Below are 57,671 nucleotides of genomic sequence, written 5' to 3'. Positions count from 1 at the left end.
GCAATCAGCTGGCCCAGCTCACTGGCGACCACCATCCATTCGTCACACCGACTCTCCATACACGCCGGCGGCCCTGCCAACTGCAGCTCGGCGGCCATCCGTGCGGCCACCTGTTCCAAGGTGGCGGGCAGCGCCGTTGAGGTGGACGGTACTTCGCCCAAATGCACCACCAGCGCTTGCTGCGCCGACCTGCCGAGGCGCTGCAGGCTGCGCAGCATGGGCGCAGCCCACTCGGTGCATTGCAGGCCGATGCAGCTGAGCACGGGCGCTGTCGGGTGGGCTGGTGACAACATCGGCGTTGCCTCGTGCAGGTTGGCCAATTGCAACAGGTCTGTCAGCGTGCGAAAAACGTCGGCGCGTACCAGTGCCAATACATCCACGCTCACCAGCGCCAGCGCCGAGTCGATCAGGTTTTGTCGGGTATAACCATAACCGACAAAACTGGCAGCCTCAGCGTTAAAAAGTCCGACTGTCTCCCTTAGACCAGCAAGCAGGGGTGCGGCCAGGCAGCGGACGCGCCCGCTTTCCCGTGTCAGTTTGGGCACGTCAAACAGCTCCACCTTGCAGGTCCCGATGATGGACTGCGCGGCGCCCGCCGGTATCAACTCGGCATTGGCCTGGGCACGCGACAAAGCTGCCTGATAACGCAACATCGCCGCCACAAAACTTCGGTCACTCAAGACCTCAGTCACTTCAGGCGTGCTCAGAAAGCTTTCAAAAACACCCATGTCGTCGGTCCGATTGTGGCAAATGGTTAGACGATCGACCGTTGCTTGAGTCGAATCTGGTTGGGCAGCGGCACTGAGCGTTGCAACACATCCTGCCCCATCCAGAGTGCCGATCGCCAGGCCTGTTGTGCCACTTGCACGGGTGGCATGTGTTGATAGTCGGCATTCACCACCGCCAGGCTGTAGTCGCCCCGAAAACCCATGCCGCGCAAACGGGTGATCATGTCCACCAGAGCGGCATCGTGTTCCCCTTGGCCGGCAAAAACCCTAAAACCGCTCTCACACGCACCCAGGCAGTCCGCCAGTTGAACCAGGAACAATTTTTCGCCGTCCAGCATGTCCAAATCGTTGTCACTGGATTGGCTGCACAACACATCCAGCGTGTCCAGACACAGGCCGAGATTGGGCATATCAGCCAGGCAGACCAGATCCCACGCCTGGGCGAATTCGCGGGTGGCGGCAGCCTGCGGATGGGCGCGATAGGCGATGCGGATATTCTTGGGAATCGCCAGAGTCGCCAACTGGCGCAGGCTGCGCGTGATGTCGTGGCTTTCGGCACTGGCTTGTGGGGCAGTGCTGGCGTCGAGCACCAGCAAACGGCAGCCCAAGGCGTGGCACATGCCGAGCATGGACTTGGCCACGTCGAGTTTGTAGTCCAGCATGGCACCGGACAAACCTTCAAAGTCGGCCAGTGCCCGAAACCCGGTGACGCGCAAGCCGCTGGCATGCACGGCGGCGATGGCGGCGTCGACCCCTTGCGGGTGTTGCGCCAGATCCGCCACCGACAACAGGATCTGTGTAAAACCAGCGTCGCGCGCCGCGTCAAGCCGGTGCTGCAGCGGGCCCGCCATGCTGCGGCTGTCCATGCCGAAGTCATCAATATTGGCGCTATAGAGGCTCATGTCAGGTACCCGGCTGGTTGTGCACAATCTCAAAACTCACCGTGCCGAGCTGGGTTTTGGTCAGGGCACCGCGGGCGTCAGAGCGCACGTTGACCGATTCCACAAATTCCACGCCGCGTTGCGTCAGTTCGGCCACTGTGGCCAGTACGTCGGCACTGCCCAGGCCAATGCGGTGCAAGCCCTCGTCGTCTTCCACGTCCAGTACGCTGGCATCAGGCTCGATCAACTGGATGTAAAAGCGCGAGGCCGCCGGACACGGGCTGCGCAAGATGCGGCCCTTGGGCAAAATGCCAAAACGTTGCTCCGCCGGCAGGTCGGTAAAACCAAACAGCTCACTGTAAAACTCGGTCCAGTCTGCCGTGCGCTCGTTACCGATGTACTGCACGATGCCAAAAAAGTGCAGCCCGGCCAGCGCCGCCGGGTGTTGCTCGACGCCCGGAATCGGCGTGAAGTCCACGTCGTAAATCGAAAACTCTTGATGCCGGTCGACAAAATAGATGCGGCTGGTCCCCACGCCGTGCACCGCCGGAATGTTGAGTTCCATCACCTCCACCCGCGCTGGCACGGCCCAGGCACCGCGATCAAGCGCGCGCCGGTAAGCGGCCGCCGCGTCGCGCACTCGCAGCGCCACCGCATTGAGCACTGGTTGTTCGCTTAATGCGGTGCCTTTGAAGTGCGCGTTGACAATGATGTTGAGCCCCCCCTGGCGGTACAGCAACACCTCGCGCGAGCGGTGTCGTGCCACAGGCCTGAAGCCCATCGTCTCCAGCACCTGCCCCAGTGCCTGCGGACGCGCGGTGCTGTATTCGATGAACTCGATGCCATCGAGCCCGATCGGGTTGGGGGCATCGGCGATGGCTTCGCGATCGGGGCCGGGCTGGTTTGTGACAGTGGTCATGGTGGGCATCGTTTGAAAAACAAGTCGCAACCATTATGCCAACATGTATTCGGAAACTGAGGGTGCAACTCGGAGATCCGAACAAAGAACGTACAAATTCCGCTGATTCTGGCTATTTCTTTAACCTCTGTATTAGTGAAAACCCGATATTGGTGCGTTTATCGAACTTTGTTAATCGCTGATTGAACGAAATTCAAAAAATACGAGATTTGTTGAGCTCCTGGCCCCCTAAACTTTGCCACATGAAAGTCAACAACGCGGTGATGAAAATGACAAGACTGGGCTTGCCCGTGGCTCACGAGTCTGGGGGGCAGCGATGAGTCCGAAAGATTCGCAAGTTGCGTCCATTCAGGGAACAACGCGTTTGTACCCGGTGATCGGCTACCCGGTGGCGCAAGTCAAGGCACCACTGCTTTACAACCCGCTGTTTGCCGCCTCGGGCATCGACGCGGTGGTTGTGCCGCTGGAAGTGCCGCCTGCGATGTACCCGGAAGTGTTCAAGTCACTGTTCAAGGTCAACAATTTGCACGGCGCCATGGTCACCATCCCGCACAAAGTGACCACCGTGGCGCTGCTGGACGATTGCAGCGACGCAGTGCGAATAGCCGGTGCCTGCAACGCGGTCGTGCGAAGGGTGGATGGCAGTCTTTACGGTGACTTGTTTGATGGTGTCGGCTTCGTCCACGCGCTACGACACCACGATTTTGAGGTGGCCGGTTCGTCGTGTCTGGTCGTTGGAGCTGGCGGTGCGGGGGCCGCCATCGCGGCTGCGTTGGCCGGCGCCGGTGCAGGGCGGGTTCGTTTGCACGATGCCCATGCCGGTCAGGCCGAATCTGTGGTCAGCCATTTGCGACAGTATTTTCCAAAGATTTCCATTGAGGCCGGACCGGCCGAGCTTGCAGGTTTTGCGCTGGTGGTCAATGCCACACCGCTGGGCATGGAACTGGACGATCCATTGCCGGTAGATGTCAGTCAGATCACTGCTGAGATGCTGATCGCCGAAATTGTGATGAAGCGCGAAATTACCCCACTGGTGGCCGCAGCACGCGCGCGCGGCTGCAAGACGGTACTGGGCCGAGAAATGCTCGACGCGCAACTACCGCTGTATCTCGATTTTTTTGGCCTGAACCCACAAACCCATTCACAACCACTCAATTAATAGGAGACACCTGTGGCCGATCTCACCCCCGCCAGTAGCCCTGGCACCGCGCCCAAAGGCGAGTACAAGATGATGGCCATCCTGTTTGTCCTCTGTCTTGCGCTGTTTGTCGATTCGCTGCGCAGTCATGGCATTTTTCAGGGTGAAAGCGCCGGTCCCGGCAGCATTCCGCAGATCCTGGCGGGCTCGCTGCTGCTGATGCTCGGTGGCCTGGCGGTGCAGTATTTCCGCGCGGGTTACCGCGAAGGTGGCTTTGGCGACCTGCTGCATCACTTGTTTGACCAGCAGGTGGTGGTGCTGCTCACCACGCTGACGATCTATGGCTTTGTTCTGGAGACGCTGCACTTTTTGCCTTCTACCTTCTTGTTCCTGGTGGCAACCATGTATTTGCTGGAGCGGCGTCAGTTCTGGCTCAAGGTGGCGGTGTCGGCGGGAACGCTGGCGGTGCTGTATCTCATTTTTACGACCCTGTTTCGGGTCGTGCTGCCCTAAGCCGCAAAGGAAAATACCATGTACAACGGTTTAGAAGGTTTTTTGATTCCATTCACCAGCCTCACATTGGTGTGGTGGATTGGTATTGGTACCCTGGTGGGCCTGTATGTGGGAGCGATACCGGGCTTGTCGGTGACGATGGCGGTGTCGTTGCTGATCTCGTTCACGTTTTCGTGGGACGTGCAACCGGCACTGGCGGTGATGGTCGGCATCTACACCGGCGGTGTTTATGGCGGGGCACGCTCGGGCATCCTGCTCAACATTCCGGGTGCGCCGGCGGCAGTGGCATCAGCGTTTGACGGTTACCCGTTGGCGAAGATGGGCTTGGCTGGTGAAGCGATGGGCTTGAGCACCACGCAAGCGGTGATCGGCAACTTCTTTGGCATTCTGGTGCTGGCATTGTTTGCCCCGTTGATCTCGCAACTGGCGCTGGTGTTTCAGGCGCGTGATTACTTTCTGCTCGCCTTTATGGGCCTGTTCCTGGTGGGCAGTCTGTCTGAAGGCAATCTGCTCAAGGCGCTGATTGCCGCTTCCATCGGCCTGCTGGTCGGGTTGATCGGCATGGACACTGAAACCGGGCAGGGCCGCATGACCTTTGGTACCACGCTGATGCTGGGTGGTATTCACTTCGTGGTCATCATGATTGGCACCTTCGGTATTTCTGAAGCCTTGATGCAGCTGCAGACCAAGACCGTGCCAGTCAAGCAGAAGATTGAGCGCATTCGCCCGGCCTGGGGTGCGGTGACAGGCAATATGTTCCTCACATTGCGTGCATCCACCATTGGCGTGATCATTGGCGCGCTGCCGGGCACGGGTGGAGATATCGCCGCGCTCATGGCTTACGACCATGCCAAACGCACGGTCAAGAACCCGACGCCCATGCCGTTTGGTCAAGGTGCCTACCAGGGTTTGATTGCCCCTGAGGCGGCGGCCAACGCGGCCATTGGCGGCGCCTTTGTGCCCATGATGACGCTCGGTATCCCGGGCGACTCGGTCACGGCGGTGCTCATTGGCGCGCTCATCATCCACGGCCTGCGTCCCGGCCCCATGTTGATGCGCGAGCAACCCGAGTTCTTCTGGTTTGTTGTGGGCTCACTGCTGATTGCCAACGTGTTCCTCTACATCGTCGGCATGACCGGTATTCGCGCCTTCAGCAAGATTGTGGAAGTGCCCAAGCCCATCATCATCCCGATCATCGTGGTGCTGACGTTCATCGGAGGCTACTCCATTCAGAACAGCATCACCGACATCTACTGGATGATTGCCTTTGGCATCCTGGGCTATTTCATGAAGCGCTACGCCTACCCTCTGGCGCCGCTGGTGTTGGGGGTGATTCTGGTGCCCATCATCGACGAGAAGTTCCGCCAGGGCGTGCAGATGGCGCATGGCAGCGCCATGGGCTTCTTCCAGGGCATGTTGACCAATACGGTGCCACTGGTGATTCTGGGCTTGATGGTGCTGACCGCGATCGTCTCCAACCCGCGTGCGATGTCGGCGGTGCGTGGCGTGTTCGGTGGCAACAAGGCTTGAGCGGCTGACGTCCATGGCACTGCTTCCGTCCTGGTATCTGGGTTTTGGCTGGTTGCCCATCGCAGTTGCGGTGGGCAGCGGCCTGATCATCAACCTGGTGCCCAGCACCTGGACCTGGCTGATGTATGCCCCGTTCCTGGGGGCTGGGCTGCACATGACGAAGCGCTTTCGACTCTATAACAGCGAGCGCTGGCGCCGTGTCCATGCCCGGTCCATGCAGATTTACGCGCGTCTGGCGGGTGAGGCCTTTGACCAGGCGCGCAAGCAGGGGCAAGAATTCAATCTGGCCGTACCGTGCACGGGACTGGCGCGCGCATTGTTTCCAAACACATCCGAAGCAGACCTGAACGCCATACTGGGAAGCGAACGCAAGCCGTACTTCAACAGCTTGCTCGATCGCTGCGCCCCTGTCTTTGTGCAGGGTGTGGAAGAGGGCAAGCCGCAGAAAAAACTGCTCGATGGCATCCGTCGGGATATTGAAAACAGCCAGCTCGGCCCTGACGCGGTGATTGTGCGTGCCATCGAGCATCAGCTTGGCCCCGGCGAGGCGGCAGCCTATTTTCAAGCGCGCTTGCTCGGGGTGGTCAGTTGAGCCTGACCCAATCCGTTTTATCCGAATGAAAATGCCATCTAGCCCATATTGTGTAAGCGCTGGAAGCTCGTTTTTTCATATCAATCGGGGTGTGAGTCGCGCACCGGTTGAGTTCACAACCCGACTCAGGAGAAACCCATGAAATTCACCACCTGGATCAAGACGACGCTGGCTGCCAGCGTCTTGGCTGCTGGCCTGGCCTACGCTGCCGATTACCCCGACCGCGCCATCAACGGCTTTATCGCCTGGGGAGCGGGCGGCGGCACCGATACCGTGTCGCGCCTGACGACCCCTGGCGCAGAAAAGGCGCTCGGCCAATCGATCATTCTTGCCAACAAGACCGGCGCGACGGGCGCCATCGCCGCGCAAGCGGTCGCCTCGGGCAAGGCCGACGGCTATACCCTGATGTTCCACGCCGAGAATCCACAGTTGTACCAAGTATTGGGCCTGTCAGAGCTGAGTTACGACGACTTTGATCCGGTCATGTTGTTTGTGCAGGGCTCTACCGTGATCGTGGTGCCAAAGACTTCGCCCATCAAGTCTTATGAAGATCTGGTCAAGGCTGCCAAGGCGTCTCCGGGCAAGCTCTCCATCGGCACCAGCGGTGTAGGTGGGCAACCTTGGGTGACGGCGACCTTGATGAAAAAGGTCGACGGCATCACCTTTAACCAGGTGGCATTTCCTGGCGACGGCCCTCTGGTGACAGCCCTGCTGGGCAACCAGCTCGAGGTCAGCGGCCTTGCGGTAGGTGCTGCAACGCAATACATCAAGAATGGCGACCTGCGTGCGCTGGCGATCATGAAGAACTCACCCAATGCTGCATTGCCAGATGTGCCTCACATCACCAAGCTGAACCCGGCTTACACCGACGTCATGAAGGCTTCTGGCTTCTTCTATGGCGTGTTTGTGAAGAAGGGCACCCCACAGCCCATCATTGATAAGTTGACTGCTGCCTACAAGACCTCTCTGGCTGAGCCCAAGTTTGTCGACTACGCCAAAAACAACGGCCTGGACGTGCTCGGCATTTCGGGTGCGCCAGCACGCGACTTCATGAATACATGGCGTTCGCAAATGTCATGGCTGATTTTTGAATCAGGCGGTGCCAAGGATTCACCCGAGAAGTTCAAGATCGCCAAACCCGCCGGCATGTAAGCGCCGGACAACGCTGCGACCTTGGCCGTTCATCCCGCGCAGCCATTCACAAAACGCTGCGTTGGATTGAACGGTATACGATGCCACAGAGGCGCCGGCGCAGTGAAATCGGTGTTCATGCGTCAGCGCCAGGACAATCTGCTCCCATTTGCCGGCCTGATGTACTCCAATGATTTGTTCGATATACAAACATAATTGATCGATCATTGAACGTGGGCGACGGTTTTGGTATCCTGTCGTCCTTCACTTTGAGCCCATCGATGCCATGTCTACTCCCGATGCTGCCGTCCGACCTCCGACGCCAGGCCCGTCACTCGACAAGCGCGACTGGATTGCCGGTTTGGAAAAAGGCCTGTCCATCATCGAAGCTTTCGACGACGCCAATCCGCGCATGACGGCCAGCCAGGCGGGGGTGCGCTGTGGCATGACGCGCACCGCCGCCCGGCGCTACCTGCTGACCCTGAACTACCTGGGCTATGTGGCTACCGATGGCAAGCTGTTCTGGCTCACGCCGCGGGTGCTGCGGTTGGGGCAGTCTTATCTGGAATCCGCTCGCTTGCCGCGCATCGTGCAACCGTTTTTGCAACGGGTCACTTCGGGCACGCAAGAAATCGCCTATGTGAGCGTGATGGACGGCGACGACGTGGTCTATATCGCCCGCAATGGCTCCACCCGCAGCATGAACACTGGCGTGGTGCTGGGCTCGCGGGTGCAGGCGCAGGTGACAGCCGCGGGTTTGTTGATGCTGGCACTGCGCGATCAGGCCTGGCTGGAGAACTGGCTGGCGCACCATGAGCTCAAGGCCTATACCAGCTATACCATCAACAACAAGGAGCGACTGCGCATCGAACTGGCGCGCATTCGCCAGCGTGGCTGGGCGGTATCTGAGCAGCAACTGGAACTGACCTACCGAGGTGTGGCGGTACCGCTGATCGACCGCAAGGGCGACCTGGTGGGTGCACTGAATGTGACCATGCCCATGGGCCACGAAAGCACCGAAGATGCCGTTGCACGCGTGCTGCCGGTGCTGATGGAAACGGCGCGAGCCTTGCGAAATCTGATCTGAACTGCTGTTCCTCAGGGGATGCGCATGGCACCATCGTCATAGGTGCCGGCATCCGCATCGTGATGGCAGGCCGCGCAGTTGTTTTTGCTTTTGACCGCTGGCTTCGCCCAATCCGCCGTCGTGATGTCACGGTGCTTTTTGCGCCAGTAGGGTGTGTCGGTGATGCGCAAGGGCACCGCATCTGCTGGCAACGAACGATCGGTTTTGAAACCGGCTTCGGTCAAGTGGCGGTCGGCTGCGTGGGTCGTCATGAAGTCCGTCACCAGTCGTACCGTGTCCACACCAAGGGCGAGATCGGTTCCAAAGTGCTCGTTTTGTGTGGCCATCATGTGCTGCCAGGAACGGGCAGGCAACAGAGAGGGATAAAACGCCGTATGACAACTGCCACATTCTTCGTGCCACAGCGCGTTTTGAGGCAGTGTGGCCACGGTGCCCAGCGATCCGATCACGGCACCATTGCCACTGAACCACCAGCCTGCCGATCCAAGCATGCCAAGCAGGATGAGGATGGCCAGGATCCCGTGTGGGCGGGTTCTGGGGGTTTCAGGAGTTGCCAGTTTGTGGCCGTCGACCATTGCCCGCGCCAGGTTTTCACGGTGCAGCACGCTCTCGACGACCACCCCGGTAACATGCAGCCCCACCAGCAGCAACATGAGGGTGGCACCTGCCTCATGCAGTTGTTTGGCCAGTTTGCCTTGCGAGAAAGTCAACCAGCCGGCAGCCAGACCGCGTTGCTCTTCGCCACCGAGGATCAGAATCCCCAAAGCGCAAACGACCAGAGTCAAAAACAGCAAACCGTAAATCGCCAGGCTGCCCGCCGGATTGTGGCCAACATGACGAGTCGCTTGGTGCGACGCCAGCTGCTGCAAGTAGGTCAGGGCTTTCAAGGGGCCAAACCAGAAATTGGCAAAACGCGAATAGTGGGAACCCAGCACCCCCCAGATCAGCCGGAATCCCAACAGCCCCAGCATCAGATAGCCGGAAAACACATGTACAGGCAGCCAGACGTCGGATTCGGCGGTGAGCCAGGCCAGTGCAAAGCTGGCGGCCAGCGACCAGTGAAACAGGCGGGTCGGCCAGTCCCAGATCAGGGTGCGCTGCATCATTTCGGGATGCGAATGTTGCGTTCGTTGAAGTCACCCTTGTCGGCGCCCGGGTGGCAGGCCATGCAGTTGGCCTGGCTCTTGACCGACGCGCGTTTCCAGACGGCGGGATTGATTTCATCTGGGCGATGTTTAGTCTTGAACCAGGCACTGTCGGTGATGCGCAATGGCGCAGCGGTCGAGGTCCAGCGATTGGAGGCGTGCAGGGTCAGGTAGCCACTGATCGTCTGCACATCCTGCGGCGACAAGGAGGCGTCGGTTTCAAAGTGCTTGTCAAGCCCCGCCATCATCTTGGTCCACGAAGCCGCTGGCAACAAGCCAGGGGGAAAAGCCATATGGCAACTGCCGCACTCAGCTTGCCAACGGGCGTTGCTTTGGGCGGGCATGACCGGGCGACCACGGTCTTCTCCGTTGTATTTGGCAGCCGAGTTGGCCACCAGGGAGGTCGTAACCAGAACAAGCAGCAAGGGCAGGGTGAGGCATTTCATGGCGGGCCCTATTTCACCGACAACACATAGGACATGAAGTCGCCCTTTTCCTGCGCGGTGCAGGCGCGTCCCAGCACGTCGTTGCAGTTGCGTTTGAACCACTTCTCCACCTGCGCTGCGTCGGCAAACCGCTTCGGGTTGGCGCTGGGTGCCAGTGGCTCGATGTCCTTGTTGGTTTTGGCGTGTTTACCGGCGTTCTTGGGCGACGCCGTGTGGCAGGACGCACAGGAGAGTTGCTTGGGACCTTCGGCGTTGTAAAACTTTTGACCCGCGGCGACGCTGAAGCCGGCGAAAGCGGGGGACTCCTGCTTGGCGGCGCTTTGGAAGCTGTCAAGTATTGGATTTGCCGCACTGGCCAGCGGCACCAGAACGAAAGCTCCCGCCAACAGGCAGGCAGAGAATGGATTGAATTTCATGATATGACCCTTCAAAGGAATGGGTCATAGCTTATTGGGCGTGTCTTAAGACAGTCTTATCAGCCCGCTTCAGGCAGCACGATCACGCGATGCGCCGCCTTGGCTTGCGGACGTGGCCCACCAAACGGGCCTACTTTCCGGCGATGGACTTCTGCAGAATGCCCAATACCGTGTTCAGATCCTCAATGGGCACCTGCCCAGGGGCCGAACTGCTGGCACCGACGGCAAAAGTGAGTGCGGATCCAAAGGTCCAACCAAACAGCCGCGTCATCGCCCCAAAAGGCCCCATCGACATCGAGATCAATGGAATGCGCAATTTCTTGCTCGCCTCACGCGTGGCGGCCAGCAGCGTCAGCACATCGTCGAGGTCACGCGGCATGACCGCCACTTTGGCCGCATCTGCCCCGAGTTGATCGGCAGTGAGGAACTTGGCCACCAATGTTTCGAGCCCTGGCGTGAACGCGAAGTTGTGGAAGGACAGCACCAGCTTGATGTCGCTGGCGCGGGCGGCGGTGCGCACACGCACGATATTGGGGGCGTCGTTGGCCATTTCGTAGTCAATCAGGTCGATCGACTTGCTCTCGCACACAGCTTCATACAACGCCAGCACCTGGCCTTCATTGAGGGGGATCTTTTCGCCACCCTCCAGTGTGGAGCGCCGGGTAAACAGCAAGGGGATGCCACCCGATTTTATTTTGATAGCTTTAGCCGCAGCAATCACGGCGCTTGTGTCGCCAATTTGCTCAAAATAGTCGACTCGCCATTCCAGCACATCGGGTTGCTTGGGCAGCACCACGTCGAGTTCGGCCATCACTTTGTCAATCGTTCGTCCAACCAGTGGTGTGCAAATGAGCGGAAACTTGCCACCGGCAATCGGTTGTCCTTTGAGTTCGATGGGCTTGGAAGTTTGCATAGGGGTACTCCAGAATTAAAAAGCCTGCTGCTGCCACAAGGGCACACAGCAGGCACTGTACGTCATAGTTCGCGCAGATCAGCAGGCGCTGGTCATGTCTTCGGCGGTAAAGTCGCCTTCTTCGAGGGCCGGATCGTAAAACGCACCAAACAGCTCTTGGTCAGAAGGGCGGTCTTCCTTGATCGGTACCGACACCCAGGTGGTGTTCATGTAGTGCTTGAGGCTGACGTTCTCAGAGATCACGTTGCCGCCCCAGGTGCCGCAGCCCAGGCTGCTGGTCATCGGCATGCCGTTGTTGAAGGCACCGGCGTTGGCCTTGCTTTGCGGCTGGCGCACCATCATGCGGCTCACCGGTGCGGCCAAGGCTAGTTGGTGAATGTGGTCCTGGTTGAACGAGTAAATGCCGCAGGAGTGGCCTTTGCCGCCCACTTCGTAAATGCCACGCATCATGGTGAGGGCTTCGTCAAACCTGTCGTACTTGTAAACCGCCAGCAGCGTAGTGAGCTTTTCGCGTGAGTACGGGTAGTCTTTGCCAATGCCGTCACCGCGCACGATGATGAATTTGCGGTCAGCGGGGATGGTAAACCCGGCAGCTTCAGCCACCTTTTGCGGTGCAATCGCCACGGTGTCGGCCAGGCGGTGGCCTTCGTCGTCCCACATGGCTTTGCGCAAGGCTTCTTTCTCGGTGTCGTTGGCCAGGTAGCCACCTTCCTTTTGCAGCTGAGCGAGCAGCGCGTCAAAAATGCTTTGCTGAATGATCAGGTTGCCATCGGCCGAGCAGCCTGAGCCAAAGTCGGAGGTCTTGCTCAAACGGGTGTTGTACGCGGCTTCTTCAATGTTGGCGGTCTCGTCGATCACCATGGTGGAGTTGCCCGCACCCACGCCGTAAGCCGGTGTGCCCGAACTGTAGGCGGCGCGCACCATGGGCTGGCCGCCGGTGGCAATCACCAGGTCGGCCTCGGCCATCAGCGCTTGCGACATCGGAATGTTGACGCGGGTCAGGCATTGCAGCAAATCGGGTGGTGCGCCTTCTTTTTCCAGCGCTTCACGCATCAGGCGAACCGTCTCGAAGCTGGTTTTCTTGGCGCGCGGGTGGGGCGAGAAGATGACCGCGTCACGCGCCTTGATGCCGTAGACGGCGTTGCCAGCGGGGGTCAGGTCGGGGTTGGTGGTGGGCACAATGCAGGCCACCACGCCAGCCGGTTTGCCGTATTTGACGATGCCCTTTTCAGGGATTTCCTCAATGATGCCCACGCTTTTCTGGCGCAGCGCGTCACGCAGGATGCCGCGAATCTTCATGCGCTTGCCCATGCGGCTGTCGAGGTCACCCAGACGGCTCTCGGCAATGCCTTCAGACACCAGACGGGTGAAGGTCTTCTTGTTGGATACGGCCCAGGCCACGGCTTGGCACAGGCGATCAACCCGTGCCTGGTCATAGGTTTCGATGATGGCCAAGGCGGCGCGTGCCCTGGCAAAGGCGGCATCGAGTTCTTCGCGTTGTTCGGCGTTGATTTCGGTCTTTTTGAGTTCGGGGGGGATGTTGCTCATGCTGCGGTCTCCAGGAGTTTTTGGGATTGGGGGGCGGTGTCTGTATCCAGATGGGCTTTGGCGACTAACAGGGCGCGGCGGGCGTATTCCTCAAAACCCACTTCGCAGGCCAAAGTGTCGCCGGGGATTTCGAGTGCGTAGGGAATGTCTTCGGGCAGGCACGCCAGGATGTCCTTGACGCCGAAGTCGCCGTCGCCGGGGAAGTAACGGTGACTGCGCGCCTCGTGCAGGGTGCTGGCCAGGTCGGCACCGATGGATTGCGGGCCATCGCACACATGGGCAAAGTGGAACCACTCGCGCGGCAACGCCTTCAACACTTCATGGCTGGATTTGGAGCGGTAGAAGTGCAGCATGTCGATCAGGATGCCGGCGTTGGGCCGGGCAGTGTCGCGCAGTACCTGGGTAGCAATCGCCAGGTTGCCGGTTTCGGTCCACCACGGAAACTCCAGGCTCACCGTGATGCCCAAGGGCGCTGCGTAGTCGCACAGGCGGCCAAAACGGTCATGGGCGCGGGCACGGTCCGGGTCTGGCAGTTGGCAGATCACATGGTGGGCGCCCAGCTCGGCGGTGGCGTCGAGCATCGGGAAAAAGTCCTCGGGCTCGAGCTTGGGATCCATGCGGGCCAGCTCCACATCCCACACCTTGACGCCGGTGGCTGCCAGGTGCGCCTTGGTGGCGGCCATGGCGGCAGCGCTGTGGATGATGGGGTAAAGCGGCTCGGCATCGGTGACCCGGCTCAGGCGCAGGCCCACATAGTCGTAACCGGTGCGGTAAGCCACCTCGATCAGATCCGCCGGGGGCAGGGCGATGGCGGTGAGGTGGGCAAGAGAGTATCTGTGGTTCATGACCGGTCTCCGAGGATTTAACTGGCGCGACCTTGCAACCCACTGGTGTCAGCGTGGTGCACCTTCTTGCCCGGCGAGTAGATGTCCATGATGTTCCAGTGGCCGGCGGTCTCGACCGGGGCGTTTTGCATCGCCACGTCGATCACAAACGGGCGGTTGGAGGCCATGGCCTTTTCCAGCGCGGGCTTGAATTCGTCAGCCGAAGTGACCCGGACGCCTTCAGCGCCGTAAGCCCGGGCGATGGCCGCAAAGTCGGCCTGGAATGGTGCTCCGTCCTTGAAGAACAGGGTGCCGGTGGTGGTGCCGTAATGCGCCAACTGCAAGCCGGCGATGGTGCCAAAGGCGCAGTTGTTCATGATGACCCAAATCACCGGCACATTGCTTTCAACCGCCGTGGCCAGCATGGCCGGGTTCTGGCCGAAGCCACCGTCTCCCACCAGTGACACCACCACGCGGTCCGGGCAGGCCAGTTTCGCGCCAATGGCCGCCGGCGCGCCAAAACCCATGGTGGCAAAGCCGCCGGGCGTCAGGATGCTGCCAGGGGTAAAGATGTCGAACTGCTGACCGACGCCATTCTTGTTCCAGCCAACGTCGGTGGTGATGATCACGTCTCGCGGCAACACGGCGCGCGCATCGGCCAGAATGCGCTCCGGGCGCATCGGGAACGCACTGCTTTGCTGGGCCGCGACCAGACCCGCCTTGAAGGTGCTGCGGTTGGCGGCCAGCTCTGTCTTGAGCGCGTCGTTTTTGAAACCACGCGGGTAGAGCTTCTTGGCGACGCGGTTCAAGACTTTGAGCGCTTGCTTCAGATCAGCCACGGCGCCGATTTGCACAGGGTAGTTGCGGCCGATTTCGCTGGGGTCGATGTCGATGTGAAGCAGCTTGGTGACGCCGAAGTTGAAGGTGTACTCGGTCTCCCAAGAGCTGCAATCAGCTTCGGCAAAACGTGTGCCCAGGCCTAGTATCAGGTCGGCATTGAGGCACTTGTCATTGATGAATTGGGTACCCCAAAAACCCGTCATGCCCAGAATGAAGGGGTGGTCATCGGGCAAGACGCCCTTGCCCATCAGGCTGTGCGAGACAGGCAGACTCATGTGGTCAACAAACTCCTGCAGTTCGGTCGTGGCTTTGGCCAGCACGATGCCCCCGCCTACATGCAATTGCGGGCGCTTGGCTGCGACCAGCGCTTCAATGATTTGGGTGGCCACTTCGTCGTCAATGGACGGCGTATGCAGTTTCTTGCTGTTCAGGCGCAGCTTGTCAAACCGGGCGACGTCCACCTCTTTGGAGAAGATATCCATCGGCACCGACACCAGCACCGGGCCCGGTCGGCCGCTCTCGGCCAATGCAAAAGCCTTCTCCAGAATTTCGGGAAACAAATCGGGCCGCTCAACACGCCACACGCGTTTGCAGAACGGGCGGTACATCTCGGACTGTGAGGCGTCCGAATGCAGGTTGACTTCCTGGTGCGGGTGCTTGCCGTAGTAGTGGCTGGGCACGTCACCGGCGATCACCACCATCGGGATGGAGTCCAGCGCGGCATTGGCTACACCAGTGGACGCATTGGTCAGCCCGGGACCCAGGTGGCTGAGCACCACGGCGGCTTCGCCCTTGGCGCGCGCATAGCCATCAGCGGCATGGGCAGCCACTTGTTCATGTCGGGTGTTGACAAACTGAATGCTGCTTTTCTCCAGCGCGGTCAACACCGCAATGTTGGTGTGGCCGCACAGGCCAAACAGGTGTTTGACACCACGTTCTTCGAGGTATTTGACCAACTGGTGGGAAATCAGATCTTTCATGTTGTCTCCGGTGGTAAAGGTTTTCCAGCGAGGTCAAATCGATCTTTGTGATCGATAATCGCCTCTTTGTGTCAATGATCTTCGTAACTTTAGCGATAAAGCGGGTTTCTTGAAACACGAAATCCGCTTTGGAGAACGATGAACGCACGAGAATGATCGATTAACAATTGAAATTAGGGTTTGTACCAAATGGTACAAAATCAAAAGCGCCTGAAGTTCAATCCGGACGCGGCGTTTCCGCCACCGGGTCGGCCGGTCCTCTAAACTGTTGAACGGAAAGGAAAGCACAGCATGCAGCAACGGAAACTAGGACCCTTTACCGTCAGCGCTCTGGGTTTGGGGTGTATGAACTTGAGCCAGGGGTACGGCGTCCCCATATCGGCTGAGCAGGCCGAGCGGGTGCTCTTGCAGGCACTGGATTCAGGGGTGACCTTTTTTGATACGGCATCACTCTACGGCTTTGGCGCCAATGAAGATTTGGTGGGGCGGGTGCTGTCCAGGCACCGCCACCAATTTACCCTGGCCAGCAAATGCGGCTTGACCGGAGTCGATGTCAAAGGTGATGGCAAACGGGTGAGGGTGATTGATGGCCGTCCAACAACGCTGAGAAAGACCTGTGAAGACAGCCTGCGGCGCTTGAAGACCGATGTGATTGACCTCTACTACCTGCACCGTCTGGATCGATCCGTGCCGATTGAGGACAGTGTGGGCGCTCTGAGCGATCTGGTCAAGAAAGGTTACATCCAGACCATTGGTCTGTCCGAGATGTCAGCGACGACCTTGCGCCGGGCACAAGCGGTGCATCCGATCACCGCCATGCAAACGGAATATTCATTGTGGACGCGCAATCCGGAAATCGCGGTGCTGCAGGCTTGCCGTGAGCTTGGTGTGAGCTTTGTGGCGTTCAGCCCGGTGGCGCGGGGATTTCTGGCAGGTGAAGCGCTTGATCCGGCGGGTTTTGATGCCAATGATTTCCGCCGCGCCATGCCGCGATTTGACGCAGAGAACTGGTGGCGAAATTCGCAGCTTCTGCCCCAGTACCACGCTTTGGCCCAACTTGCAGGCTGCTCACCTGCCCAACTGGCGTTGGCGTGGTTGCTGCATCAGGGCCATGACATTATCCCGATTCCAGGTACGACGCGTGTGGATCATCTGGTCGATAACCTGGGTGCCGTGAATGTGGCGCTTGATGCAGTGATGTTGAAGAAACTCGACCTTTTGATTAATCAGCACACCGTGTCGGGTAGCCGTTATAACCTGCAAAGCAATCTCGATGCCGATACAGAGAACTTTTAGTCGCCTGAAATACCGCCACGGATCACCTTGACGGGCCAGCCAAGTGCAATCATGTTGTTGCCCAAGCCATCAGCACACCCCATGCCACTGCGCCCAGCCAATGCGGTGCAAACTTTGTGTTGCCAATCAGAACCGCAGAAAAGGCAGGCGGGTGTCTTGCAACTCAATGACGCCTGTCATGAGCGCTGTTCGTGCGCGGCATCACCCAATGCGTTGAGCAGGTCCTTTAAACGATGCTCATAGTGGCGCCACCGGCCGCAGGAGCGTTGGTAGAGCGGTTGCCTTACCTGCCAGGCACTGGGTGTCATGATGGATGATCTGGTTTTGTGGAAATCCATACATCTTTCATCCCAAGGCAGACCACAGTGCACAAGTAACTGCTCAACATTCGGACGGAAATCAGTAACCATGGCATCATAATTGACTTCATGAATATCATCAGGGTATAGACTTATCCAATGTTTCATTAGTTTCTGATGTAGCAGGTACCAATGCGCAATATTCTCCAAATCATAGGCAAATGGCATTGAAGGGCTTAAATGAAGAAAGTATATTGAAAGACAGTTGTCTATTGCATTGCGCGTCGTGTAGATAATTTTGGAGTCAGGGAATATACTTTTAATCAGACCAATATTCAAGAAATTATCGGGTCGCTTATCAGTGATGTAGGGTATATCTTGAAACTTGAGAGAAATGGCTTGCATGTATTGATCACGCATTTCATTGCACTTGGCTTCATCAATAACAAGCCTCAAGCTATCCAGCTTTGGATAAATATATTCTTTTGCTATTCTTGGAACTATATCCAGTTCACCACCGTCTGAGACAGACTCATGACTGGCCAGAATCTGCTCCACCAAGGTCGACCCGGATCTGAACATGCCACAGATGAATATCGGCCGTGGCCAATCGGGTGTTGTAACGGGTCTTGAATCTGCCGTGGGATAGGCCCTGATTATTTTTGCAAAAAAATCCTCAATCGCCTTGCGATCATAGGGACGAAATCGATCCATCGCACTGCTGCGACTCGCCGCGTTGGCAGAGAGGTAGGCATCAAACGCTTGGTCATACTTGGCTGCGTTATCCAACGCCTTGCCCAGAGCAAAACCAAGATCTGCGCGCTCCTGGTCAGTGATAGTTCTAGCGGATAGCGCTGATCTGAGACGATCGATCAGGCCAGCGTCGTTCTCCAAGGTGGTCTGCAGGTTCGGCAAACGGGAGAGCGCCAGCGCATGGTTTGGGTCAATGGCCAGTGCCCGCTGGTAAGCAGCATGTGCCTGTTCCCGATCACCCAGTTGCTCATGAATGTTTCCCGTATTCAGCAGTGCCGGGATATAGCGTGAATTCAGATGTAGCGCTTTAGCCAACTCAGCCAAAGCATCAAGCGGCCGGCCAAGATCTTGAGCCAATATAACCGCACAATTAAGATAAACCTCCTCAGGCTGGTCTATTTTAAATGATATAGCCTTATAATAACATTCAAGAGCTTCTGTAAATTTATTTGTTTTCTTGAAAAGAAAACCAAGATTGTACCAGGCTTCCGGTATTTTATTGTCAATTAATAATATTTTTTCATAAATTTCTATGGCACTTGACACATGGTTTGATTGAATCAAATCCGATCCTGTTTCCAATAGTGATCGAATTTGATTCATGGCATCAAGCAAGGTAACAATACAAAAATGCCCATCATCGAGTCAAAGACAATAACCTCAATTCAATAAAGCAGGAGTAATTAATCCAAAGTATTTAGTGCATAATTTTAAATTATGACGTGGTTGACATGTGTCGGGAAAGAAACTTGTCGACACGCGACCAGAAGTCAATATTATTGGCAACTTTGAGCCAACCGTGACCTTCGTCCGGGTAAATGACCCAGTCCACATTCTTGTTGTGAGACGCCAGTGCATCACGCATTTTTTCCCCGTTGATCAGTGGTACCCGCTGATCAAGTCCACCATAGGCCATCATGACCGGCTGATGAATTTCGGACGCTCGCAGCACTGGTGAAGTCTTCTTGAACTGATCGGCGTCTTTCGCGGGGTCACCAATCAGTAAGGGCAACGTAAAGCGAGCAGCATCGACTCGATTGAAGTCAGTCCAGGTGACACTGAACATGAACGACGGGTCGGTGACACCCACCCAATTGATTCCGCATCGATACAAGGCCGGTTCTTTCACCAGCCCCATCATCGTCAAATAGCCACCGTAGCTTGCGCCGGCAATACAAATGCGTTTGGGATCAGCAATGCCGTCTTTGATCAGCTGCTGCACGCCATCCGACACATCGTCCTGCATGCCCAGTCCCCATTGTTTCCAGCCGGCTTTGAAAAGGCGAACGCCAAAGCCAGTCGACGCACGGGGTGCGGGCATGAAGACGGCATAGCCCCTGGATACCAAGAACTGGACGTGAGGATCCCAACGCCAGCTGATCGGGCGCACCCACGGGCCACCGTAGTGCATCACGATCATCGGAAATGGCCCTTTACCTGCAGGCAGCGTCAACTGTGCCGGTATCGACAGTCCATCACGAGCTGAATACCGCATGAACGTCGTTGGCCTCATGCGCTCCACTGAAATCCATGGGCGCGACTGCGCAATCTGTTCCAGCTTGTTGTCCTTTGGGTTGAAAAGCAGAAACCGACCGGGGTCGCGATCGGAGTACGAAGTTACCAGGATTGGTGCCCCCTCAGACAGATTTGAAGTCTGAAGCTGGTTGACGCGACCTGGCAGTGCCTGATCGATCTGGCCCTGGATCTTGGCCAAGGTCTCATCGATCCAGTAGGTTCCGGCCCGATCAGCCTGGTAATCGATACCCAGCAACTTGCTGCCGTCGGCCTTGAATCGAAGCCCTTCGGTGACGTCAAAGCCTTTCAGGCCGAAAACCGGTTGTTGATCAATCGTGCCCTTGAGTGTGTCGAAACCATAAATGGAAGCCGTATCACTGCCGCTGTAGGCACTGACATAGAGTTTTCCGGCTGAGTCAAAAGCCAGCGGAACGATTGCTGACGCCGGATCTGACTGACTGAAGGTGAAGATCACCCGCCAGGGTGCTTGCTCAGAGTCCCGCAGGTAAACCCGTGTGGTCTCCTCGACCGTAGAGGTCGCGGCTCGAGCGACATTCGCCCGATCTACGACCCAGGACTGAACTTCGGGTGGCCCACCCAGGGTCATCAATACCGAACGACCAGTCGTCGTGTTGAGTCTGTAGAGATTGCTCGAGATACGCCCTCGTCCTTGCAGTGACGGGACTTCAATGATCAGATCTTCTGTTGGCTTGCCGTCTATCACCACCCGACCGTGCAAAGAAGAGCCGGCTGGCAGAAGTTTCTGGCCTTCAGTCAGCAGACTGCGTTCAACCATCGGCTTGAAGTTGCGCGCGTCACGATCAATGACAAACATCCCGCCGCCGACCTGGTCGCCGCTGCCGCGTTCACGATCAACCATCGTGAAGACGAGCCGGTCATTGTTGACCCACGCCAGACTTGCAACGTCGCCATCCGTAAAGCTGGTGATGACCAGCGACTTTCGCGTCGAAACATCAACCACCGTGATATTGATTCGGTCCCGATACTCGCGAAGCGCCGCGATATTCTTGCCGTCGGGGGACAAACGCAGCGACGACAACTGCGCAGTTTTAAAAAAACTGCTGATCTCGATCGGCGCGGCTTCAGGCGATTCGGCTGCCCAGCTTGTTGGGGCGAGTGCAGAACACACGGCAACCGAGGCAAAAAAGTCACGACGGCGCAGGGTTGGGAGTTGATTGATCATAAAAGCAAGTCGGTCAAATTGAAAACACTACAGGTTCATCGGATACCTAAAAAAATGGGTACCTCGAAAGGTACCCATTTTGTAAGCATTCAAGACTTATCTAAACACATACTTGCCGGAAACGTAGAAAAACCGGCCCCGATTTCCATACAGTTCAGCAAAGCCCATCTGGGTATAGCTGTTGCTGCTGGCGTTCTGCAGGCTGAACGGTGGCATCCGGTCCATCAGATTCTTGATACCGAAGGTCAGTTCCAGATTCTTGAATCCGGAATACTGGGTCACGAAGTCAAGCTCAGTGAACGAAGTGACACGTTTGGTGGTCGCATTGGCTTCGATGGGCTGATCGGTATCCAAGAATCCGCCGACGGTTTTGATGGTGCCACCAAAGGTCCAAGGGCCCTTCTCGACCGTCACATTGAACGCGTTGCGATACTTGGGATTTGCATAGGTATCAACATACTCAGCCCATGAATCGGTGGCGCTGGAACGGGTCTTGTTGGTCATGTAATAGGTGAACAAATCGCGCAGCGTGATGTCACCGATGGCCGTGCCACGGAAGCGCCAGCGGGCGTCAATATCAACACCTTCGGTTTCGCGCTCAGCAATGTTCTGCAGATTCGTGAAAATGCTGGTCTTCGGCCCAACCTTGGTGAACAGACCGGCGTCAATCGCTGAGGTCAGTGTTGGCGAGGTAATGTCATTGGTTTTCTGGATCTTCCACCAGTCGATGCTGGCGTTGAAGTTCTTTGCCAACTCGAACACCATACCAAAGTTAAGGGTCTTGGCCTTTTCAGGCTGCAGATTTGGGTTGGAGCCGTTGACCTGGTAAGCCGCATAGAAGCACTCGCCGTCAGCATCCAGTGGCACGCCCAGTTTTTGGCATGATTCTGGATCGGTAATGTTGGTGGCACCTTCTTCCTGGGCGCCGTAGAGCTGTTTCAAGACAGGTGCGCGAAAACTCTTGGTGAATGAACCCCGGAACGCCAATTCCGGCAGAACCGCCCACTTGACTCCGAGTTTCGGGCTCGTTGCGTTTGCATTGTCGTAATGGTCATAACGCAAAGCTGCCTGTGCCTCGATCGTCTTGGTAACTGGAATCGAGAGTTCGCCAAAAACCGCCTGGAAACTGCGAGAGGCGTTCACTGGGGCCTGCTGGATACTGCCGACAACCTCGCCAGCTTGCGTGAGCGGATCCGGGGTATCGACCAGAGACTCTCGATTGGCGCTCGCACCCACGGCGAATTTCAAAGCACCGGCCGGCATCTGAGTCACATCGCCGCTCAATTGGGCATTCAAACTTGAGAGGGTCGATTTACCTTCGCGGGTTGGGTACACCCGCAGGCTCTCTACCAAAGCCGGATCGTTGGTGCTCACCGTTGGGTTGAGCGAACCGTTCGACGTTGCCGTATACCAAGTGTTGGCATTGAAGTAATTCGAGTCACTGTTGGTGACCTTGCTCACACCGTGATTCAGACTGACTTTCCAGTCGTAATTGCCAAAGGTACCGTCTGCACCAACGGCAGTATTCAAGAATCTGGACTTGCGATTGGTCGTGCGGGGGCCGCCTTGCATGAACCGTCCAGCGATGTACACGCTTCCATCGCCGATGTCGTAAGGCGCCTGGGCTGCACTGGTAATTGGCACCACAAAATAGTCAGGGACCGGGTGGGCTTCGAAATGATCCTTGCTGGTTGAGAAAGTCATTTCCGCAAATGCCTTGGTTGTCGGCGTGATCTGAACGGTGCCGATCAGCAATGCGCTCAGACGATCTGCGCCGTTGTAGGCGGTCAGCAGTGACTTGTTGAAGTCATAACGGCATATGTTCCCGGCCCCCAGGTTCTCCGGTGGGCAGGTGGCGTAAGGAATGCCCACAAATGCACCCGTATTCGGGTTGATCACGTTGCCGGTTGGCGAAAAGCCACTTCGACGATCGGGGCCACCGGCCGCGCGGAAATCAACCGTGCTGGAAATGTCCCGGTCCTTGCGAAGAATCGGGTCGCGCTTGAAGATATCGAGACCGAACAGAACGTTATAGCGGTCTTTGGTCAGGTCACCAAAGCCCGCTGAAAGTCCAAAGCGCTTCTCGTTTCCGTCACTGCGGCTGCTGGTGCCAAGGTTGGCGGTCGCTTCAATACCCTGGTAGTCATTCTTGGTAATGAAGTTGACAACACCGGCCACCGCATCGGCACCGTAAATGGCTGAACCGCCGTCTTTCAGAATTTCGATTCGCTCAATGGCACCAATCGGCAGGGAGTTGATGTCAAACGCCGCACCGGCACCTGACGAGTCATAAAGGGCGTTAACCGGCAGGCGGCGCCCATTCAGCAGCACCAAGACCTGGCTTTCGCTCAGGCCGCGCATTCTGATGCTGGCGGTTCCAGATCCAGCGGGCGAATTGGAGGCCAGCTCGCCCTGGTCAAAAATGTCAATCGACGGGATATTGTGGAGCAATTCGTTGATTGAGGTGGCACCTGACCGTGCGATCTCTTTCTTGGTGACGATCTCGACTGGCGCCGGACCCTCAACGTTGGTCCTTCTGATCGCGGAACCTGTTACCTCAACCCGTTCAAGAGACGTCGATGCCGCTTGAGCGTAAGCGGTCTGGGCTGCCAGCACAGCAGCCATGGCACTGCAGGCCAGCATGGCTGAGCGGGCGAGCGCGCTTCTTCGAAAGTTAGGCGTCTTGTGGTTCATAGTTACTCCAAAGATAGATAAAGAAGCCGACACAGCCAATTGCTGCGCCAGTGCGAGATCGCCATGGATGCATGGGCGCCACTTGGCGTCAGGCAAAAATTCAGGTCGATGCTCCATTCTCACCACTCTGAAAACACGAACTTCCTAGGTTGAAACCTCAAATTTATAAAGTCTGCTTGGCAAAGTTTGGGTGCTTATCCGGTAAAGTTTTGTAACCCATTGTTTTTAAAAGATAAATCATGGTCGAAGTGGGCGGGCTTGGTGTAGGGTCGGGTCAGATGTCGGGATTGAACGCGGGTTTTCACTTATGAAAATTTTGGTAAAAAAGTTGCGGTGACACAACAGGTGGGCGTCTGCGGCACTTTGGCGTTCAATACACTTGTCAACTTCCTGTGGCGGATTGAGGTCCGGCGGGGTTTCCTGAGCGGTTCTGATGGGGTCAAAACGTCAGAATTTTCGTTTCATGGATAATGAAACTCACCCCTGAAGTCGCATTCCAGGCTCGGTTTTTTTGGCGAGCGACTTGCGTATTTTTCAATTTTCAAAGGAACTTTTGTGCAGATCAGCATTGTTCGTCGTTTCTTATTTGTCTTCGCACTGGCGCTGGGATTACTGTTGCCTGGCACCCAAAGTCTGGCGCAAGCACCGGCGGCTGACGCGGCCTCAGCACAGCTTGGCGCCAGTACGCCGGTTGCGGCGGCTGCGGCAAAGGTTGAAGCAACCGAAAACCCTTACGGACTTGAGGCGCTGTGGCGTACCTCGGACGCCGTGGCCAAGACCGTTTTGTTGATGCTGCTCGCCATGAGTGTGGGCAGTTGGTATGTGACCATTGTGAAACTGCTGGAGCAGTCCAAAATGCGTCGCCAGGCGCGCGCCGCGGCGAAGGACTTCTGGCCAGCAGGCACCATCGAGCAGGGGGCCAAGGCGCTTGAAGAGAGCAGTCCTTACCGTTTCATTGCTGATGCCGGCACCAACGCCTTGAAAAAACACGATGGCCTGATGGGCCACATTCCGCTCAATGACTGGGTGTCGATGAGCATCCAGCGTGCGGTTGACCGCATTCAAAGCAATACCCAAAGTGGGTTGGCCGTGCTGGCGACGGTGGGGTCCATCTCGCCGTTTGTCGGGCTGTTTGGCACGGTCTGGGGAATCTATCACGCCCTGACCGCCATTGGCATCTCTGGCCAGGCGTCGATCGACAAGGTGGCAGGTCCGGTGGGCGAGGCGCTGATCATGACCGCCATCGGTCTGGCCGTCGCGGTACCGGCCGTGCTGGCCTACAACTGGCTGGTGCGCCGCAACAAGGGTGTGATGGATGATGTGCGTGCTTTCAGTCAAGACCTGCACTCGGTGGTTCTGGGCTCGGTGTCCAAACCCTGAGACGGCCTGCTGCCGCCACGCTTTGGGCTCCTTGGGGGCCAACTAACTGGAATCTGACATGTCCATGAACATCAGCTCGGGTGACAGCGGCGAAGACGCCGTGATGTCAACCATCAACACCACGCCCTTGGTGGACGTGATGTTGGTGCTCCTGATTATTTTCCTGATCACCATCCCGGTGGTGACCACCTCGATACCGGTCGCGTTGCCCAAAGAGCGCATCGAAGTGCGTGAGAGCAAACCTGAGAACGTGATCATCTCGGTGGACAAGTCCGGAAATATTTTTTACTACGAAGCACGCGTCAACAGTGTGGATGCGCTGGTGGAAAAACTCAAGAAGATCTCCAAAGTGGAACCACAGCCTGAAGTGCAGGTGCGTGGTGATATGGCCGCGCAGTACGAGGGTGTGGGCAAGGTGTTGCTGGCGTGCCAGCGGGCGGGCATCGTCAAAGTGGCCTTCATCACCGAGCCGCCGCCGCTGGGCGGCTGACTTCGCTAAACAACAGGTCATCTGTATGAGCATGCATGTAGGTAATTCGAGTGGTTCGGGTGAGCCCGAAGTCATGATGGACATCAACACCACGCCGTTGATCGATGTGATGCTGGTTTTGCTGGTGATGCTGATCATCACCATCCCGATCCAGTTGCACTCCGTGACGCTGGAAATGCCAGTGGGCGCACCGCCGGCCAACGCGATCAAGCCTGAAAAAGTTCAGATCGACATCGACGAAAAGAGCACGGTGTATTGGCAGGGTCTGCCGGTCAGTGCGGCCGAGCTTGACGAAAAAATGAGCTCGCTTGCGCGGTTGAATCCTCAGCCTGAGGTGCACATTCGCCCCAACAAGACCTCGCAATACGCGGTGTTTGCCAACGTGTTGTCCAGCAGTCGGCGCATCGGGCTGAACAAGATTGCCGTGATTGGTGCGGAGCAGTTTGTCAAATGAATGCACAAATTTCTCATGGATACGGTTATCAGGAGCCCTCACGCCGCATCAAGGGTATTGTGGTGGTGGTTCTGGTCCACGCGTTGATCGGTTATGCGCTGGTGTCCGGGATGGCGCGCAAAGGCCTCAATCTGATCAAGAAGCCGCTGGAGGCGGTGGTGATTCAGGAGGTCATCATTCCCCCACCGCCACCGCCACCGCCGCCAAAGAAGATTGAGACTCCTAAGGAAGCACCCAAGCCGGAGGCTCCGCCGCCACCCTATGTGCCGCCACCGGATGTTGCGCCGGCCGCCACATCCACCGCACCCAGCATTGTGTCCACCGCGACGCCGCCACCGGCTCCGGTCGTCATTGCGCCGCCGCCACCGCCAGCGCCACCGCCGCCACCGGTTCCCAAACCCAATCGGACGGACATCGGCGTTGCCTGCCCAACCCAGGTACCACCCGAGATGCCGCGCAAAGCCTTACAGGATGGTACGGAAGGTGTGGTGAAAGCGCAGGCGCGCATCAAGGATGGTGTCGTGAAAGAAGTCACCATCCTTTCGGGTCCAAGGGTGTTCCACGCGGCGGTGCGTGACGCCATGATGCAGTACAAGTGCACGCAGGATGCGGTCGAGGTGCTGGCGGTTCAGGAATTTAATTTCAAGTTGGAGTAGATCCCTGTGTGCGGTGCCTTTCGTGTCAATGCTGGAACTGGGTTGGTGTCGCGAGTCATGAATAGAAAATTACCACTTTTTAGTGCTCTAGCGCATACCTGGCTTGGTTTTGTCGCTATTTGTTTTTTTACTCTCGGACTTCTTGCCGGCTGTGGTGAGGTGGCCAACAACCCGCATCCGCTCGGATCCGAGGCCACCAACACCTTGTTCGTGCCTTTCTCCAAACGCTCGCCCAAACACCTCGACCCTACCAGTTCTTATTCCAACGACGAGACGCCCTATACCTATCAGGTCTACGAGCCGCCCTATGCCTATCATTACCTCAAACGACCCTATGAGTTGATCGGGCGCGCCGCCCAATCGGTGGTGGCGCCCAGGTATCTGGACAAGACTGGCGCCGTACTGCCTGAGGATGCACCCGGTGAGCAGATCGCCGAGACTGTCTATGAGATCAAGATCAAGCCCGGCATTCGGTTTGCACCGCATCCGGCATTTGCCAAGGATGCCCAGGGCGGCTACCTCTACCACGCGCTCAAACGTGAAGATCTGGCCGGAAAGTACCAGATCGCTGACTTTGCGCAGACCGGCACCCGCGAACTGGTGGCCGATGATTATGTTTATGGGATCCGGCGGCTGGCCACGACGCGTATCAAGTCGCCGTCTTTTGCCATCATGTCCGAGTACATCGTCGGACTGCGGGAGTACGGCGAGAAGATTGTGCAACTGGACAAGAAACTGCGTTCGGGTTTGGCTCCAACCAACCGCGATCTTCCATTTCTGGATTTTCGGGAATTTCCGTTTGATGGTGCCAAGGCGATTGACAAGCACACGCTGCAAGTCCGCGTCATTGGCAAGTACCCGCAATTCAAATACTGGCTGGCCATGACTTTTTTCGCCCCCATTCCCTGGGAAGCCGAAAAGTTCTACGCCCAGCCAGGCATGGTTGAGAAAAACCTGACCCTGAACTACTGGCCGGTGGGCACCGGCCCGTTCATGATGACGGAGTTCACCGAGAACCGGCGCCATGTGCTGCAGCGCAATCCGAACTTTCGCGGTGAGCCGTTTCCGTGTGAGGGCGCACCCGGCGACAAGGAACTGGGCTACCTGAACGACTGCGGCAAGATGACCCCGTTTCTGGACAAGATCGTGTTTGATATTGAAAAAGAAGCGGTGCCATTGCAAGCCAAGTTCATGCAGGGCTATTACGACTCGCCGGCGATCGAGCGGCTCGATTACGGCACAGGCTATATCGTCGCCATGGGGGACGATAAAAACAAAGAGCGAGAGTTTAAGGAAAAAGGGATCAAGTTGCCAACCACGGTGGAGGCCAACAACTGGTTTCTCGGCTTCAACTGGCTGGATCCGGTGGTCGGCAAGGGCAAGACTGCCGAGGAGTCCGATCGCAACCGCAAATTGCGCCAGGCGCTGGCCATTGCCATTGACTGGGAGGAGCACATCGCCATATTTGAGCGCGGGCAAGGTATAGCCGCCCAGGGGCCCCTGCCACCGTCTCTTTTTGGCCACCGACCCGATGGTCCGGCCGCCTTTAACCCGGTGGTGTATAACAAAGGGGCGGATGGCAAACTGGTGCGTAAACCCATTGAAGAGGCCAAGAAACTGCTGGCTGAGGCTGGTTACCCGGATGGGCGTGATGCCAAAACCGGACAGCCGCTGGTGCTGAACTTTGATTATCAGAACTCCGCTGCCGGTGCCAAAGCCGTGCTGGATTGGTACACCAAGCAGTTTGCCAAGATTGGCGTACAGCTTGAGATCCGCGCCACCGACTACAACCGTTTTCAGGACAAGATGAACAAGGGCACCATCCAGATCTTTTTCTGGGGTTGGCTGGCTGACTATCCGGATGCCGAGAACTTTCTTTTCTTGCTTTACGGTCCCAACTCCAAGGCACTCACCAACGGCAATGGCGAAAACGGTGCCAATTACAGTAGTCCTGAATTTGACAAGCTGTTTGAGCGCATGAAGTTCCTGGAAGATGGGCCGCAGAAACAGCAGATGATCGACCAGATGATCGAGATCACGCAAAAGGACGCGGTCTGGAGTTTTGGTTACTTTCCGACCTCGGCCGCGGCCTACCACCAATGGATCAGCAATGGCAAGCCGACACAAATCATCCGCAACCACATTGGCTACCTGCGACTGGATCCGAAACTGCGCGCTGAGAAAGTTGCCGAATGGAACCAGCCGGTCTGGTGGCCCATGCCGGTGTTGCTGTTGTTGCTGCTGGTGGCCGTGTTGCCAGCCTGGGCGGCGTGGCGCAGGCGTGAGCAGGAAACCGCGGCCAGAACCATGGCAAAACTGGAGCCCCAAGCATGATCAACTACATCATTCGCCGCATTGGCTATGGTCTGCTGATTCTGGTCGGGGTCAACATCCTGACCTTCATTCTGTTTTTTGCCGTCAACACGCCCGACGACATGGCGCGCATGAACATTGGTGGCAAACGGGTCACGCAGGACGCCATCGACAAATGGAAGGTCGAGCGCGGCTATGACAAACCGCTGCTGTGGAACGATGGCGCGCAGGGCTCGCAGAAACTGACCAACACCATTTTCTTTGAACGCTCGGTTCCTTTGTTTGTGCTGGAGTTTGGTTCATCTGACACGGGACGTGACATTGGTTACGAGTTGAAAAAGCGGGTCGGTCCGTCCATTGCGCTGGCCATACCCACCTTTTTACTCGGTATCTTTGTGGTGGTGGTGTTTTCACTGACCCTGGTTTTCTTCAAAAACACCTATCTTGAATTCTGGGGGGTGGCACTGTCGGTGTTTCTGCTCTCCATTTCAGGGCTGTTTTACATCATTGTGGGACAGTTCTTTTTCAGCAAATTGCTCAAACTGGTGCCGATCTCGGGGTTTTCGGGGGGCGGGGACATTTTTCTGTTTCTGGCTCTGCCGGTGTTGATTGGCATCGTCTCGCGGCTGGGAGGCGAGGCCCTGTTTTACCGCACCATGTTTCTTGAAGAGGTTGGCAAAGACTATGTGCGCACGGCGCGTTCCAAGGGGCTTTCCGAAACCGTGGTGCTGTTTCGCCATGTGCTGCGCAATGCGTTGCTGCCGATCCTGACCAGCACGGTGGCGGTGTTGCCGCTGTTGTTCCTCGGTGCCCTGATCATGGAGTCGTTTTTTGGTATCCCCGGCCTGGGTAGTTTCACCATTGACGCTATCAATGGCCAGGACTTTGCCGTGGTGCGCTCGATGGTGTTCGTGGGTTCCCTGCTGTACATCATCGGGTTGATCCTGACCGATATTTCCTACACGATCGCTGACCCGCGAATTCGTTTGAGCTAACCGGGCCAGGAGTCAAGATGCCAAAGTTCGTGTTTCTGCTGACAGATCTGGCACTGCTGTTTTTGCTGCTGGGTATGGGGCTGTATATTCGCCACGCCCTGCGTACACCCACGCTGCGCCAGACCTGGCGGCATGTGTTGCATGATCCCGCTGCCATGGCCGCTGGCGTGGTGTTGGTCGCTTTTTTTGGTGTGGCGGTGATGGATTCAGTGCATTTCCGGCCTCTGTTGCCACCTGCGCCGGGGGCAGCCGCCAATGTCGGCCCGGCTTATTCGACCAGAACGCTCTCGCTGCTGGACGCTTGGCTCAGTGCGCCGCGCGAGTCGGTCGAGAAAACCTATTCGGTCCCGCTGGCCACCCATCAGTTCTCCAAAGAATCCATTTTGGTGGATGGCAAGTCCGTGCGTGATTTTCCCCGTCTGCAGTTTGGTGGCAGCCACTTGAAAGACGCGCAAGGCGAATGGGCCGCGGATGTTGCCCGCAAATCCGTGTTGGGTTTGTCGTATGGCCTGTGTGGTGCGCTGCTGTTGTGGCTCGCCGTCGCGTTGCTGCGCGGTGCCCGAACGACATCGGCACTGCGGCGTAGCCTGGGTGAAATGTGGCAGCAGCAGACCGAGATCCCATGGCGCGCAATTTTGACTACTGCGTCCATCATGGCCTTGATGGTGGGTTGGGTTGCGGCCTTGTGGCCCCACTACCATGTGCTCGGAACCGATCAGACTGGCAATGATGTGTTGTTCCAGGCCATCAAGTCGATCCGCACGGCGGTGGTGATTGGCTCACTGGCCACTTTGGCGACCTTACCGCTGGCGATTTTGTTTGGTATTTTGGCAGGCTATTACAAAGGAAAGATCGACGACGGTATTCAGTACTTATATACCGTGTTGTCGTCCATCCCCTCGGTGCTGCTGATTTCGGCTTTTGTGCTGATGATCCAGGTGTTCATTGACAAAAACCCCAATCTGTTTGAGACCGGGCTGGAGCGGGCCGATGTGCGGCTGTTTTTACTGGCGGTGATTCTGGGTGTGACGGGCTGGGCGCAACTGGCGCGTTTGTTGCGTGCGGAGACCTTGAAGCTGGGCGAACTGGATTACGTGCAGGCGGCCCGGGCATTTGGCGTGTCGGATGCGCGCATCATGCGCCGCCACATCATGCCCAATCTTACGCATATCGTGGTGATCGTGGCGGTCCTGGATTTTTCCGGGCTGGTGCTGTATGAAGCGGTGCTGTCGTATGTGGGCGTGGGCGTTGACCCGGCCACCAACAGTTTTGGCACCATGATCAATGGTGCGCGTAACGAGATGTCGCGTGATCCGGTGGTGTGGTGGAACCTGCTGACGGCATTTGCCTTCATGGTGACGCTGGTGTTGTCGATGACCTTGTTTTCCAGCGCGGTGCGCGAAGCCTTTGATCCGCGCGCCCGGGCGTTCCGGGTGCGCCGCGCCAAGCCGCTTCAATCCTCAGAGTCGCGGCCGGCAACGCTGGCGCAGTCAGAAAAATAGGACGCCTCATGCTCGGCATCAACAACTTGACGACTGAAATTGACACCGAAAGCGGGCTGATTCGCGCCGTGGATGCGGTCTCGCTGACCTTGGCTCGGGGAGAGACCTTTGCCTTGGTTGGTGAATCGGGCTGTGGCAAATCGATGACGGCGCTGTCCATTCTGCGTCTGCTACCAGAAAGCGGCCGGGTTGCGGCGGGCGAAGTGTCCATTGACAACACCGATCTGGTGCAACTGCCCGAGTCCCGGATGCGAGACTACCGGGGCCGGCGCATCAGCATCATTTTTCAGGAACCCGCCACCAGCCTGAATCCGGTGATGACCGTGGGCAGGCAGATCACCGAGGTGATCGAGCGGCACACCGAGGTCAAAGGTGAAGCCGCATTGGCCAAGGCCGTGGACTGGTTGCAACGCGTGGGCATCCCGGAGCCGCAACGACGGGTCAACGACTACCCGTTCCAGATGTCGGGGGGGCAGAAGCAGCGGGTCATGATCGCCATTGCCCTGGCCGCCGAGCCGGATGTGGTGATTGCCGATGAGCCCACCACGGCGCTCGATGTCACGATTCAGGCTCAGATTCTTGACTTGCTTAAGGAGTTGCAGCAGTCGCAAAAAATGGCCATGCTGCTGATTACCCATGATCTGGCGATCGTTTCGCAAATGGCGCATCGTGTGGCCCTGATGTATGCCGGCCAGATTGTTGAGGTGGCTGAAGCGGCTGACTTTTTTGCACGACCACGCCATCCCTATGCGGTGAATCTGTTCGATGCCTTGCCGGATGCCAACAAGCGGGGGCAGCGCCTGGCGTCCATTGCGGGCAGTGTGCCGGCGCTGAACCAGACTTTTGTCGGCTGCCGATTTGCCGATCGGTGTCTGGACGCCAGCGATGCATGCCTGCAGCAGGCTCCGGTCCTGTACGAACCCCAGCCCGGCCATCTGGTACGCTGTTTTCTTTATGAGAATAATAGCATCCAGCGCACGCCCCAATTGGGCCAGGAGGGTATTTCGAGTCAAACCAGCGAGCGTGATGCGGGGCCAACCGTGCTCGAGTTGCGTGACTATTGTGTCTGGTTCCCGATCCGCAAGGGCTTGTTGCAACGCACGATTGACCATGTTCGCGCGGTCGATGGTGTGTCGTTCTCGATTGCTGCCGGTCGCACGCTGGCACTGGTGGGCGAATCCGGTAGCGGCAAGACCACGGTTGGCAAGGCCTTACTGCAGTTGCTCCGTAACCAGGCGCACATCACCGGTTCGGCCCTGTTGCGCGGTCAGCCTCTGAACACGCTGGAAGGCGAGGCGCTGCGAACCGCCCGGCGTTCGGTCCAGATCGTTTTTCAGGACCCGTTTGCCTCGCTGAACCCGCGCATGCGCGTCAGCGAAATCCTGGAGGAGGGCGTCGCTTCGTTGCATCCGGAGGTTTCGGCTACTGAGCGTAGCCAGCGTGTGGCGAGTCTGCTGGAGAAGGTGGGCTTGCCGGTGGCTGCGTTGCAACGCTATCCCCATGAGTTTTCGGGTGGGCAGCGTCAGCGCCTGGCCATTGCGCGGGCCCTGGCGGTCGAGCCCGAACTGATTGTGGCGGACGAACCCACTTCGGCGCTGGATGTGTCGGTGCAGGCGCAGATCCTCAATTTGTTCAAGCAACTGCAGCAGGAGCTGGGTGTGGCTTACCTGTTCATTACCCACAATTTTGGCGTTGTGGAGTACCTGGCACACGACATTGCCGTCATGAAGAATGGCAAACTGGTCGAATTTGGTACGGCCGAACAAGTATTGAACCGGCCCCAGCACACCTACACCCAGACGCTTCTCAACGCCGTTCCGCGGCTGGCCAGGCGTGTAGCAGAAACGTCAGTTCTGGCTTAAATCCTTCAAAATCAAGGCTGATTGGACGTTTTTTCCCGTACAATCGGGCCGTTCACGACCAAACGGGCGAGTCACTTCCGCCCGTTTTTTTTGGTCGTTTGTTTTTTGTGTCAGTTTTTTTGACAGGGGTTTGGGTGGCACTGAAGGAAATCGTGGAGCAAACGGTCACTGGCCTGGGCTACGACCTGGTTGAACTCGAACGTTCAGCGGGAGGGCTGCTGCGTGTCACCATCGATTTGCCCTGGGTGCCGCCAGCCGATGGAGCGACTGCGCCGGAGCAGTTTGTGACAGTGGAGGACTGTGAGAAAGTCACGCGTCAGCTGCAGTTTGCCCTTGAGGTGGACGCGGTGGAGTACCGTCGGCTGGAGGTGTCTTCGCCGGGTATTGACCGGCCCTTGCGTCATGAACAGGATTTTGAGCGATTTGTCGGTCAGGTCATTGACATCACCCTGAAAGCGCCGATCGGTGCTGCTGCCATTGGACAGGTAAACGCCAATCGGAAAAAGTTTCGTGGCGTGCTGGAGCGGGCATCGGTGGCAGACGACGCGGCCAATGTTGAAGCCGCGCCAGGTTGGCAAATCGTCTGGCGTGACGAACCAGCGGTCAAGCCGGGTGCCAAAGTGAGTAAAAAGCGCGCTCCTGCACCGTTGCAGGCGCTCGGATTTGTGTTGAGTGAACTGAAGGACGCCCGTTTGGCACCGCTTGTCAGCTTCAAAGGGCGTGGTCACGGCCTTGATGCAGACGCTATGGGCAACAGCATTGGATTGAATTGAAACAGGAGAGTTTTGGCATGAATCGCGAAATGTTAATGTTGGTAGACGCCATCTCACGCGAGAAAAACGTTGAGCGTGATGTGGTTTTTGGTGCTGTCGAGTCCGCTCTGGCACAGGCTACCAAGAAACTCTATTCGGGTGAGGTGGACATTCGTGTTTCACTCAACCGAGATACTGGCGTGTATGAAACTTTTCGCCGTTGGCACGTGGTGCCCAACGAAGCCGGGTTGCAGTTGCCCGACCAGGAAATCCTGTTGTTCGAAGCCCAGGACCAGATTGCCGATATCGAGGTGGATGAGTACATCGAAGAGACGATCGAATCCGTGCCTATTGGTCGTATCGGTGCCATGGCGGCCAAACAGGTGATCTTGCAAAAAATCCGTGACGCCGAGCGCGAAATGTTGCTCAACGACTTCATGTCGCGCGGCGACAAGATTTTTGTCGGCACCGTCAAACGCATGGACAAGGGTGATCTGATTGTCGAGTCGGGGCGGGTGGAAGGCCGGTTGCGACGTGGTGAGATGATCCCGAAAGAGAACTTTCGCACGGGTGATCGGGTGCGTGCCATGATCATGGAGGTCGATTTGACCTTGCGCGGCGCCCCAATTCTGCTGTCGCGGTCGGCTCCTGAGTTCATGATTGAGTTGTTCCGCAACGAAGTGCCTGAGATCGAGCAGGGTCTGCTGGAGATCAAGTCCTGCGCGCGCGACGCCGGTTCGCGCGCCAAGATCGCCGTGTTGTCTCACGATAAACGGGTGGATCCCATTGGCACCTGTGTGGGTGTGCGGGGAACCCGTGTGAATGGGGTCACCAATGAACTCGCCGGGGAGCGGGTTGACATTGTGCTGTGGAGCGAAGACCCTGCCCAGTTTGTCATCGGCGCACTCGCTCCTGCTAACGTCACCAGCATTGTGGTGGACGAGGAGCGGCATGCCATGGATGTGGTGGTGGACGAAGAAAACCTGGCCATCGCGATTGGGCGTGGCGGGCAGAACGTTCGTCTTGCCTCCGAATTGACAGGCTGGAAAATCAACATTCTGGATGCTGCCGAATCGGCGCAGAAGCAGGCCAGCGAGGTCGATGCAAGCCGCGCGCTGTTCATGGAAAAACTCGATGTTGATGAAGAGATCGCCGACCTGCTGATCGCCGAAGGCTTTATCAGTCTGGAGCAGGTGGCTTATGTGCCGCTGGAAGAAATGCTCGAAATCGAAAGTTTTGACGAAGACACGGTGAACGAACTGCGCACCCGCGCCAAAGATGCCCTGTTGACCATGGAGATTGCCAATGAAGAGAGCGTGGATGAGATCGCGCTTGAATTGGGTGACCTGCATGGGATCAGCCCTGAGCAGATTGCGGTGCTGGCCAACAACGGTGTGCACTCACTGGACGATCTGGCTGACCTGGCCATCGATGAGCTGACCGAAATGACTGGTCATTCCGCCGAAGAGGCCACATCGTTGATCATGAAGGCACGCGCGCACTGGTTCACCGGTGACGCTTCTTCACAAGCCTAAAGCTGATGTTATGAATTAAGAAATACGAAACGGCTGATCCCTGTCGATCCGGCAGTGCAAGTCGAAACAAAAGGTTACCCAAAATGTCCAGTATGACCGTCGCCGAGTTTGCCAATGAACTCAAAAAATCCACCGATACCCTGCTCGAGCAATTGAAATCGGCCGGTGTTGCCAAGTCGACTGCCAGCGACACTCTGTCAGAGTCTGATAAGCAGCATTTGTTGAGTTATCTGCAGACGGCACACGGAACATTTTCTGCGGAGCGCAAGAAGATCACCCTGGTGAAGAAGTCCACCACGGAGATCAAGCAGGCCGATGCCAGCGGTAAGGCACGAACCATTCAGGTCGAAGTGCGCAAGAAACGAACCTTTGTGCGACGCGACGACGGACAGGACGCGGGAACGCCGGTTCACGCCGAGGCGACCGATCAGCCGGCCACCAACGTGTCGACGGTTGACCGGGCTGAGCTGACCCGGCGTGAGGAGGAAGCGCGCCGCCAGGCGGAGCTGATTCGCCGCCAGGAGGAAGAACTGGCAGAGCGCCGTCGCCAGCGCGAAGCCCAGGAGGCTGCCGCGCGAGCGGATGCCGAACGTGCCGCTGCTGAGGCGGCTGCTCAAGCGCTGGCAGCGCAACAGCAGGCACAGGCCTTGCTCGAGCGCAGCCAGATTGAAGACAAGCCGGACAGCAACGAAAAAGCCGATGCGCTGGCGGCCAAAGCCATCGCAGACAAACTGGCAAGCGAGAAAGCCGCCGCCGAACAAAAAGCACGAGACGACGCACAGCAGCGAGCCTTGGCCGAGTCCAAGACACGGGTCGAGGAAGAGCAGGCCCGCGCGGTGGACCTGACCGAGCGCCGCCGCAAGGCTGAGGCCGAGGCTGCGGCCATCCGCTTGATGATGTCACAGCCGGGCAAAAAGCTGGCCCCGAAGAAACCTGAAGAGCCGAAACCGGCCGCTGCGGATGTCAACAAGGCCGGCATCAAAGGTACCTTGCACAAACCCGCAGGGGCGGCGGCAACACCCAAACCTGCCACCGCAGCACCTGCTGCTGCCGGTGCAGCCGGAGCGGGCAAAGAAGTCAAGTCTGCCAAACTGTCCAGCAGTTGGGCGGGTGATCCGGCCAAGAAAAAAGGCATTCCCACGCGTGGTGATACCGGTGCTGGTGCCGGGCGGGGCAGTAACTGGCGTGGCGGGCCGCGTGGCAAGCGTGGTTCCAATGACCGGGACCGCGACGACCATCATGCGCCGGTGCAACAGGTGGAAGCGCGGGTGCTTGAGGTGCATGTGCCTGAAACCATCACCGTTGCCGAACTGGCGCACAAGATGGCCGTCAAGGCCTCCGAGGTGATCAAGCACCTGATGAAATTGGGTCAGATGGTCACCATCAACCAGCCACTGGACCAGGACACGGCGATGATTGTGGTTGAAGAGATGGGCCACAAGGCCATCGTTGCTGCGCTGGACGACCCGGAAGCCTTTACCGACGACGAGGTGTCTCAACAGCAGGCCGAGTCGGTGTCGCGTGCCCCGGTGGTCACGGTGATGGGCCATGTGGACCACGGCAAAACCTCGCTGCTGGACTACATCCGCCGCACCAAAGTGGCTTCGGGCGAAGCGGGTGGCATTACCCAGCATATTGGTGCCTACCACGTCAAGACCAACCGTGGTGTGGTGTCGTTCCTGGATACGCCGGGTCACGAGGCGTTTACCGCCATGCGTGCCCGTGGCGCGCAGGCCACCGACATCGTGATCCTGGTGGTGGCCGCCGACGATGGTGTGATGCCGCAGACCAAAGAAGCGATCAAGCACGCCAAGGCCGCCGGTGTGCCGATTGTGGTGGCCATCACCAAGATTGACAAACCCGATGCCAACGCCGAACGTGTGAAGAACGAGCTGGTGGTGGAAGAGGTGATTCCGGAAGAGTTTGGTGGCAACTCACCGTTTGTGGGGGTGTCGTCCAAATCCGGTCAAGGGATTGATGAATTGCTGGAACAGGTCTTGTTGCAGGCCGAAGTTCTGGAACTCAAAGCGCCGGTCGATGCGATGGCCAAGGGTCTGGTGATTGAGGCCCAGCTGGACAAGGGCCGCGGCCCGGTGGCAACGGTGCTGGTGCAGTCCGGTACCCTGAAGGCAGGTGATGTCGTGCTGGCGGGTCAGACCTATGGCCGCGTACGCGCCATGCTCGATGAGAACGGCAAGACCATCAAAGCGGCAGGGCCGTCGATTCCAGTCGAAATTCAGGGTCTGACTGAAGTGCCGCAAGCCGGTGACGAGTTCATGGTGCTGTCTGACGAGCGCCGGGCGCGCGAGATCGCCACATACCGTGCTGGCAAGTTCCGTCATACCAAGCTGGCCAAGCAGCAAGCCGCCAAGCTCGAGAACATGTTCACCGAGATGACTGCGGGCGAGGTCAAGATGGTACCGATCATTGTCAAGGCCGACGTCCAGGGCTCGCAGGAAGCATTGGCTCAGTCGCTGCTCAAACTTTCGACCGACGAGGTCAAGGTGCAAATGGTCTATGCAGCCGTGGGCGGTATCAGCGAGTCGGATGTGAATCTTGCCATCGCTGCCAAGGCGGTCATCATCGGCTTTAACACCCGCGCTGACGCAGGTGCGCGCAAGCTGGCCGAAGGCAATGGCATTGACATTCGTTACTACGACATCATTTACGATGCCGTCGACGACCTCAAGCTGGCCATGTCGGGCATGCTGACACCCGACAAGAAAGAAGAGATCATTGGCACCGCCGAAATTCGGCAGATTTTCAAGGTCTCCAAAATTGGCTCCATCGCCGGCTGTATGGTCACCTCGGGCGTGGTGCGGCGCACGGCGCGGCTGCGCTTGTTGCGCAACAACACCGTCATCTACACCGGCGAGCTCGACTCGCTCAAACGTTTCAAGGACGATGCCAAGGAAGTTCGCGAAGGTTTCGACTGCGGCCTGAATATCAAGAACTACAACGATATCAACGAAGGTGACGTGCTGGAGTTCTTCGAGATTCGCGAAGTGGCGCGTACCCTGTAAGCGCCCGAAGGCCTGCCGTGCACAAAAAATCTGCCACGCCCAATCGCGCCTTCAAGGTCGCCGATCAGATCCAGCGTGATCTGACCGAACTGATCGCGCGCGAGCTGAAAGACCCACGGGTGGGGATGGTGACCATTCAGGGGGTGGAAGTGACCCCCGACTATGCCCACGCCAAAGTTTTTTTCAGCCTGCTGGCGGGTGACGTCAAAGCCTGCACCGAGGGTTTGAACCAGGCGGCCGGTTTTTTGCGTGCCGGGTTGTTCAAGCGGTTGCATATCCATACCGTGCCGACGCTGCATTTTGTGTTTGACCAGACACCTGAGCGCGCTGCCGACATGAATGCGTTGATCGCCCGCGCTGTTGCCTCGCGGGCCAAAGAGGACTGAACATGACTTCAGCGCCGCGTGCACGGGTTGCCAGGCGCCCCGTGCATGGGGTGCTGTTGCTGGACAAGCCTCTGGGCTGGTCGAGCAACGATGTGCTGCAAAAGGTCAAATGGCTGTTGCGTGCGGAAAAGGCGGGCCACACCGGCACCCTCGATCCGCTCGCCAGTGGTGTTTTGCCCTTGTGTTTTGGTGCGGCGACCAAGTTCAGCCAACGACAGCTCGATGCCGACAAAACCTATCAGGCGGTCTTGCACCTGGGCGTAAAAACGAGCACCGGTGACGCCGAAGGTGATGTGCTCGAGACGCGACCGGTGCCTGCGATCACACCTGAAGTCCTGCGACGTGTCACGGCACAATTCACTGGCCCCATCTCTCAGGTACCGCCGATGCACAGTGCCTTGAAAAAAGACGGCAAAGCGCTGTACGCCTATGCCAGAGCTGGCATCGAGGTGGAACGCGATGCCCGCCAAGTCCATATTTATGCATTGAATATGGTTCTGGCGCACGATATAAAAGAGTTTGTTGCTATCAACATTGAGGTCAAATGCAGCAAGGGAACCTACATCCGCACCTTGGGCGAAGACATTGGCGAAGCCCTGGGTTGTGGTGCGCACCTGAGTGTCTTGCGGCGCACAGGCACTGGTGGTTTTGAGGTGACGCAGTGTGTGAGCCTGGCTGCGCTGGAAGCCATGGATGAAGCCGAACGTCTGACCCAGGTTCTACCTGTGTCGTCTTTACTAGCGGATCACACGCGGGTGACGCTCGACAGCGACAATAGCCGTCGTTTCCTCAGTGGCTTGTGCCGCCGCGGCGCTTGGTCGGATGCCGACCGGGTGGCGGTCTATGCCACAGAAGGGCAGCAACTGCTGGGTACGGCCCGTGTCCAGGCCGGTGAATTGATCCCCGGGCGCTTGCTCAGCCCGATTGAAATTGAACAAATGACCCATGAATCCAGAGCAGACCGGGTCGACAGCCCAGAACCTGCTCAACTCGTTTAAGAAAGTGAACCATGTCCCATACCCAAATCCGCAACATCGCCATCATCGCCCACGTGGACCATGGCAAAACCACCATGGTTGACCAACTGCTGCGTCAGTCAGGCACTTTTGCCCAGCACGAAAAAATTGTCGACACCGTGATGGACAACAACGCCATCGAGAAAGAGCGTGGCATCACGATCCTGGCCAAGAACTGTGCCGTGACCTGGCAGGGCACTCACATCAATATTGTGGACACCCCCGGCCACGCCGACTTTGGTGGTGAAGTGGAACGGGCGCTGTCCATGGTGGACGGCGTGGTGTTGCTGATCGATGCGCAGGAAGGCCCGATGCCGCAAACCCGTTTTGTCACCAAAAAAGCGCTGGCGCTGGGCTTGAAACCCATTCTGGTGGTCAACAAGGTCGACAAACCCGGTTCGCGCCCCGACTATGTGGTCAACGCGGCGTTTGATTTGTTCGACAAACTCGGTGCCACCGACGAGCAACTGGACTTTCCTGTGGTGTATGCCTCGGGTATCAATGGTTGGTCCTCGTTGGTCGAAGGCGGGCAGGGTGAGCAGTGGGGTCCGGACATGTCGGCGCTGTTCAATACCATTCTGGATCACGTGCCGCACCAGCAGGGCGACCCGAATGCGCCGCTGCAATTGCAGATTTCCGCGCTTGATTTTTCGACCTTTGTCGGGCGTATTGGGGTGGGCCGCATCAGCCAGGGCACGATTCGCCCGATGATGGACGTGGTGGTGATGGAGGGCCCGGACGGCAAGGCGGTCAAAGGCCGCATCAACCAGGTGTTGACTTTCCAGGGGCTGGAGCGGGTGCAAGCAACGGATGCTGGCCCCGGTGAAATCGTGCTGATCAATGGTCTGGCCGACATCGGTATTGGCGTGACCATCACCGACCCGGTGAGCCCGGCACCGCTGCCCATGCTCAAGGTCGACGAGCCGACCTTGACCATGAACTTTTGTGTCAACACCAGCCCCTTGGCCGGGCGCGACGGTAAATATGTGACCAGCCGCCAGATCTGGGACCGTTTGCAGAAAGAGCTGCAACACAATGTGGCACTTCGTGTCAAGGAAACTGACGAGGAAGGCATTTTTGAAGTGATGGGTCGCGGTGAATTGCACCTGACCATTCTGCTGGAAAACATGCGCCGCGAAGGTTATGAACTGGCCGTCAGCAAGCCGCGCGTGGTGTTCAAGGACGTCAACGGTGAAAAGCATGAACCGATCGAACTGGTGACTGCCGACATCGAAGAACAGCACCAGGGTGGTGTGATGCAGGCTTTGGGCGAACGCAAGGGCGAGTTGTTCAACATGGACCCGGACGGACGTGGCCGGGTTCGGCTGGAGTACCGTATTCCGGCGCGTGGCCTGATTGGTTTTACCAACGAGTTTCTGAATCTGACCCGTGGTACCGGTCTGATTTCCAACATTTTTGACAAGTACGAGCCGCATAAGGGGGAGATCGGCAGCCGCAAGAACGGCGTGCTGATTTCCATGGACGATGGCGAAATCTTTACCTACGCTCTGGGCAAACTTGACGATCGTGGTCGCATGTTTGTGCGCGCCAATGACCCGGTTTATGAAGGCATGATTGTCGGGATTCACAGCCGTGACAACGATCTGGTGGTGAATGCCACGCGCACCAAACAGCTGACCAACTTCCGGGTGAGCGGCAAGGAAGATGCCATCAAGATCACACCGCCGATCGAGCTGACGCTGGAGTATGGTGTCGAGTTCATTGAGGACGACGAGCTGGTTGAAATCACGCCCAAATCGATCCGTCTGCGCAAACGTCATCTGAAAGAGCACGAGCGCAAACGCGCCAGTCGCGAGTAAGCGCTGCAGCCGGGCGTGGGCAAGCCATGGCCGCACCGGCACAACCCATGAAACTGAGCCACAACCGAGCTGTGCTGCTGATGGTGGCGGTGACCCTGATGTGGTCGACCGCTGGTGTGGTGACGCGCCATCTGGAGCACGCGCAGAAATTCGAAGTCACCTTTTGGCGCAGTGCCTTCACGGTGTTGTGCCTGCTTTTTATTTTGCCGCTGATTCAGGGCAAAAGTGTCTTCAAGCGCATGCGACACGGGGGTGTTGCGCTATGGTTTTCCGGTTTATGCTGGTGCGGCATGTTCACCTTCTTCATGCTGGCCATCATGCTCACCACCGTCGCCAATGTGCTGGTGACCATGTCCCTGGCCCCTTTGTTGACGGCTTTGTCAGCAAGGATCTTTATTGGCCACAAGATCCCGTGGCGGACCTGGGTGGCGATCGGTGTGGCAGGGTTTGGCATTGCTTACATGTATGCCAGCCAACTTGGCGCCGGTATCAGCCTGGCCGGCACCCTGATTGCGCTGTGTGTGCCGATCTCGGGTGCCGCCAACTGGACCATCACGCAACACTCACATGCGCAGGGGCACGATGTGGACCTGATGCCCGCGGTGCTCATTGGTGGGGTGCTGTCAGCCCTGATCACGCTGCCGCTGGCCTGGCCGTTTCAGGCGTCGGCGCACGATATGGGTCTGCTGTTCGGGCTGGGCTTGGGGCAATTGGCCATACCCTGTGTGCTGGTGGTGATCTGTACCAAGTCACTCCAGGCGCCTGAGGTGGCACTGCTGGGTTTGCTGGAGGTGATTTTTGGCATCTTGCTGGCCTGGATCGGCGCCGGTGAGGTGCCCGGACGGGATGTCTGGGTGGGTGGCTCGCTGGTGATAGGGGCACTGGTGGTCAATGAAATTGTGGCATGGAGGGGCAGGGCATGACGTCGTCGCTGGAAGTGATCGCCGAGGTTCGCGGGCAGGTTGGGTTTATCACCTTGCATCGGCCCAGCGCGCTCAACGCCCTGAACCTGTCGATGATTCGCGCCCTCACCGCGCGCCTGATGGTCTGGCGCGACGACCCCCGGGTGCGGGCGGTGGCAATGCGCGGCAGCAACAAGGCCGGGCCATTTGGTGCCTTTTGTGCGGGCGGTGACATCCGGTTTTTTCACCAGGCGCTGCAAAGCGGTGACCCATCGACCGAAGACTTCTTTACCGAGGAGTACACACTCAACCACCTGATCCACACCTTCCCGAAACCGACGATTGCGTTCATGGACGGTGTGGTGATGGGTGGTGGCATGGGCTTGAGCCAGGGTGCAACACACCGTCTGGTGAGCGAACGCAGCAAACTGGCCATGCCCGAGACGCTGATTGGCTTGTTTCCGGACGTGGGCGGCGGCTTTTTTCTCAGTCGCTGTCCCGGTCACACCGGTGAGTGGCTGGCCCTGACCGGAACCAGTCTGAACGGGCCACAAGCGATTGCCCTGGGTCTGGCCGATCATCAGATGGAGGTGGCGCATATGCATGCTGCCTGGGACGCACTGGCACAGCTTGACCTGAGCGATGCGGCGAAACTTGAGTCCTGGATTGCTTCGTTTTCAGTATCTACAAACCTTACACCAATAAGCGCCAGAGGTCAAATTGACCATCGTTTTTCGCGGCCGGATGTGGCAGAGATCATCACCGCACTGGAAGCCGATGTGTCGGATTGGGCACAGCAAACAGCACGCTTGCTGCGCCAGCGCTCGCCCTTGATGTTGCAGGTGACGTTGGCGCAAATTCGCCGCGCGCGCACGCTGTCGATTGCCGATGACTTGCGCATGGAGCGCGATCTGGTGCGGCATTGTTTTTTTCCCACCCACCTGGGGCGCCGAGGCGCACAAACCGAAACCGCCGAGGGCATCCGCGCGCTGGTCATCGACAAGGATCAGCATCCGAAATGGCAGCCCGAGCGCATTGAGGACGTCACACCCGACATGGTGCAGCCGTTTTTCGTCAGCCCCTGGGCGGCGCACAGCCACCCGCTGCGGGCGCTGACCTAAGGACCGACCGGGTTTACTGCACCAGCACTGCAGGGTAGTGCTGACCCACCCATTGTTCAAACCGGGCGCACATGGCGGCGTCGCCTTCCTGATTGTCGGCAATCAGCGCCGCGCCATGCACGATGCGGATGTTGGCATCCAGACTGTCTTGGACCGCTGGTGCATCGTCGCGCTGGGCCGCATCGTGGATTTGCTGCTGCGCCTGCGCCCATGCCTGCGCAACGCTTTGGTTGCAGTGGTCAGCCAGATACTTTGCGTTGAAAGGCTCGCCAGTCAGGCGCACCAGGGTATCGTTGTGGCTGACGCCATTGCCGCATGCCCAATAGTGCTCGGCCAGCAGCGGGCCAATCGCAGGGTTGTCGGTCAGGTAGCCCAATTGGCGCTCAAAGTAGGCCCGGGTCTGGTACACCGCCATATTGGCCAACAGATAGCCGTGGTAAGCGGCGGCAGATTCCTGATTGAGCAGATGTGGAATCGCCACGAGTGGGCGCGGCGCCACCGTCAGTCCGAGGATTCGCAGTTCGCACTGGCGCGCCAGTGCCAGCACCTGCTCGGCACTCAACGCTTCATCGGCACATTGGTACAGCGCCCGCTCAAAATACGGCACCACCAGAATGCCGCGCTCGGTGTAGGCAGCAAACGGTTGCTGCGCTTCAATTTGCTGATGGATCAACGCGTCGGGCACCGGTTCACCCGCTGCATTGCGCGCGTAGCGCTTGAGCCAGTCAGCGTCGCCCAGCAGGCTGTCGCAAAACATGGACTGCGTTTCGGCGTAGGCCATAGACGTCGGCGCAAATTCCTGCGAGAAGCAGGGTGCGTTTTGCGTCACATTGGCAAAGTGCGCGGCATGGCCGCCTTCGTGAAACAGGGTGTTGATGGCGCGCGCGCCGCTGCCAATCTGGTCGGGTGTGGCGTTGGCGGTGAAGTTGATCTGCCCGGCCACCCATTGCCCGTTGGCGTCAAAGTAGGTGGGGATGGGGCCGTGGCAAAAGCCGTTCTGGAATTTTCCGCTGCGCTCCAGCAAGTCGAGCTGCAAAGTGGCACCGCGGTAACGGATGCCCAGCCGGCGAAAGCTCTCCACCCAACGCCCCAGCGACTTGGCAAACGAGAGATAGGGATCGAGCGCGCGGGTGACGTCGCCGCTGCTGTAGTAGCGCAGGTTCCAGGGCTCGATTGCCTTTGCGCCATGGGCTTGTGTCAGACCCGCCAGGGCGCTGTCGTTGGCCGTACGCGTGCGGTGTTCAAAGTCATCCAGAATCGCAAACAACTGGGCTGTGGTCATGCCTTCATTTTTTTCGACCTTGTAGTCAAAGAAATTGGCATAACCCTGCGCTCGGGCAAAGGCATTGCGCTTCTTGACGATTTTCAGAAACCCATGGTCCAGCACCCAGCGCTCCAACTGCATCATCGCGCTGTGTGAGCTTTTGCGCGCCACCTCATCAGGGTGCGTCTGCATGTTGGTCGCAAGCGTGCTGAGCGTGGCAGCTTCCACCTGGCCCGACGCGCCAATGTGCTGGAGCACCAGATCGCGCCGTTTGGCAAACAGCTCGGCCTCCAGAGCGATCAGCTCGTTCATCAGTTGCCGGGCTTCGTGGTTGTCGATGATGTTGCTCATGAACAGGGCTCGCCAGCCCTGTAAGCCGTGCCTGAGTCCCTGGGTCGACGCATCGGTCTGATCGGCTGGCAAATCAGCCAGCGCATGGCGAACTTGGGCCAGGCGCTGTGGGTCCGAGATGAAATTCTTGTAGGTTTCTTCGGCGCGAGCAAAACCGGCATCGTCGCTGCTGGTGGCCATGTAGGTGGCCCAGAACAGGTCTTCCTTGGACTTGTGGACGGCAGCGTACTCGGTATTGAGCTGATCGAACAGTTCACGGGGGGTGGGCATGGCGGCATCCTTGTAGAAAGGCGCAAATTCTCGCATCGCCCACCGGGCGATCAGCGGTGGTGGGCTTTCATGGCGCGTTCCACCTCGCGCTTGCCTTCGCGGTCTTTGATGGTGTCGCGCTTGTCGTGCTCGGCCTTGCCTTTGGCCAGTGCCACTTCACATTTCACCTTGCCGTTCTTCCAATGCAGATTGATGGGTACCAGGGTATAGCCTTTTTGCTCCACTTTGCCAATCAGACGTTTGATCTCTTCCTTGTGCATCAGCAGCTTTTTGGTGCGCTGCTTGTCGGGGCTGATGTGGGTGGACGCGGTGCCCAGCGGGTTGATCTGCAGGCCGATGATGAACAACTCGCCATTGCGGATCACCACATAACCATCGGTCAATTGCACCTTGCCTTCGCGCAGCGACTTGACCTCCCAGCCTTCAAGCACGATGCCGGCCTCGAATCGCTCTTCGAAAAAGTAGTTGAACGCGGCTTTTTTGTTGTCGGCAATGCGGCTGGAAGTGTCAGGTTTTTTGGCCATGGCGAATGTTGGAATTGTTGTGAATGCGAACCAGGGCTTGACTACAATCCCGCGCACCACTGCATTCTATGAAAACTGTCAAAAAGTCCGTCCTGATCTGGTACAGCCCGGCCGAAATGTATCGGCTGGTGGTTGATGTAGCGCGTTACCCCGAGTTTTTGCCCTGGTGCGACCAGGGTCGCGTCGTGGAGCACGAAGAGAACGGCATGCTGGCAGAAATCGGCATCGCCTTCAGTGGTATCAAGCAGACCTTTTCAACCCGAAACAGGCATATTCCTGACCAGCAGGTCATCATTAACCTGGTGAGTGGTCCGTTTTCCAGTCTGGAGGGTGAATGGAATTTTTTGCCTTTGGGCACCGAGCCACGCGCGTGCAAGGTGGAACTCACGCTGACCTATGGTTTTGATACCACCCTGGGCAAGCTGATCAGTCCGGTGTTTGACAAGATTGCCAGCAGCATGGTGGATGCATTTGTTAAGCGAGCCAAGCAGGTTTATGGCGAATGAGGGGAGCACCTCGGTGTTGGTGCTGTACGCCCCGGCACCCCGAGACGTGGTTCAGCTGACTCTGGAACTCGATGCGCCCTGCACGGTTCTCAAAGCACTGCAAAAAAGTGGCCTGCTCAACCGCTTCGCCGACTTGGACCACCCGGGCATTGAGGTGGGTGTTTGGGGCAGACGAGTGCCACTGGATCACCCGCTGCGTGATCAGGACCGCGTGGAGGTTTACCGCCCGCTGCTGGTGGATCCCAAAGTTGCGCGGCGGCAACGTTTTGTCAAGCAAGGCAGCCGTCGGGCCGGGTTGTTTGTCAAAAAACGGGTGGGTGCCAAGCCAGGTTACTGAAACTACTGGCAATCGCTGGCCATGATCGCCTGCAGGCGTTTGGATTCAGCCGACCGCGCTGCGTCATCCATGATTTCTTGCTCTCCCTTGCTGTTGACCCGGCTTAAACGCAAGCCGGAGTCCAGCGTGGCCTTGGCAAATTTGGCCCGCGCGCAGTTGTCGGCTTTGGTCGCGGCAATTTTGGCATCTGCTGCTTTTTGTTTCTCCTGTTCGGCGCGTTCAGCTTTTGCCTTCTTGTCGGCCAACAACTTGTCCACACCGGTCGGTTTGGGCAGACGGCTGGCACCGTTGGCGTCTGCATCAACCGGCTTGTCAGAAGATCCCGCGCTGGCTGCGCTGTCGTCGACTGGGCGCTGACCCGGACGCTTCAGGATACTTTTCTCAGGGACCGAGCCCGGTGGTGAGCGGTCGCTGTAAACCTTGCTGCCATCCTTGTCCAGCCATACCCATTGTGCTGCCGAGCCGAGGGGGATCAAGACAAGCAGTAACAAGCCCAGCAAGTGACGATGGTTCATGGAGATGAGTTTATGCCATGCCAGCGCATCGAGCGCAAGTGTTCGCTTGTGTGGTGGTGGTCTAAATGGCACAGATACAATCGCTGATTTGGAGCCCACACCCATGCGCCTGATTGGTAAAGCGCTCACCTTCGACGATGTCCTGTTGGTGCCAGCCTACTCCCAAGTCCTGCCCAAGGACACCTCGCTTGCCACCCGTTTCACCCGTAACATTGCCCTGAACCTGCCGCTGGTGTCCGCGGCGATGGACACGGTGACCGAGTCTCGCCTGGCCATCGCCATTGCGCAGGAGGGCGGGATCGGCGTGGTACACAAAAACATGACGGCACAGCAGCAGGCTGCCAAGGTCGCCAAGGTCAAACGTTACGAGTCGGGCGTGTTGCGTGATCCGGTGGTGATCACGCCTGAGCACACGGTGCGCCAGGTGATGGCCTTGTCAGAACAACTGGGTGTGTCGGGCTTCCCGGTCATTGACGCTGGCAAAGTGGCAGGCATCGTGACCGGGCGTGATTTGCGCTTTGAAACCCGCTATGACCTGCCGGTCAGCCACATCATGACGCCACGTGACAAACTCGTCACCGTGCCCGATGGCACCACCCTTGAGCAGGCCAAAGTGTTGCTCAATCAGCACAAGATCGAGCGTTTGCTGGTGGTCAACGAGGCTTTTCAGCTCAAAGGGCTGATCACGGTCAAGGACATCACCAAACAGACCAGTTTCCCAGCGGCAGCGCGCGATGCCCAGGGCAAGCTGCGGGTGGCTGCCGCGGTCGGGGTGGGCGAGGGCACTGAAGAGCGGGTGGAACTGCTGGCGCGTGCCGGCGTGGATGCCATCGTGGTCGATACCGCACACGGCCACAGCAAAGGTGTGATCGAACGGGTACGCTGGGTCAAGCAGAACTTTCCGCAGGTTGAAGTGATTGGCGGCAATATCGCCACCGGAGCGGCGGCGCTGGCCCTGGTGGAAGCCGGAGCGGATGCGGTCAAGGTCGGCATTGGCCCGGGTTCGATCTGCACCACGCGCATCGTCGCCGGTGTGGGCGTGCCGCAAATCATGGCTATTGACAGCGTGGCGACGGCACTTAAAGGGACCGGCGTGCCGCTGATCGCGGATGGCGGTATCCGCTTTAGCGGTGACATCGCCAAAGCGGTGGCAGCCGGAGCCAGCACGGTCATGATGGGTGGCATGTTTGCCGGCACCGAAGAGGCGCCTGGCGAAGTGATCCTGTTCCAGGGCCGCAGTTACAAGAGCTATCGTGGCATGGGCAGCATCGGTGCCATGCAGCAAGGCAGCGCCGACCGGTACTTTCAGGAGTCCAGCACCGGAAATCCCAACGCTGACAAGCTGGTGCCGGAAGGCATCGAAGGTCGGGTGCCCTACAAGGGCTCCATGGTGGCTATCGTGTTCCAGATGGCCGGCGGCCTGCGTGCCAGCATGGGTTACTGCGGTTGCGCCACCATCGAAGAGATGCAAAACAAGGCCGAGTTTGTTGAGATCACCACCGCTGGCATCCGCGAAAGCCATGTACACGACGTGCAGATCACCAAAGAAGCGCCGAATTACCGCGCTGACTAAGTTCAGATCAAAAACACCCTTTAGCGCATGTCCAATGGGCGTGTGCTGCTCTGTTTTCAGGAATCATGCATCAAAAAATCCTCATTCTTGACTTTGGTTCCCAAGTCACCCAGCTGATCGCCCGCCGGGTGCGTGAAGCGCATGTGTTCTGCGAAGTGCATCCTTGCGATGTGTCTGATGACTGGTTGCGCGCCTATGCGCGTGATGGGCAGCTCAAGGGCATCATCCTGTCAGGCAGTCACGCCAGCGTCTATGAAGAAAGCACCGACAAGGCGCCGCAGCTGGTGTTTGAGCTGGGCGTGCCGGTACTGGGCATTTGCTACGGCATGCAAACCATGGCGCACCAGTTGGGCGGCGTGGTCACCAGCGGGCACCAGCGTGAGTTCGGTCATGCCAACGTGCGTGCGCACGGGCACACCGCTTTGCTTGAGGGCATTCAAGACTATGCCACATCGATGGGTCACGGTATGTTGCAGGTGTGGATGAGCCACGGCGACAAGGTCACCGAATTGCCACCCGGTTTCAAGCTGATGGCCAGCACCGACAGTTGTCCGATTGCCGGCATGGCCGACGAAGAGCGGCGTTTTTACGCGCTGCAGTTCCACCCTGAAGTTACCCATACCAAACGCGGTGCTGCGATTCTGGAACGTTTTGTACTGGAAATCTGTGGCACGCGGGCTGACTGGATCATGGGCGACTACATCAGCGAGGCGGTGGCCAGGATTCGCGAGCTGGTGGGTGATGAAGAGGTGATTTTGGGGCTGTCCGGCGGGGTCGATTCGTCGGTGGCAGCCGCCCTGATCCACCGCGCCATTGGTGATCAGCTGACCTGTGTATTTGTTGACCACGGCCTGTTGCGGCTGAATGAAGGCGACATGGTGATGGACATGTTTGTCGGCAAGCTACACGCCAAAGTGATCCGAGTGGACGCGGCGGACCAGTTCCTGGGCCACCTGGCAGGCGTGGCGGACCCGGAGGCCAAGCGCAAAATCATTGGCCGCGAGTTTGTAGAGGTATTTAGGGCTCAAGCGCAATCGCTGACTGAGTCAGATGCTAGCAAAAAAGGTGCAAAATGGTTGGCTCAGGGTACCATTTACCCGGACGTGATTGAGTCCGGCGGTGCCAAGAACAAAAAAGCCGTGGTCATCAAGAGTCACCACAACGTGGGTGGCTTGCCTGAGCAACTCGGTCTGAAACTGCTGGAGCCGCTGCGCGAGCTGTTCAAGGACGAAGTGCGTGAACTCGGCGTGGCACTCGGCTTGCCGCACCACATGGTCTACCGCCATCCGTTTCCGGGTCCGGGACTGGGCGTGCGTATTCTGGGTGAAGTCAGAAAGGAATACGCCGATTTGCTGCGCCGGGCCGATGCCATCTTTATCGAAGAGTTGCACAGTTTTGTCGATGAGCCCAGCGGCAAAACTTGGTACGAGCTGACCAGTCAGGCATTCACAGTGTTTCTGCCAGTCAAGAGCGTGGGTGTCATGGGTGACGGCCGTACTTATGACTACGTGGTGGCGCTACGCGCCGTGCAAACCAGCGACTTCATGACCGCGGACTGGGCTGAATTGCCTTATGCCTTGCTGAAAAAGGTGTCGAGCCGCATCATCAACGAAGTGCGCGGTATCAACCGGGTGACCTACGACGTGAGCAGCAAACCACCGGCAACCATTGAGTGGGAATAAAATATCATCATTTCAAGTCGTCTCACGCCGTCCGGATTTTCTGCAATTTACCCGCTATAACAACCAGTTAGCGTCTCATGGCGTCTCACGCCGTCCTAGTAAAGCCCGACTAAAGTGTCGGTATTGCTGACGGTATCGAGATCTGGTCCTTGAACGACCCAAGTTGATACCGTCAACTACGTTGACGGTATCGGTTGACGGTATCAGTTTACGGAGGATCAGATGCTCACTGACATGCAGTTAAGGGCGTTGAAGCCCACTGGGAAGATTTACAAGGTTGCTGACCAGCAGGGGCTCTATGTCGCTGTTACGCGGACTGGGGTTGTCAGTTTTCGGTTTGACTATCGGGTGAATGGACGCCGCGAGACCCTGGTGATAGGCAAGTACGACCCGACAGTCGGCGCCAAGAAGCCGCGCGAACTGAACGAGTTGGACTACGGCATGTCCCTGTCTCTGGCAGAGGCGCGCCTATTGATGACACGGGCGCACAGATCGATCGAGCAGGGCGAGAGCCCCTCACGTTCCAAGGTTGAGAAGCGGACCGAAGCTGCTGACGCGCTCACGTTTGGTAGTTGGGCAGAAAAGTACTTCGCAGAGGCTGATCTGGCCGAGTCCACAAAGGCCATGCGTAAGTCGGTCTATGATCGCAACTTGGCGGACGAATTTGGCCGTCTGAAACTGGAAGAAATCACCCCGGTGCGTCTGATGGCCAGATGCGAGAAAATCAAAGAGCGTGGCGCGGCAGCGCCGGCGGTCCACGCTCGCGAGATCGTGTTGCAGGTATTTCGCTTCATTCAGGCCCGCGGATTGAAGATCGATAATCCCGCCGAGTCGATTCGACCCAGTGCCATTGCCACATTCAAAGCTCGCGACAGAGCGCTGACACCAGCCGAGATTCATACCTTTTTCAAGGCGCTTGAGCAGACGGCGACGATGTCCACGTTGCGCCTAGCGGTCAAGTTCATGTTGCTGACATTGGTGCGCAAGACGGAGTTCATCGAGGCTAAGTGGGACGAGGTGAACTTCGAGACGGCAATCTGGACGATCCCGAAGGACCGTATGAAGGCAGGGCGCCCGCACAACGTGTACCTGAGCCAGCAGGCGCTCGATATTCTGGTGGCCTTCAAAACTTGCTTCAGTGCCAGTTCGTACCTGCATCCGGGACGGTACGAGACCGAGTTGCCTATCAGTTCGGCCACGCTGAACCGGGTGATCGACGCCACCGTGAAAGTGGTCCATGATCGGGGCGAAGACTTTGACCCCTTCACCGTGCATGATTTGCGGCGCACGGCCAGCACGTTATTGCATGAGGCCGGTTTTAACAGTGACTGGATCGAGAAATGCCTCGCGCATGAGCAGCGCGGTGTGCGTGCTATCTACAACAAGGCTGAGTACGCCGAGCAGCGCCGAACCATGCTTCAGGCCTGGGCTGACATGTTGGATGCCTGGATCAAAAATAGCGCCAGCGTGGTGCCCATTCGACGGGGTGCTGGCGTTGCTTGAAGTATGAATACGCTCAGTCCGAAATAGATCTACAATTTTCGGACATTACTTCTTGCAAATTGTCCGAAAAAATTATACAAATATCGGACAAGGAACCCCATGTCTGATCTCAAATCCGCCATCTCGTCGCAAATCAATGCCGCCGGTCCAGGCCATGTCTGGGTGCCGACCGACTTTGCACATCTCGGCAACCGTGATGCGATCGACAAGACGCTCCAGCGCATGGTGCTGGCGGGTGACCTGCGGCGTATTGATCGAGGTTTATACGACAAGCCCAGCATCAACCGTCTGACCCAGCGTCCCAGCACTCCCGACTATCGCGCGATTGTCGATGCCATCGCGCGGCGCGACCAACTGCGTCTGCTGGTGGATGGGATGACCGCAGCCAACGATCTTGGCCTGACGGATGCCGTCCCGGCTCGTGTCACCCTTCATACCGACGCACGTCGCCGGGCGATCAAGCTCGACAAACTCGTCATCGACTTCAAGCAAACCGCCCCCAGTCGCCTTTATTGGGCTGATCGTCCCGCCATGCGAGTTGTGCAGGCCCTACATTGGCTGAAGGACACGCTGATCTCCGACCATGACCGCATCGTGAACCGACTAAGCCAACTACTCGTCGATTCCTCCCAAGGGGCTGCGATCTGCCAGGACCTGCGCGATGGCTTCAACGTGCTGCCGGCGTGGATGCAAAGTCTGGTCCGTGATCTACCCGGTTGTGATCCACTGGGCGCCGTACCCATGACCTTGCCGGCGCCTAGCGGCGTGAAGCCCCCGGCAGATTCATCTTGGGCCAAGGGCATAAGGGGGGTCCGTTGAACCCTTCATTTCACGATGTCATCACCGCTGCCGATGGTGATCGACTCGATTTGTTTCTCGGCGCAGCCACGCGCTTGGGTACGGCGGTTCAGAACGTCGAGAAGGACTTCTGGGTCTGCTGGACCCTGGATGCCTTGTTCAACGGATTGGCTACTGGCGGACCTCGGCTCTTGTTCAAGGGGGGCACTTCCCTGTCCAAGGCCTTCGGCCTGATCTCCCGCTTCTCCGAGGACATCGACATCACGGTTTTCCGTGGCGATCTGGGACAGGCCGCTGAGGTGGCAGAACTGGACGCCTTGAGCGGCAAGAAGCGCCGGGCTCGTCTTGAAGCCATCCGGCTGGCTTGTCAAGCCTACATCGCCGGCCCATTGGCGGATGAATTCACTCAGATCGCCGCTGCCGTCATTCCCGATGGCCGCTTCCACCTGGAACTCGATCCGGACGACAAAGACGGCCAGACCCTGCTGTTCTGGTATCCCGCCGTCACGCCCACGACCAACGACTACATCCGCTCCGCCGTGAAAATCGAGTCCGGTGCGAAGTCGGCACTCGACCCCCACATTGCGGCAACGGTCACGCCATACGTTGCGCAGGACTTGCCTGCGCTGGATCTCACCGTAAGCAACGTGACCACCGTAAAGCCGGAGCGCACCTTCTGGGACAAGGTCATCATCCTGCATGGCTTGCGGCAGTGGCACGACCGTCGCGGAGAACTGCGGCACGGCGGGCAGCGCGTCTCGCGCCACTATTACGATGTGCACCAACTGATGCAGGCAACCGCATCGCCCGAGTGGCAGGCCGATCAGGCACTCGCTATCGATTGCGCTCACCACGCCAGGCTTTTCTTCGGCAGTGCCGACCTGGGGCTGGATGCCGCCCAACCCGGTACCTTCACGCTCATGCCCAGTCCGGTGATGTGTGTAGCGCTCGCCAAAGACTATGCAGCGATGGCCGGCATGGTTTTCGGAGAAGTTCCGCAGCTTGACGCGGTACTTGCCAACGTCGAGCGATTTGAACAAATCGTCAATGGGACAGCGAAGGCCGTACCGCTCGTGCCGAAGGAGTCGGCTCCGTGAACGACTATTTTAGCGACCGGGAAAATGGGCCGCGGGCGCGAACCGAGCAGGCGATTTCACCCGCCGTCTGGGCGGGCTTGGTGGCAACGGTACAGGCCCTGATCAACAGCGGAGCCTTCGGGTTACGTTTTCCCGCGCGCTGTCCCGATGGACAAGCCGTTTGCGGTTGCGATACGGATGCTCTGGCCGCTTCCGTGATTGCGGAGATGCCGGGGTTGGCTTGGCCGCTCGAAACCACGTGTCTGGTGGATGAAGGTTTCCTGTCGCAGCGAGAGCCCTTTGCGCCGGACACGCTGCTCATCATGGATTTCATCGAGTTCATCTACGCTTCGGTGGCGAAGCCGATTCCCGGGAAATACCACGATTTCTTCAGTCACCACCATTTGACCTTCGATCAGCAGTCGGGACAGGAAGAGTTCCGGGCGACCGTAAATCGTATCTTTTCGCGCAACGGCGTGGCCTTCGAGATGTTGTCGACCGGCCGCATCGTGCGCGTGCTTCCGCCGGTGCTTGGGGACGATTTGAAGCGGACAATTTTCCGGACTGGAGACCGGACCCTCGATAACATGCTGGAGGAATGTCGGGCCAAGTTTTCTGACCGGAATCCTCTGGTGCGGCGCGAGGCCTTGGAGCGCTTGTGGGATGGGTGGGAGCGGCTCAAGTCTCTTGCGGACCCCGGCGACAAGAAGAGATCTATCAAGATCATTCTCGATGCCACCGCCGTAGAGCCATCACTCCGGGCACGAATGGAGGAAGAGGCGACAGAACTGACGTCCATCGGAAACAGTCATCTCATTCGTCATTCAGAAATCAACCAAGTGCCAGTCATCGACGTGGATCAGGTCGACTATCTGTTTCATCGCCTGTTCGCGATGATCCAGTTGGTATTGAGGAAAAAGGGCTCCGCATGAGAAATGATCCGGGGCGGCGGGGCTTGGTTGTGGAAATGTTGGCTGGGTAGCCGGCCACACGCTTGCAACCTACACCATCAGCGTTAGGCTGAATCCAGGAGGCAGAAATGAGAAAACTCATCTTCATGGTTTTCATCGCGCTGGGCGCGCTGATCGGCTTGATCGCTGCTGCGAATGCCGATTGGGGAACCCGCCTTGTGATGATGGGCGTCGGCGCACTTTTCGGAGCGCCCATTGGCGGGGCTCTGGCTAGCATGGGCAGGAAGGAGCGGCCGCGTCTCGAATGGGACGAGAATCCACTTCCTGGGATGGGCTCCACGCCGAAGGATTTGGCCGCGAACTACTGGCGCGACAAAGGCCACCCACCATTCATGAAGCCGTCTGAAGCTGAACCCGACAAGCACATGTTCGACCCGGATAGACTCGGCTGACTACTTTCGCAACAAGTCCTTAACTACCTCTTTGGCATTGTCGAGTGTTGCTGCGGCGTCCTTGCCGACCTGCTTGCCTGACTGCACCAGGAGTGATTTCTTCGATGCAAGCGTTCCGTCATCGGTCTTGATGATCTCCGCCTTGGCGTCGAAGTCTGCACGGCTCGATTCTGCATCGGTGCGGATTTGATCCCCGTGGGTACGAATCTCGTCTCGAATGGGCGATACCGTAGGAGCGGTTCCCTGCGACGGCTTGACGTTCCCAAACCGTGAGGTCTGTTGTCGGTTGGATTGGTGCAGGCCGGCGATGTCGGGCATCAGCGCGGCATCACCCTGTTGATGCACATGTTGCTCCCGGATGTCTCCAAAGGAGGCTGGCAGTGCGGTACCGTCGGAGAACACCCGATTCGGGCGAAGAGACTGTCGCGCCAATTCCGACTCCATCAAGGTATGTGCCGCGGCGCTGCTGCCGCCGTATTGCTCCGCGTAGCGCATAAACATCTCCAGGTTGTGAGGGTCCTGAGCGATGTCGATGGAGATGGCTTCCCCTTTCTCGTGGGCCGCCGACACGCGTTCAGCGAAGGCCGTACGATCAGCGAGGCTCGCCTCGGCGCGCTCTGATCGTGCATGCGTAGAGGCAAGCCGGGCAGTCATGTCGTGTGCTTCGCGGGAATCGTTGGCGATCATGCTCATGAAGCTGGCATCGCGCGACACCCTGTCGCCGAACTGTTTGAACTCCGCCAACTGTTCGCTGCTCATGCTGCCCAAGACCTTTTGTTCCTGGGCCGATAAGCCAGACAGGTAACTCTTGTCCGCGCTGGCGTTCAGGCGGCCTCCAACTGCGCCAGCGTTTAATCCCAGGTGGCCAGCGGCTCCGAACGCGATACTGGCAACTTGAGATTGCGATAATCCAGTGCTGTCGGCCACACTTTTTGATATCTGATCAAGCCTGTTCAGTGTTTCGCCCATCTGCTCGAAGCTGCTGGACGTAGAGCCACTGCTGCTGCGCGATGAACGAACTTTGGTTAGGCCACGAGTGAATGCGTCCGACAAGATGGCCGAGCGCTCAGTGCTGGCCGCGACAGCCTCGTTGCGCGCGGCGTCAGCCTGCCGGCTCGCCTGCACCACGTCCTGCTCGGACACGCGCATCGAGACCATTCGGGATGCAAATCCCTGGTTGCGCAGCAGGCTGACGGCGGTTCGCCCAGTCAGCGCATTCGACGAGAAGGTGTTCCCGCTTAGATCGTTCTGCCAGTTGCCCATGAAGGCGGAGGTGCGGTTGGGCGCCAGTTGCATCTGGTCCATCCCCACGTTCCCCATGGAAACGTTGCCGACGGTAGAGGCGGACGTTCCTCCCGAGATCATCGCCTGCAGGCCCGACAGGCCACCGACCAGGGCCGTCCCGAAGTTTTCCATGCGCTTCAAGGCTGCCCACGCGATGAAGGGGATACTGATCGCAAGGTACCCAACCACGGCCTCGCCCGAGATCGCCCGCGAGTAGATCGTCGAGGCGGTCTGCAGGGCCAGCGCCTTGGTACCGGTGCCCAGGTCCGCCGCAGCCGCCAGATCGTAGGCCGCGTAGATCGAGGCCATGTAGTTGAGGATGGCGTAGAGCGGCGGCCAGAGCTGGATCCAGATGAGCACGGCGGCGTAGCCCTTGAAGGCCAGCATCGTCTCGCGACCGCTGGTGAGCAGGAGCAGCAGCACGAAGAGCGGGAACATCGCGTAGGTCACCGCCTCGACCACGTTCCTGAAAACCGGCAGGGCCTGCTCGGCCACCTTGCCGTAGTTGAGCCAGGTCGCGTTCTGCTGGGCCACCGCCTGAGCCCGGCCCACTGCCAGCACCATGGCCGCCGGATCATTGACCTTCTGACCGACGATCTTGCTGGTGTCCTCGATCGCATTGAGCACCGCGTTCTGTCGGATGAGATCGGCCGCCGTGGCAGCGGCGGTGGCGATGCTGTTCTTGAGATAGGCCTGCTGGATTTGCCCGGCGATGGCCGCCGCAGCTGCGGCTCCCGGCAAGGTCGGGTTGAGCTGGAAGGCGAGCCGCCCCTGGATGCGGGTGATCTGCGCCGGCAGTCGCCCATTGAGGCTCTGGTACACGTTCGGGCAGGTATCGACGCTGACGCTGCCGCCCGCGGCGGTCAGCGTGCTGAAGCGCGCCGGATTGGGCGAGGCCATCAACGGCCAGACATCGTCCGACGCGGAAAACGTGGCCGGATCGAGGGTGCCGTCGATCAGGTCATAGGTGGTGCAGTTGTGGATAAAGTTGATGAGGTCGGTGCGGAACGCCGGGTCCTGGAACAC

49 protein-coding genes (1 of these 49 running past the window's edge) are annotated in these 57,671 nt (G+C 58.2%); 32 read left to right on the top strand and 17 right to left on the bottom strand.

The features are described from left to right. The 3 genes in view from KBF66_RS04580 to KBF66_RS04570 are tightly spaced (at most 26 nt apart) and all read right to left on the bottom strand, a layout consistent with a single transcriptional unit that may run on beyond the window. Positions 1-728: the 5' portion of a 3-carboxy-cis,cis-muconate cycloisomerase gene (locus KBF66_RS04580; RefSeq protein ID WP_296652964.1), read on the bottom strand. 544 nt of this gene lie to the left of the window's left edge; 728 of the gene's 1,272 nt are visible here — the first part of the coding sequence; the start codon lies at positions 726-728; the stop codon falls past the left edge of the window. Between the two features lie 26 nt (positions 729-754). Further along, complete coding sequence (locus tag KBF66_RS04575; RefSeq protein ID WP_296652961.1) at positions 755-1,630, bottom strand: TIM barrel protein; 876 nt, start codon at positions 1,628-1,630, stop codon at positions 755-757. A gap of 1 nt (position 1,631) precedes the next feature. Next, positions 1,632-2,528 carry a 4-hydroxyphenylpyruvate dioxygenase gene (locus tag KBF66_RS04570; RefSeq protein ID WP_296652956.1) on the bottom strand — a complete coding sequence of 299 codons (897 nt, stop codon included), beginning with the start codon at positions 2,526-2,528 and terminating at the stop codon, positions 1,632-1,634. A gap of 316 nt (positions 2,529-2,844) precedes the next feature. On the opposite strand from KBF66_RS04570, the gene KBF66_RS04565 reads away from it, so the two are divergent. The 6 genes from KBF66_RS04565 (at position 2,845) to KBF66_RS04540 (ending at position 8,519) form a co-directional block, all read left to right on the top strand. Beyond that, positions 2,845-3,687, top strand: a complete 843-nt coding sequence (locus tag KBF66_RS04565) for a shikimate dehydrogenase (RefSeq protein ID WP_296652954.1) — start codon at positions 2,845-2,847, stop codon at positions 3,685-3,687. A 12-nt stretch (positions 3,688-3,699) separates the two neighbouring features. Further along, complete coding sequence (locus KBF66_RS04560) at positions 3,700-4,179, top strand: tripartite tricarboxylate transporter TctB family protein (RefSeq protein WP_296652951.1); 480 nt, start codon at positions 3,700-3,702, stop codon at positions 4,177-4,179. Positions 4,180-4,197: 18 nt separating this feature from the next. Beyond that, positions 4,198-5,709, top strand: a complete 1,512-nt coding sequence (locus tag KBF66_RS04555) for a tripartite tricarboxylate transporter permease (protein ID WP_296652948.1) — start codon at positions 4,198-4,200, stop codon at positions 5,707-5,709. Positions 5,710-5,722: 13 nt separating this feature from the next. Continuing rightward, positions 5,723-6,301 (top strand): hypothetical protein, encoded by a 579-nt coding sequence (locus tag KBF66_RS04550; protein ID WP_296652944.1) that lies wholly within the window; start codon positions 5,723-5,725, stop codon positions 6,299-6,301. Positions 6,302-6,439: 138 nt separating this feature from the next. Further along, positions 6,440-7,453, top strand: coding sequence for a tripartite tricarboxylate transporter substrate binding protein (locus KBF66_RS04545; protein ID WP_296652941.1), 1,014 nt, complete (start codon positions 6,440-6,442; stop codon positions 7,451-7,453). A gap of 265 nt (positions 7,454-7,718) precedes the next feature. Continuing rightward, positions 7,719-8,519 carry an IclR family transcriptional regulator C-terminal domain-containing protein gene (locus tag KBF66_RS04540; protein ID WP_296652937.1) on the top strand — a complete coding sequence of 267 codons (801 nt, stop codon included), beginning with the start codon at positions 7,719-7,721 and terminating at the stop codon, positions 8,517-8,519. A gap of 11 nt (positions 8,520-8,530) precedes the next feature. Here the strand turns inward: KBF66_RS04540 and KBF66_RS04535 are convergent, their stop codons facing one another. From KBF66_RS04535 to KBF66_RS04505, 7 genes are all read right to left on the bottom strand, one after another. Next, entirely contained in the window at positions 8,531-9,625 is a 1,095-nt protein-coding gene (locus KBF66_RS04535; RefSeq protein WP_296652934.1) for a cytochrome b/b6 domain-containing protein, read from the bottom strand. Beyond that, complete coding sequence (locus KBF66_RS04530; protein WP_296652929.1) at positions 9,622-10,110, bottom strand: diheme cytochrome c; 489 nt, start codon at positions 10,108-10,110, stop codon at positions 9,622-9,624. The genes KBF66_RS04535 and KBF66_RS04530 overlap by 4 nt, the downstream gene beginning before the upstream one ends. 8 nt (positions 10,111-10,118) lie before the next feature. Then, positions 10,119-10,526 (bottom strand): DUF1924 domain-containing protein, encoded by a 408-nt coding sequence (locus KBF66_RS04525; RefSeq protein ID WP_296652927.1) that lies wholly within the window; start codon positions 10,524-10,526, stop codon positions 10,119-10,121. A gap of 130 nt (positions 10,527-10,656) precedes the next feature. Continuing rightward, positions 10,657-11,439: a type I 3-dehydroquinate dehydratase gene (aroD, locus tag KBF66_RS04520; protein ID WP_296652922.1), complete on the bottom strand. Its 783-nt coding sequence runs from the start codon at positions 11,437-11,439 to the stop codon at positions 10,657-10,659. Between the two features lie 78 nt (positions 11,440-11,517). Then, positions 11,518-12,987: an aldehyde dehydrogenase family protein gene (locus KBF66_RS04515; RefSeq protein WP_296652916.1), complete on the bottom strand. Its 1,470-nt coding sequence runs from the start codon at positions 12,985-12,987 to the stop codon at positions 11,518-11,520. Next, positions 12,984-13,832 carry a sugar phosphate isomerase/epimerase gene (locus KBF66_RS04510; protein ID WP_296652913.1) on the bottom strand — a complete coding sequence of 283 codons (849 nt, stop codon included), beginning with the start codon at positions 13,830-13,832 and terminating at the stop codon, positions 12,984-12,986. Before KBF66_RS04510 ends, KBF66_RS04515 begins: the two co-directional genes overlap by 4 nt. Before the next feature lie 17 nt (positions 13,833-13,849). Continuing rightward, positions 13,850-15,631 carry a thiamine pyrophosphate-binding protein gene (locus KBF66_RS04505; protein ID WP_296652908.1) on the bottom strand — a complete coding sequence of 594 codons (1,782 nt, stop codon included), beginning with the start codon at positions 15,629-15,631 and terminating at the stop codon, positions 13,850-13,852. Positions 15,632-15,922: 291 nt separating this feature from the next. On the opposite strand from KBF66_RS04505, the gene KBF66_RS04500 reads away from it, so the two are divergent. Further along, the gene (locus KBF66_RS04500) at positions 15,923-16,927 is read left to right on the top strand and encodes an aldo/keto reductase (protein ID WP_296652903.1); all 1,005 of its coding nucleotides are present in this window, start codon (positions 15,923-15,925) and stop codon (positions 16,925-16,927) included. Between the two features lie 176 nt (positions 16,928-17,103). Here the strand turns inward: KBF66_RS04500 and KBF66_RS04495 are convergent, their stop codons facing one another. The 3 genes from KBF66_RS04495 to KBF66_RS04485 all read right to left on the bottom strand — a co-directional run bounded on the left by KBF66_RS04495 (position 17,104) and on the right by KBF66_RS04485 (position 23,392). Then, positions 17,104-18,582 (bottom strand): tetratricopeptide repeat-containing sulfotransferase family protein, encoded by a 1,479-nt coding sequence (locus tag KBF66_RS04495; protein ID WP_296652900.1) that lies wholly within the window; start codon positions 18,580-18,582, stop codon positions 17,104-17,106. 112 nt (positions 18,583-18,694) lie between these two features. Then, positions 18,695-20,698, bottom strand: coding sequence for a prolyl oligopeptidase family serine peptidase (locus KBF66_RS04490; RefSeq protein ID WP_296652895.1), 2,004 nt, complete (start codon positions 20,696-20,698; stop codon positions 18,695-18,697). Between the two features lie 96 nt (positions 20,699-20,794). Next, entirely contained in the window at positions 20,795-23,392 is a 2,598-nt protein-coding gene (locus tag KBF66_RS04485; protein ID WP_296652892.1) for a TonB-dependent receptor, read from the bottom strand. A 555-nt stretch (positions 23,393-23,947) separates the two neighbouring features. Here KBF66_RS04485 and KBF66_RS04480 point away from each other — a divergent pair. From KBF66_RS04480 to KBF66_RS04405, 16 genes are all read left to right on the top strand, one after another. Then, positions 23,948-24,772 carry a MotA/TolQ/ExbB proton channel family protein gene (locus KBF66_RS04480; RefSeq protein WP_296652887.1) on the top strand — a complete coding sequence of 275 codons (825 nt, stop codon included), beginning with the start codon at positions 23,948-23,950 and terminating at the stop codon, positions 24,770-24,772. A gap of 58 nt (positions 24,773-24,830) precedes the next feature. Continuing rightward, complete coding sequence (locus tag KBF66_RS04475) at positions 24,831-25,262, top strand: biopolymer transporter ExbD (protein ID WP_296652883.1); 432 nt, start codon at positions 24,831-24,833, stop codon at positions 25,260-25,262. Positions 25,263-25,287: 25 nt separating this feature from the next. Continuing rightward, a complete protein-coding gene (locus tag KBF66_RS04470; RefSeq protein ID WP_296652880.1) occupies positions 25,288-25,716 on the top strand; it encodes a biopolymer transporter ExbD in 429 nt (142 codons plus the stop codon). Beyond that, positions 25,713-26,372, top strand: a complete 660-nt coding sequence (locus KBF66_RS04465) for an energy transducer TonB (RefSeq protein WP_296652877.1) — start codon at positions 25,713-25,715, stop codon at positions 26,370-26,372. Before KBF66_RS04470 ends, KBF66_RS04465 begins: the two co-directional genes overlap by 4 nt. 57 nt (positions 26,373-26,429) lie before the next feature. Further along, positions 26,430-28,706, top strand: a complete 2,277-nt coding sequence (locus KBF66_RS04460; RefSeq protein ID WP_296652870.1) for an ABC transporter substrate-binding protein — start codon at positions 26,430-26,432, stop codon at positions 28,704-28,706. After that, positions 28,703-29,680: an ABC transporter permease gene (locus KBF66_RS04455; RefSeq protein ID WP_296652868.1), complete on the top strand. Its 978-nt coding sequence runs from the start codon at positions 28,703-28,705 to the stop codon at positions 29,678-29,680. Before KBF66_RS04460 ends, KBF66_RS04455 begins: the two co-directional genes overlap by 4 nt. A 17-nt stretch (positions 29,681-29,697) precedes the next feature. Further along, positions 29,698-31,182, top strand: coding sequence for an ABC transporter permease (locus tag KBF66_RS04450; protein ID WP_296652864.1), 1,485 nt, complete (start codon positions 29,698-29,700; stop codon positions 31,180-31,182). 8 nt (positions 31,183-31,190) lie between these two features. Beyond that, complete coding sequence (locus tag KBF66_RS04445) at positions 31,191-33,044, top strand: dipeptide ABC transporter ATP-binding protein (RefSeq protein WP_296652861.1); 1,854 nt, start codon at positions 31,191-31,193, stop codon at positions 33,042-33,044. 134 nt (positions 33,045-33,178) lie between these two features. Next, on the top strand, positions 33,179-33,817 hold the full coding sequence (gene rimP / locus KBF66_RS04440; RefSeq protein ID WP_296652858.1) for a ribosome maturation factor RimP: 639 nt from the start codon (positions 33,179-33,181) through the stop codon (positions 33,815-33,817). A 17-nt stretch (positions 33,818-33,834) separates the two neighbouring features. Beyond that, positions 33,835-35,331 carry a transcription termination factor NusA gene (nusA, locus tag KBF66_RS04435; protein WP_296652855.1) on the top strand — a complete coding sequence of 499 codons (1,497 nt, stop codon included), beginning with the start codon at positions 33,835-33,837 and terminating at the stop codon, positions 35,329-35,331. 83 nt (positions 35,332-35,414) lie between these two features. Then, entirely contained in the window at positions 35,415-38,354 is a 2,940-nt protein-coding gene (gene infB, locus KBF66_RS04430) for a translation initiation factor IF-2 (RefSeq protein WP_296652853.1), read from the top strand. A 17-nt stretch (positions 38,355-38,371) separates the two neighbouring features. Further along, entirely contained in the window at positions 38,372-38,740 is a 369-nt protein-coding gene (gene rbfA, locus KBF66_RS04425; RefSeq protein WP_296652850.1) for a 30S ribosome-binding factor RbfA, read from the top strand. Between the two features lie 2 nt (positions 38,741-38,742). After that, entirely contained in the window at positions 38,743-39,738 is a 996-nt protein-coding gene (gene truB, locus KBF66_RS04420) for a tRNA pseudouridine(55) synthase TruB (protein ID WP_296652844.1), read from the top strand. 11 nt (positions 39,739-39,749) lie between these two features. Further along, positions 39,750-41,576: a translational GTPase TypA gene (gene typA, locus KBF66_RS04415; RefSeq protein WP_296652840.1), complete on the top strand. Its 1,827-nt coding sequence runs from the start codon at positions 39,750-39,752 to the stop codon at positions 41,574-41,576. 47 nt (positions 41,577-41,623) lie between these two features. After that, positions 41,624-42,499 (top strand): DMT family transporter, encoded by an 876-nt coding sequence (locus KBF66_RS04410; protein WP_296652837.1) that lies wholly within the window; start codon positions 41,624-41,626, stop codon positions 42,497-42,499. After that, a complete protein-coding gene (locus tag KBF66_RS04405; RefSeq protein WP_296652833.1) occupies positions 42,496-43,599 on the top strand; it encodes an enoyl-CoA hydratase/isomerase family protein in 1,104 nt (367 codons plus the stop codon). Before KBF66_RS04410 ends, KBF66_RS04405 begins: the two co-directional genes overlap by 4 nt. Before the next feature lie 13 nt (positions 43,600-43,612). Here the strand turns inward: KBF66_RS04405 and KBF66_RS04400 are convergent, their stop codons facing one another. Continuing rightward, complete coding sequence (locus tag KBF66_RS04400) at positions 43,613-45,484, bottom strand: M3 family metallopeptidase (RefSeq protein ID WP_296652830.1); 1,872 nt, start codon at positions 45,482-45,484, stop codon at positions 43,613-43,615. A gap of 50 nt (positions 45,485-45,534) precedes the next feature. Then, positions 45,535-46,008 (bottom strand): SsrA-binding protein SmpB, encoded by a 474-nt coding sequence (gene smpB / locus KBF66_RS04395; protein WP_296652828.1) that lies wholly within the window; start codon positions 46,006-46,008, stop codon positions 45,535-45,537. Between the two features lie 68 nt (positions 46,009-46,076). On the opposite strand from smpB, the gene KBF66_RS04390 reads away from it, so the two are divergent. Continuing rightward, a complete protein-coding gene (locus KBF66_RS04390; RefSeq protein WP_296652826.1) occupies positions 46,077-46,514 on the top strand; it encodes a type II toxin-antitoxin system RatA family toxin in 438 nt (145 codons plus the stop codon). Beyond that, positions 46,504-46,851: an RnfH family protein gene (locus KBF66_RS04385; protein WP_296652823.1), complete on the top strand. Its 348-nt coding sequence runs from the start codon at positions 46,504-46,506 to the stop codon at positions 46,849-46,851. The genes KBF66_RS04390 and KBF66_RS04385 overlap by 11 nt, the downstream gene beginning before the upstream one ends. Positions 46,852-46,853: 2 nt before the next feature. Here the strand turns inward: KBF66_RS04385 and KBF66_RS04380 are convergent, their stop codons facing one another. After that, entirely contained in the window at positions 46,854-47,366 is a 513-nt protein-coding gene (locus KBF66_RS04380) for a DUF4124 domain-containing protein (protein WP_296652820.1), read from the bottom strand. Positions 47,367-47,469: 103 nt separating this feature from the next. On the opposite strand from KBF66_RS04380, the gene guaB reads away from it, so the two are divergent. The 7 genes from guaB (at position 47,470) to KBF66_RS04345 (ending at position 55,361) form a co-directional block, all read left to right on the top strand. After that, positions 47,470-48,939: an IMP dehydrogenase gene (gene guaB / locus KBF66_RS04375; RefSeq protein ID WP_296652817.1), complete on the top strand. Its 1,470-nt coding sequence runs from the start codon at positions 47,470-47,472 to the stop codon at positions 48,937-48,939. Positions 48,940-49,001: 62 nt separating this feature from the next. Further along, positions 49,002-50,621: a glutamine-hydrolyzing GMP synthase gene (gene guaA, locus KBF66_RS04370; protein ID WP_296652988.1), complete on the top strand. Its 1,620-nt coding sequence runs from the start codon at positions 49,002-49,004 to the stop codon at positions 50,619-50,621. A gap of 222 nt (positions 50,622-50,843) precedes the next feature. Continuing rightward, positions 50,844-52,124 carry a site-specific integrase gene (locus KBF66_RS04365; RefSeq protein WP_296652814.1) on the top strand — a complete coding sequence of 427 codons (1,281 nt, stop codon included), beginning with the start codon at positions 50,844-50,846 and terminating at the stop codon, positions 52,122-52,124. 99 nt (positions 52,125-52,223) lie between these two features. Continuing rightward, positions 52,224-52,943 (top strand): DUF6088 family protein, encoded by a 720-nt coding sequence (locus KBF66_RS04360; RefSeq protein ID WP_296652810.1) that lies wholly within the window; start codon positions 52,224-52,226, stop codon positions 52,941-52,943. Further along, positions 52,940-54,019 carry a nucleotidyl transferase AbiEii/AbiGii toxin family protein gene (locus tag KBF66_RS04355; RefSeq protein WP_296652806.1) on the top strand — a complete coding sequence of 360 codons (1,080 nt, stop codon included), beginning with the start codon at positions 52,940-52,942 and terminating at the stop codon, positions 54,017-54,019. The genes KBF66_RS04360 and KBF66_RS04355 overlap by 4 nt, the downstream gene beginning before the upstream one ends. Further along, positions 54,016-54,930 carry an AbiJ-NTD4 domain-containing protein gene (locus KBF66_RS04350; RefSeq protein ID WP_296652803.1) on the top strand — a complete coding sequence of 305 codons (915 nt, stop codon included), beginning with the start codon at positions 54,016-54,018 and terminating at the stop codon, positions 54,928-54,930. Before KBF66_RS04355 ends, KBF66_RS04350 begins: the two co-directional genes overlap by 4 nt. Positions 54,931-55,037: 107 nt before the next feature. After that, positions 55,038-55,361 carry a hypothetical protein gene (locus KBF66_RS04345; protein ID WP_296652800.1) on the top strand — a complete coding sequence of 108 codons (324 nt, stop codon included), beginning with the start codon at positions 55,038-55,040 and terminating at the stop codon, positions 55,359-55,361. On the opposite strand, the gene KBF66_RS04340 is transcribed toward KBF66_RS04345, so the two are convergent. Further along, positions 55,362-57,671: conjugal transfer protein TraG N-terminal domain-containing protein (locus KBF66_RS04340; RefSeq protein WP_296652797.1), on the bottom strand; the 2,310-nt coding region annotated here is incomplete at its 5' end.

Source organism: Rhodoferax sp. (assembly GCF_018063565.1).
Taxonomy (GTDB): Bacteria; Pseudomonadota; Gammaproteobacteria; order Burkholderiales; family Burkholderiaceae_C; genus Rhodoferax.
Note: the sequence above shows the minus strand (reverse complement) of the source record. Positions and strands in the feature narration are given on the sequence as shown.

Coding starts and splice junctions, on each gene's coding strand:
- KBF66_RS04575 (WP_296652961.1), bottom strand. CDS start 1,630: ATGAGCCTCTATAGCGCCAATATTGATGACTTCGGCATGGACAGCCGC.
- KBF66_RS04570 (WP_296652956.1), bottom strand. CDS start 2,528: ATGACCACTGTCACAAACCAGCCCGGCCCCGATCGCGAAGCCATCGCC.
- KBF66_RS04565 (WP_296652954.1), top strand. CDS start 2,845: ATGAGTCCGAAAGATTCGCAAGTTGCGTCCATTCAGGGAACAACGCGT.
- KBF66_RS04555 (WP_296652948.1), top strand. CDS start 4,198: ATGTACAACGGTTTAGAAGGTTTTTTGATTCCATTCACCAGCCTCACA.
- KBF66_RS04550 (WP_296652944.1), top strand. CDS start 5,723: ATGGCACTGCTTCCGTCCTGGTATCTGGGTTTTGGCTGGTTGCCCATC.
- KBF66_RS04545 (WP_296652941.1), top strand. CDS start 6,440: ATGAAATTCACCACCTGGATCAAGACGACGCTGGCTGCCAGCGTCTTG.
- KBF66_RS04540 (WP_296652937.1), top strand. CDS start 7,719: ATGTCTACTCCCGATGCTGCCGTCCGACCTCCGACGCCAGGCCCGTCA.
- KBF66_RS04535 (WP_296652934.1), bottom strand. CDS start 9,625: ATGATGCAGCGCACCCTGATCTGGGACTGGCCGACCCGCCTGTTTCAC.
- KBF66_RS04530 (WP_296652929.1), bottom strand. CDS start 10,110: ATGAAATGCCTCACCCTGCCCTTGCTGCTTGTTCTGGTTACGACCTCC.
- KBF66_RS04525 (WP_296652927.1), bottom strand. CDS start 10,526: ATGAAATTCAATCCATTCTCTGCCTGCCTGTTGGCGGGAGCTTTCGTT.
- aroD (WP_296652922.1), bottom strand. CDS start 11,439: ATGCAAACTTCCAAGCCCATCGAACTCAAAGGACAACCGATTGCCGGT.
- KBF66_RS04515 (WP_296652916.1), bottom strand. CDS start 12,987: ATGAGCAACATCCCCCCCGAACTCAAAAAGACCGAAATCAACGCCGAA.
- KBF66_RS04510 (WP_296652913.1), bottom strand. CDS start 13,832: ATGAACCACAGATACTCTCTTGCCCACCTCACCGCCATCGCCCTGCCC.
- KBF66_RS04505 (WP_296652908.1), bottom strand. CDS start 15,631: ATGAAAGATCTGATTTCCCACCAGTTGGTCAAATACCTCGAAGAACGT.
- KBF66_RS04500 (WP_296652903.1), top strand. CDS start 15,923: ATGCAGCAACGGAAACTAGGACCCTTTACCGTCAGCGCTCTGGGTTTG.
- KBF66_RS04495 (WP_296652900.1), bottom strand. CDS start 18,582: ATGAATCAAATTCGATCACTATTGGAAACAGGATCGGATTTGATTCAA.
- KBF66_RS04490 (WP_296652895.1), bottom strand. CDS start 20,698: ATGATCAATCAACTCCCAACCCTGCGCCGTCGTGACTTTTTTGCCTCG.
- KBF66_RS04485 (WP_296652892.1), bottom strand. CDS start 23,392: ATGAACCACAAGACGCCTAACTTTCGAAGAAGCGCGCTCGCCCGCTCA.
- KBF66_RS04475 (WP_296652883.1), top strand. CDS start 24,831: ATGTCCATGAACATCAGCTCGGGTGACAGCGGCGAAGACGCCGTGATG.
- KBF66_RS04470 (WP_296652880.1), top strand. CDS start 25,288: ATGAGCATGCATGTAGGTAATTCGAGTGGTTCGGGTGAGCCCGAAGTC.
- KBF66_RS04465 (WP_296652877.1), top strand. CDS start 25,713: ATGAATGCACAAATTTCTCATGGATACGGTTATCAGGAGCCCTCACGC.
- KBF66_RS04460 (WP_296652870.1), top strand. CDS start 26,430: ATGAATAGAAAATTACCACTTTTTAGTGCTCTAGCGCATACCTGGCTT.
- KBF66_RS04455 (WP_296652868.1), top strand. CDS start 28,703: ATGATCAACTACATCATTCGCCGCATTGGCTATGGTCTGCTGATTCTG.
- KBF66_RS04450 (WP_296652864.1), top strand. CDS start 29,698: ATGCCAAAGTTCGTGTTTCTGCTGACAGATCTGGCACTGCTGTTTTTG.
- KBF66_RS04445 (WP_296652861.1), top strand. CDS start 31,191: ATGCTCGGCATCAACAACTTGACGACTGAAATTGACACCGAAAGCGGG.
- nusA (WP_296652855.1), top strand. CDS start 33,835: ATGAATCGCGAAATGTTAATGTTGGTAGACGCCATCTCACGCGAGAAA.
- infB (WP_296652853.1), top strand. CDS start 35,415: ATGTCCAGTATGACCGTCGCCGAGTTTGCCAATGAACTCAAAAAATCC.
- truB (WP_296652844.1), top strand. CDS start 38,743: ATGACTTCAGCGCCGCGTGCACGGGTTGCCAGGCGCCCCGTGCATGGG.
- typA (WP_296652840.1), top strand. CDS start 39,750: ATGTCCCATACCCAAATCCGCAACATCGCCATCATCGCCCACGTGGAC.
- KBF66_RS04410 (WP_296652837.1), top strand. CDS start 41,624: ATGAAACTGAGCCACAACCGAGCTGTGCTGCTGATGGTGGCGGTGACC.
- KBF66_RS04405 (WP_296652833.1), top strand. CDS start 42,496: ATGACGTCGTCGCTGGAAGTGATCGCCGAGGTTCGCGGGCAGGTTGGG.
- KBF66_RS04400 (WP_296652830.1), bottom strand. CDS start 45,484: ATGCCCACCCCCCGTGAACTGTTCGATCAGCTCAATACCGAGTACGCT.
- smpB (WP_296652828.1), bottom strand. CDS start 46,008: ATGGCCAAAAAACCTGACACTTCCAGCCGCATTGCCGACAACAAAAAA.
- KBF66_RS04390 (WP_296652826.1), top strand. CDS start 46,077: ATGAAAACTGTCAAAAAGTCCGTCCTGATCTGGTACAGCCCGGCCGAA.
- KBF66_RS04385 (WP_296652823.1), top strand. CDS start 46,504: ATGGCGAATGAGGGGAGCACCTCGGTGTTGGTGCTGTACGCCCCGGCA.
- KBF66_RS04380 (WP_296652820.1), bottom strand. CDS start 47,366: ATGAACCATCGTCACTTGCTGGGCTTGTTACTGCTTGTCTTGATCCCC.
- guaB (WP_296652817.1), top strand. CDS start 47,470: ATGCGCCTGATTGGTAAAGCGCTCACCTTCGACGATGTCCTGTTGGTG.
- KBF66_RS04365 (WP_296652814.1), top strand. CDS start 50,844: ATGCTCACTGACATGCAGTTAAGGGCGTTGAAGCCCACTGGGAAGATT.
- KBF66_RS04360 (WP_296652810.1), top strand. CDS start 52,224: ATGTCTGATCTCAAATCCGCCATCTCGTCGCAAATCAATGCCGCCGGT.
- KBF66_RS04345 (WP_296652800.1), top strand. CDS start 55,038: ATGAGAAAACTCATCTTCATGGTTTTCATCGCGCTGGGCGCGCTGATC.